This is a genomic window from Citrobacter sp. TBCS-15 (assembly GCF_005280815.1).
Classification (GTDB): domain Bacteria; phylum Pseudomonadota; class Gammaproteobacteria; order Enterobacterales; family Enterobacteriaceae; genus Citrobacter; species Citrobacter werkmanii.
The window spans coordinates 576,565-633,170 of record NZ_SZWK01000102.1 but is presented as its reverse complement, the minus strand read 5'-3'; the positions used below and the strand labels follow the sequence as shown (position 1 = coordinate 633,170).

Genomic DNA, 56,606 nt, shown 5'->3' with positions numbered 1-56,606 from the left:
ACTCCAGCAGTACGGCGATGGAATTATTAAAGTTGTTGAAGGAAAGAAACGATCTGACGTTGCTAACCAACTCGGCTGAAGCATTTCATGAACTGGCTCAGTCGGAAATTAACGTCGTTTCCACCGGCGGCGAGTTGAACAAGAATACGCTGTCATTACAGGGAAGGATTACCAAGGAGATCATCAGTCGCTATCACGTTGATATTATGGTGATGAGCTGTAAAGGTCTTGATATGCAAAGCGGGGCGCTTGATTCTAATGAAGCGGAGGCGGAAATCAAAAAAACCATGATCCGCCAGGCGACTGAGGTGGCTCTGTTGGTTGATCACTCAAAGTTTGATCGTAAAGCTTTCGTCCAACTCGTGGACTTTAGCCATATTAATTATCTTATAACCAATAAGGCACCGGGTGCTGAGTGGATTGCGTTTTGCAAAAAGAATAATATTCAACTCGTTTATTAATTTTAAGGTTGCTCGTGTCGATATTATTTTAGTTTGCACCTGGAAATGCCATGAAAATCTAATGATGATGGATGGCGCGGCAAAATTATCTCTGCCGCGATCGCCATACTTTCTATTTAGTTGAACTTGAGGCATCCAGATGGAACAATGTGACCCTATCGGTGCAAGATTAGATCGCTTACCCTTATCGCGATTTCATTTTCGTATTTTTGGTATCATTAGTTTTAGTTTATTAATCACCGGTTTTCTCAGTTATTCCGGGAATGTTGTATTGGCGAAATTAGTCAGTACCGGTTGGTCTAATAATTATCTCAATGCAGCATTTACCTCTGCGCTGATGTTTGGTTATTTTGTCGGTTCGCTAACTGGGGGTTTTATTGGTGATTATCTCGGTCGACGCAAGGCATTCCGCATCAATTTGCTGATTGTTGGGGTCTCTGCTTGTGCCGCAACCTTTGTGCCCAATATGTACTGGCTTATTTTTTTCCGTTGCCTGATGGGGATCGGAATGGGGGCGCTGATTATGGTGGGCTATGCTTCATTCACTGAATTTATTCCGCCTGCAGTACGTGGAAAGTGGTCTGCCCGCCTGTCATTTGTTGGTAACTGGTCGCCGATGCTGTCCGCGGCAGTTGGCGTCGTGGTTATTGCCTGGTTAAGCTGGCGGGTGATGTTTATGCTCGGTGGCGCGACAATGCTGTTGGCCTGGTATCTGTCCGGAAAGTACTTTATCGAATCTCCCCGTTGGCTGGCTGGTAAGGGACAGAGAAGTGAAGCTGAAAAACACCTGGTACAGGTGGAGTCGCAAATTGAGCTAGAGAAAAATATCACCTTACCCTCCTGTCAGAGCAATTGCCTGACGGCAAGATCTGGCGTGAAAAGTGGTTCATTTTGGCTACTGTTCAAGGGACCAATGTTGCGCTGTACGCTGGTGGCGATCACCGTGCTTATTGCGATGAATATTTCGCTCTATACCATCACAGTATGGATCCCAACGATTTTTGTTAACTCGGGAATCGATGTGACGAAGTCTATCTTTATGACTGCGATAATTATGATTGGCGCACCCGTTGGGATATTCATTGCCGCGATGATTATCGATCGTTTTCCACGGAGGCTGTTTGGTTCATTCTTACTCGTTATTATCGCGCTGCTCGGATATTTCTATTCGATTCAAACCGAAGAGTGGGCCATTTTGAGCTACGGGTTGGTGATGATCTTTTTTCTGTATATGTATGTTTGCTTTGCCTCCGCGGTATATGTCCCGGAGTTGTGGCCGACACATCTTAGATTACGTGGATCGGGTTTCGTGAATGCGGTGGGCAGGATTGTCGCGGTATTTACGCCTTATGGCGTCGCTATTCTGTTGACGCGCTACGGCTCGATCACTGTCTTTATCGTGCTGGGCGTTATGCTGGTGCTTTGCGCGCTGATTCTGTTGTGCTTTGGCATCGAAACGCGCAAAGTTTCGCTGGAAGATATTTCACCCCTGGCCTGAAATAACGCGCCGACAGGAGCGCTCCTGTCGGCGTCGCTTACGGTTGGGTTTCTTCCCAATCTGCCAGCGTATACAAAGTCGCACCCGCCGCCGACATTTCCATAAAAGCGTTTGTGCTGTCCTGAGGGTGAATATTGACGCCACGACAACCGTCGGTGATGACGCTGACGGCGTAGCCCAGATCGAGCGCATCCAGCACGGTAAATTTGACGCAATAATCGGTAGCCAGACCCATGATGATGAGCTCGGCAATGCGATGTTCCAGCAGCCATGCATTCAGTGCGGTTGCCTGACGACGACCATTATCAAAAAACGCACTATAACTGTCGACCAGCGGGTTTTCGCCCTTAGTGAACGTTTGCGCTATCGTGCGCTGGTTCAGCAGAGGATGCAGGGCAGCCCCTTCGCTGTTTTGCACACAATGATCGGGCCAGAACGTCTGCGCGAGACCATCCAGTTGCCCCTGACTGTAAGGCGCGACCTGGTGCTGGCTGGCAAAACTACCATGATTAGCCGGATGCCAGTCCAGACTGGCGACGACGGTGTCACCGCGTGAGGCGCACCAGTCGATCATGCGGTTGGCAATATCGATTGTGCTGTCACCTTGCGGGACGGCGAGGGCGCCGCCAGCACAAAAGTCATTTTGTAAATCGACCAACAGTAAGGCTCGGGCCATGGCCTAGACTCCTTTATTCGTCTGGGGTGAGCTCGCCACGCAGATTTTGCGACATTGCTTGACGAATGCTCTGCGTATCCAGCCCCTGACTCAGCAAATAGTGCAGTTTGGTGAGGGTTGCTTCGACAGTCATATCCGCGCCGCCGATAACGCCAGCATGCGCCAGCGCGTTCCCCGTCGCATAACCGCCCATGTTCACCTTGCCAGACATACACTGCGTAAGGTTAACCACCACGATGCCGCGTGAGCTGGCATCTTCTAGCTCTTGCAGAAACTCTTTATTTTGTGGCGCATTGCCCACGCCGTAAGAGCGCAAAATTAACGCTTTAACCGGCTGGCGCAAGAAGTTGCGTACCACATCGGCAGAGATCCCAGGATAAATAGTCACCACGCCAATCGGTTGTGGCGTGATAGGGTGAACAATCAGTTCGCCCGTACCATGGGGCGCTGGTGGTGTTCCCAGTCGACGGATATGGATCCCGGCTTCCAGTAATGGGGCAAGATTGGGTGAGGCAAAGGCGTCAAAACCATCAGCGTGCGCTTTGGTGGTACGGTTGCCGCGAAACAGTCGATTATTGAAGAACAGGGTCACTTCGTTGATCGGATAATTCGCTGCAACGTAGAGCGCATTCAGCAAATTAATTTGTCCATCGGAGCGTAATTCTGCCAGCGGAATTTGTGACCCTGTCACAATGACCGGTTTGCCGAGATTCTCCAGCATGAAAGAGAGCGCCGAAGCGGTAAACGCCATGGTGTCTGTACCGTGCAGAATGACAAAGCCATCGTAATCGTCATAGTGCGATTTAATGTCTTCCGCAATATGCTGCCAGTCTTCCGGCGTCATATCAGAAGAATCCATCAGCGGATCGTATTCATGGATGGTGAAGTCTGGCATCTCAGGGCGGTGGAATTCAGGCATCAATGCCAGCTGGCGCTGGAGATGACCAGAAACAGGGATATAACCCTGTTCTGAGCGCTGCATACCAATGGTACCGCCGGTATAGGCAACGTAAATCGATTTCTTTTGCATGGGCGTCACAGATTAAGTTGTGCATAAACAGGCGCAGTATAAAGTCCCTCCTGAAAAAAGACAGCGCAAATGACGCATACCGGTTGTCTGATCAATATGTCATTTACGTTCAGTGCGTTGTCCCGATTATACAGTGTGGTTCTCCCCCCTCAGTCCTACAGTATCGACCTTCTTTTACGCGTACTTTTACGGATCGAGAAATGATCAGAAAGAGAATTGATAATGCCGCTATTTTGCTGATGGTGGTGATTTGCGGTGTCTGGGGTAGTCAACAGGTTGCGATTAAATCCGCGGCTGATGATATGTCACCGTTTCTTCAGGTGGGGTTGCGTTCTGCAATCGCCGCGCTGCTGATTGGACTGCTTTTTCACCCCCGGGATAATATATTTGGCCGCCTGCGTGAGCGCAGTATTGCCAGAATGGGTACTATCGTTGGGCTGCTTTTTGCGCTTGAGTTCGTGTTGGTTTCTGTCGGAATAACGCTGACGACTGCCTCTCATATGGCGCTTTATCTGTACACCGCGCCGTTGTTTTCCGCTGTCGGGTTACATATTATTTTGCCTGAGGAACGCCTGAGCCGCCTGCAGTGGTGCGGGCTGGGCATCGCCTTTTTCGGGATTGCCGTTGCCGTGATGTGGGTTGCGCATGACGGGAATACGCAGTGGAGTCTGGCAGGCGATTTGTGCGGGCTGTTTGCGGGCATTGCCTGGGGAACGTCCAGCGTTGTGATTCGCTGCAGTCGTCTTGCTACCATTCCTTCATCGTGTACGTTGTTTTATCAACTCGCTATCACCGGTATTGTGTTATTGCTTATTGGTTTGATGCTGGGTGAAACGACGATACATATGACCTCGACATTGATTGCTAGTCTGACTTTCCAGACGCTGGTCGTCGCATTTTCAAGCTATCTAATCTGGTTTACTCTGCTGCGTAATTATCATGTTGCTTCGCTGGGAACGCTGGTTCTGATGACGCCTGCGATGGGGATTATCGCCGGCGTGATGTTTCTGGGAGAATCTCTGCAGCCTGCGTTTATCGTTGGGGCGCTGTTGATACTGACAGGATTGCTTTGTGTTTCATTACCGTCCCGGGCAATTTTGCGCCATCGCCCGGGTTTAAACCGGAGCCTGAAGTGAAGAAATACAACATTACGTTGCCCCCAAGTGGAAAAGCAGATCGCGATATTATCACCGCCATTGATGCGAACCAGACAGCGATGCCCCTCAGGCCGCAATTAAATGTCGGGATTGTACTGTGGCCTGAATTTCCTTTACTGGCACTGGCGGGGTTGACGGATGCGCTGCGTCACGCGGCGGATATGGGTGATGACAGCCAGAAGATCCGCTGTTCCTGGCGTCTGATGAGCGCTACGCCAGAACAGCCTGTTTTAAGCAGTTCGGGCATGGCGATGATGCCGGATAGCGCATTTGTTACCCCGGAGCAGTTCGATTATATCGTGGTGATCGGTGGGCTATTGCGCAGTATGGCAAAAGCGGACCCTGCCGCGCGGCGTTACCTGCATCTTGCCCGTCAGCGGAATATCCCGCTGGTCGGTGTTTGTACGGGCAGCTTTGTTCTGGCGCAGGAGGGTTTTCTACAGGGATTAACTGCGGCGGTCCATCCCTGGCATCTGAACGATTTTAAGGCGCAATTTTCTCTGTTGACCGCCCGAACCGGCGTCGATTTCCATGAAGAAAAGGGGATACTGACTTGCCCGGGCGGTATCTCAACGATCGGGCTGGCGACGGAGCTTATTCGTCGGCACTGTGGCCCCGATAGAGCCACAAAAGCCATTTTCCAGATGTCAGTGCCTAACCGAATAGACGGCACTTCCGTGGCGGTTTCCAGAGCGATAGGCTTTACGCATGTGAGCGATAGCCGCTTACGTAAGGCCGTATTTTTGATTGAGAAAGGGTTGGTTAAACCTATCTCAACCCAATGGCTTGCCTCAGAAGTCAATCTGAGTCCACGGCAGTTGACCCGGTTGTTTAATGCTGAGTTCTCTCAGTCACCGGGGGAGTTTATCCGTAGCGCCCGATTGCGCTATGCCCATTGGCTGTTGATAAATTCTGGAGAGAGCGTAACGGAGATTGCGCTGCGTCTGGGGTTTAGCGACTGCGCGCACTTTATTCGCATGTTTAGTCGGGAATTTGGCTGTACGCCTGGGGACTGTCGGAATACCCGAATCAATGCTGCCCCATCCGGGGCAGCATTTGACAGTTAACGAACGTTGGCGCAGGTCAGGCAAAACGCATAGCGGTTTTGCGGATCGTTAAACGCGGCCAGCTTATCGCTTTCAGCTTTTACCGTACTTGCCGCAGAAGCCAGCGGAGCCGGAAGCATTGCCTGAATGGCGGCGGGCAGCATGGCGCGAACCGAACCTGACATACTGTCCATGACCATATCCACGAATGTGGGTTCGTCCTGGTAATACTCAATGTGCCATTGTTTCAGTTTGGCCAGTTCAGCCGCTTTCGCGACGGCGTCGTCAAAATCACCCAGACTGTCGACCAGACCGTTGGCTTTCGCATCCTGGCCGGTCCAGACGTGGCCTTGAGCGATTTTGTCAATCTGCTCTGGCGTTGTCTTACGTGCATCCGCGACCAGTGTGATAAAGCGCTTATAGCCGTTCTCGATGCTCAGTTGCATCATTTGCTGCACTTCAGGCGGTAACGCTTTGGTGATGGAAATGTCCGCCAGCGGGGAAGTGGCTACGCCGTCGGTATGTACGCCAATGGAATCCAGACTGTTCTCCACGGTGTTAATCACACCAAAGATCCCGATTGAACCGGTCAGCGTGCTGGGGTTAGCCACAATGTAACTGGCTGGCGTGGAGATCCAGTACCCGCCTGATGCCGCCATGCCGCCCATCGATACGACGACCGGTTTGCCCGCCGCTTTAGCCGCAGCCAGTTCAGCGCGGATCACTTCAGAGGCGCTGACACTGCCGCCAGGACTGTTCACTCGCAAAACAATGGCTTTTACCTTCGGATCAAGACGCGCTTCGCGGATCTGTGCGGCAGTGGTGTCGCCGCCCACATTCCCTGGGGTTTCTTCACCGTCCATAATCGCGCCATTCGCGAAGATGACGCCAATGCTCTCACCGGTATCCGCCGGGGTTTTCAGTGAGTAATCGTAGTAGCTGACGGCGCGGAAGTTTTTATCCGCTTTGCTCCAGCCGAACTGTTTGGTCAGTATTTTTTCGACTTCGGCACTGGAGGCAAGGGCATCCACCAGTTTGTTGTCGAGCGCGTATTTTGCGGTATCACCCTCGACTTTTGTCAAACCGTCCAACATCGCCTGCGCGCCGGGGAACACCTGCTGGGCTGGGATCTGACGGTTGGCGGCGACCGTATCGAGATAGTTCTGCCACAGCTCGCCGATCCAGCGGCTATCGGCCTCGCGCGCGGCAGGGGACATATCATCGCGGATGAAGGGTTCTACCGCAGACTTATAGGTACCGACGCGGAACACGTGCGTTGAGACTTTCAGTTTATCCAGCAGGGACTTGTAGTACAGACCGTTAGTGGCAAAACCATGCAGATCAACGGACCCCTGTGGGGAAAGGTAAATTTTGTTGGCAAAACTGGCGAGGTAATATTGCCCTTGGCTGAAGTTATCGCCCACGGCAAAGACCGGTTTGCCGCTGTCGCGGAATTCCCGCAGCGCTTTACCGATGTACTGCATTGAAGGCTGGTCGGCCCCGGCAAAGTTTTTCAAATCCATCACGATGCCGGTGATGTTGCGGTCATCTTTCGCCTGGCGAATGGTATTCACGATATCAAACAGGGAGTTTTCCTGCAGTCGGTCAGAACTGGCGCCAAACAGTTGACGGCCAATGACGCTCAAGCGGCTGGTGCTCGAAGGTTTGTCGACAATCACGCCCGAGATATCCAGCAGCAGCGCGCCACGTTCAGCATGTTCACTGGTGTTGCTGCTACTGACCTGCATCCAGATCCCCACACCAACCAGCACCAAAAAGATAAAGAACAGGTTAAGCACTAATTCACGGACGAAATTGAGTAATCGCCATGTCCATTTAAAAAATCCGGCAATAAATCGCCACAGGGTTCGCATGTATTCTCCCTACCGATTAACAACACGCCACCCGGTTATCCCGAAAAAGGCGTTAAGATGTGGCTATCGTAATGACCCGACGGGCACTTGTCAGCAGGAATCACCGCCTGTGCTGTAACAAAATCCGCTCACGTGTTAATTTTGTGAATAAATCTCATTGTTGGAGTTAAACAAATGGATGCACTCGAATTACTCATCACCCGTCGTAGCGCTTCTCGTCTTGTCGAACCGGCACCGGCGGGAGAGCAACTGCAAAACATTCTGCGGGCGGGAATGCGCGCGCCAGACCACAAAACGCTGCAACCGTGGCAATTCTTTGTCATTGAGGGGGAAGGGCGCGAACGCTTTAGCGCCGTGCTTGAAAAAGGCGCTATTGCCGCAGGCAGCGACGAGAAAGCTCAGGAAAAAGCGCGGACCGCGCCGTTTCGCGCCCCGCTGATCATTACCGTCGTCGCGAAATGTGAAGAAAACGACAAGGTTCCGCTGTGGGAACAGGAAATGTCTGCCGGTTGCGCGGTAATGGCCATGCAGATGGCCGCTGTTGCCCAGGGCTTTGGCGGCATATGGCGTAGCGGCGCATTAACGGAAAGCGCGGAAGTGCGCGAAGCGTTTGACTGCCGCCCGCAGGATAAGATCGTCGGTTTTCTCTATTTGGGTACGCCGCAGCTAAAAGCGTCCACGACCATTAACCTGGCCGATCCGAGCGCTTTTGTTCGTTATTTCTGATATCAACGGCAAAACTGTCTGGATTATGAGCAAAGACACCTGAATTCAGACAGTCACTCTTACCACATCATGGAATGAGCGCTACCATATCCGAATTGCAATGACAGGAGATGTCCATGAGCGAGCAAGCTATTCGTTTAACGCAATACAGCCACGGAGCCGGTTGCGGTTGTAAAATTTCCCCTAAAGTGCTGGAAACCATCCTGCACAGCGAGCAGGCGAAGTTCGTTGATCCAAACTTACTCGTGGGTAATGAAACCCGCGATGACGCCGCTGTCTACGATTTGGGTAATGGCACCAGCGTTATCAGCACCACCGATTTCTTTATGCCGATTGTCGATAATCCGTTTGATTTTGGCCGCATCGCCGCCACCAACGCCATCAGCGATATTTTTGCTATGGGCGGCAAACCGATTATGGCAATTGCTATTCTGGGCTGGCCGCTTGATAAGCTGGCGCCGGAAATCGCCCGTGAAGTGACCGAAGGCGGACGCTTTGCCTGCCGTCAGGCGGGTATCGCGCTGGCGGGCGGTCACTCTATTGATGCCCCGGAGCCTATCTTCGGTCTTGCGGTTACCGGCGTTGTGCCGACTGAACGCGTGAAGAAAAACAGTACTGCCGAGGCGGGATGCAAGCTGTTCCTGACCAAACCTTTGGGCATTGGCGTCCTGACTACCGCAGAGAAAAAATCGCTGCTGAAGGACGAACATATTGGGCTGGCGACTGAAGTGATGTGTCGGATGAACATTGCCGGTGCGGCATTTGCCGATATCGAGGGCGTGAAAGCCATGACCGACGTTACCGGTTTTGGTCTGCTGGGACATCTGAGCGAGATGTGTCAGGGCGCAGGCGTTCAGGCGCAGATTGTCTACCAGGATATTCCTAAGCTTCCTGGCGTTGAAGAGTACATCGCGCAGGGCGCAGTGCCGGGCGGTACCCAGCGTAACTTTGCCAGCTACGGACACCTGATGGGTGAAATGCCGCAGTCGGTACGCGACCTGCTCTGCGATCCGCAAACTTCTGGTGGTTTGCTGCTGGCGGTAACGCCGGAAGCGGAAGCCGAAGTGAAAGCGGCAGCGGCGCAGTTTGGTATCGATCTCACTGCAATTGGTGAGTTAGTGGAAGCTCGTGGCGGTCGCGCCATGGTTGAGATCCGTTAACTCGATGCGGTTGTTTATTGCCGAAAAACCGAGTCTGGCGCGCGCTATCGCCGATGTGCTGCCAAAGCCGCATCGCAAAGGTGACGGTTTTATTGAATGCGGAAACGGACAAGTGGTGACCTGGTGCATTGGTCACCTGCTTGAGCAGGCGCAGCCAGACGCCTACGACAGCCGTTATGCGCGCTGGAGTCTGGTCGATCTGCCGATTGTCCCGGAAAAGTGGCAACTGCAGCCGCGTCCTTCGGTGACCAAACAGCTCAACGTTATCAAGCGCTTTTTGCATGAAGCCAGCGAAGTTATTCACGCAGGAGACCCCGATCGTGAAGGACAACTGCTGGTGGATGAAGTGCTGGATTACCTGCAACTGGCTCCCGAAAAGCGCCAGCAGGTGCAACGTTGTCTGATCAATGACCTCAACCCGCAGGCTGTCGAACGGGCTATTGAGCGTCTGCGCGCCAACAGTGAGTTCATCCCGCTGTGCGTGTCGGCCCTGGCGCGGGCGCGGGCCGACTGGCTGTACGGCATCAATATGACCCGCGCTTACACCATTCTTGGGCGTAACGCGGGCTATCAAGGGGTACTCTCGGTCGGGCGCGTACAGACGCCGGTACTCGGCCTGGTTGTGCGTCGCGATGAAGAGATTGAAAACTTTGTCGCCAAAGATTTCTTTGAAGTGAAAGCGCATATCGTGACGCCCGCCGACGAGCGGTTTACCGCTATCTGGCAGCCCAGCGAAGCATGTGAGCCGTATCAGGACGAAGAGGGGCGCTTGCTGAATCGTACGCTGGCCGAACACGTGGTGAACCGTATTAACGGCCAGCCGGCGCTCGTCACCAGCTATAACGATAAACGGGAATCAGAATCCGCGCCGCTGCCGTTTTCGCTGTCGGCGTTGCAGATTGAAGCGGCGAAACGCTTTGGCTTGAGTGCGCAGAACGTTCTGGATATCTGCCAGAAGCTGTATGAAACCCATAAACTGATCACCTATCCACGTTCGGATAGCCGTTATCTGCCGGAAGAACATTTTGCCGGACGTCATGCGGTAATGAACGCGATTAGCGTTCATGCGCCGGATCTGCTCCCGCAACCGGCGGTAAATCCCGATACGCGAAACCGCTGTTGGGACGATAAAAAAGTGGATGCCCACCATGCCATCATTCCTACCGCGCGCAGTTCGTCCATCAACCTGAATGACAACGAAGCGAAAATTTACAACCTGATTGCCCGTCAGTATCTGATGCAGTTTTGTGCGGATGCGGTCTTCCGTAAGTGCGTTATTGAGCTGGATATTGCCAAAGGCAAGTTTGTCGCCAAAGCGCGTTTTCTGGCGGAGGCTGGATGGCGCACGCTGCTTGGCAACAAAGAGCGCGATGAAGATAACGACGGAACGCCGCTGCCGGTGGTGGCTAAAGATGATGAATTGCTGTGCGAAAAAGGCGAAGTGGTTGAACGTCAGACTCAGCCGCCACGCCATTTTACCGACGCGACGCTGCTGTCAGCGATGACCGGGATTGCGCGCTTTGTGCAGGATAAAGATCTGAAAAAGATCCTACGCGCCACGGATGGATTAGGTACGGAAGCGACGCGCGCCGGGATTATCGAGCTGCTGTTCAAGCGCGGATTCCTGGTGAAAAAAGGGCGCTATATCCATTCCACCGATGCCGGAAAAGCGCTGTTTCACTCGCTGCCGGAAATGGCGACGCGTCCGGATATGACCGCGCACTGGGAATCTATTCTGACCCAAATCAGCGAAAAACAGTGTCGTTATCAGGATTTCATGCAGCCGCTGGTGGGAACGCTGTATCAGCTCATCGATCAGGCGCGCAGTACGCCGGTACGGCGCTTCCGGGGAATTGTCGCGCCGGGTGGCAGTGGTGGCGATAAGAAAAAGAGCGCGCCGCGTAAACGCCCGGCAAAAAAAAGCCCGCCATCCGAAGAGGCAGGCGTGTAGGTCTGTAGGCCTGATAAGCGTAGCACCATCAGGCTTTGCCGGATGCGGCCCCCGTGCCTTATCCGGCCTACGGTTCTACAGAGACAATATTAAATCACACCCTGGCCCAGCATCGCGTCGGCAACCTTCACGAAGCCCGCGATGTTGGCGCCACGTACGTAGTTGGTTTGTTTGCTTTCGCCGCCGTATTCAACGCAGGCATGGTGAATATCCAGCATGATGTGGTGCAGGCGTGCGTCCACTTTCTCCGCTTTCCAGCCCAGACGTGCGGCGTTTTGCGCCATTTCCAGCCCGGAGGTCGCTACGCCACCGGCGTTGGCGGCTTTACCCGGCGCGAACAGTACGCCCGCTTCGAGGAACAGGTCGGTGGCTTCGATGGTGGTCGGCATGTTTGCCCCTTCGGCGACAGCTTTCACGCCGTTGGCGATCAGTACGCGTGCCGCGTCGACATCAAGTTCGTTCTGGGTGGCGCACGGCAGGGCGATATCGACCGGAACCGACCACGGCTGTTTGCCTTCCAGATAGGTCAGACCAAACTCACGAGCGTAATCCGCCACGCGACCGTCACGGCTGTCTTTGATCGCGCACAGACGCGCCAGTTTTTCTTTAGTAAATCCACTTTCGTCGACCACGGTACCGCTGGAGTCGGAGGCGGTCACCACCCGGGCGCCAAATTCCATGGCTTTTTCAATGGCGAATTGTGCAACGTTGCCGGAGCCAGAGACCGCCACGCGCATGCCTTCAAAGCTGAGGCCATGACGTTTAAGCATCGCTTCGGTGAAGTACACCAGACCATAGCCGGTTGCTTCCGGGCGAATCAGGCTACCGCCGAAAGAGAGACCTTTACCGGTAAAGACGCAGGCGCTGTTGTTGGACAGTTTTTTCATCATCCCGGCCATAAAGCCGACTTCACGACCACCCACGCCGATATCGCCCGCCGGGACGTCGGTATCAGGACCTAAATGGCGGAAAAGCTCGGTCATCAGCGCCTGGCAGAAACGCATCACTTCACCTTCGCTTTTACCTTTCGGGTCGAAGTCACTCCCGCCTTTACCACCGCCCATCGGCAGCGTGGTGAGGGCATTTTTAAAGGTCTGCTCGAAGCCGAGGAATTTCAGGATCGACAGGTTTACGGAAGGGTGGAAACGCATACCGCCTTTGTATGGGCCAATGGCGGAGCTAAACTGCACGCGCCACGCACGGTTAACCTGTACCTGATTACGATCGTCGAGCCAGACTACGCGGAACTGGATCACGCGCTCCGGCTCAACCAGACGCTCCAGCAGCGACATTTGGCGATAACGTGGGTTTTGCTCAAGGAAGGGCCACAGTGTCGTCATTACCTCACGAACGGCTTGCGCGAACTCGGTTTGGTTTGGGTCGCGCTTTTGTACATGGTTAAGAAACGACTCCAGAGAACATGTCTGATCCATAGATATAAAAACCTCTTATGTATTGATATGGTTATATTTTTGATATTTGTGTTAAGTGTTTTGCAGTTTTTGACTATACCACCAGCAGCGTGACGGGACGCAAGAAAAAATTAACCCCGCTAAGTAAATTAATATCGTGGCGTGGGTCATAACCAAAAACGATGACGGGAGGGACTAAAGTTTCTGCCGATTTATACCGTTATACTGAGCATAACTGTCAGTCACAAAGGAAAGAATATGCGCCGTTTAATCATGGCAGGAGCGTTGGTATTGGTGTCCAGCGCGACGCTGGCAAATCAGCTTTATCGCCCGGATGTGCAGGTGAATGTGCCGCCGGAAGTGTTCAGTTCCAGCGGGCAGCGAGCGCAGCCCTGTAGTCAGTGCTGTATTTACCAGGATCAAAACTATTCCGAAGGGGCGGTGATTAAAGCGGATGGTGTACTGCTTCAGTGCCAGCGCGATGATAAAACGATCAGCACGAATCCGCTGGTCTGGCGGCGCGTAAAAGAATAAAGGCTTCTAACAGTGGGATATCGGCAGGCGCCAGCGGATAACGCCGCGCCTCTTCGGGTGAACACCAGACAATATCCTGATGTTCATACGCATTCAGTTCTCCCTGAAAAGACGGTACATGCCAGGCATGTAAATGGATCAGCCGGTCCGAAACCTCACGTTGGTGGCTGGCGATATAGCGCCCAACGACCGCGTCGATCCCTAACTCTTCACGCAGTTCACGGATCAGCGCCTCGGGCTGACTTTCGCCCGCCTCAACCTTACCGCCAGCAAACTCCCACATGCCTGGCTGATCCGCATCCGGCGAACGTTGAGCCAGTAAAATTTTGCCATCACGTTCAATGATAGCAGCGACCACGTCGAGGGTTTTCATCATATTCATCAAGATCTAACAGCAGAAAATGACATACTATATTTATCTTTGAGTTATCTAAAGTATTCAGGAGTCATCGTTGAACGATCCTCACTCGTGGGTAAGTCCGTTAACGCGTATTCCCTCCAGTTTGCAACTGCTCGTCGCGACGCAGAAAAAACATTATGGCGATGTGCTGCATCCCACGCGCTGGTGGGGGCGGATGCCGTTTCTGTTCTGGCTGGTGGCGCTGTTTGTCGGATTTCTGGAGCGTAAAGAGGCGCGCTTAACGCCGGTGATGCGCGCATTGTTAATGACCCGCGTTTCTCAGGTGTGCCACTGTGCTTTCTGCGTTGATGCCAACAGTTTGCGGTTGGCGGAACGCTGTGGCGCGCTGGATAAAGTCTTGCAGGTCGCCAACTGGCAAGAATCAACGCTGTTTAACGCAGAAGAGCGCATAGCGCTGGCCTATGCGGATGCGGTGACCGCCACGCCACCGCAGGTTGACGATGCGCTGAAAACGCAAATGAAGCAGCATTTTACCGATGACGTCATTACTGAAATGACCGCGCTGATTGCGTTTCAAAATCTCTCGGCGCGTTTTAATGCCGCCCTCGATATTCCTTCGCAAGGACTGTGCGACAGTTTTAAAGGACGCCCGCATGCTTGACCGTCATCTTCATCCACGGTTAAAACCGCTGTTGCATCGCGGTGTGGGCATTATTGATAAACCAGCGATTACCCCGGATGGCCTGACGCTGGTCGGTTTTGCTATTGGCGTGTTGGCCCTGCCATTTCTGGCGTTAGGCTGGTATCTGGCGGCGCTGGTGGTCATTGTGCTTAATCGCTTGTTTGACGGGCTGGACGGGGCGCTGGCACGGCGCAGAGGGCTAACCGACGCGGGAGGATTTCTCGATATCTCACTCGATTTTCTGTTTTACGCCCTGGTACCGTTTGGTTTTATTCTTGCCGCACCTGCGCAAAACGCACTGGCTGGGGGCTGGCTGTTGTTTGCGTTTATGGGTACTGGTAGCAGCTTCCTCGCCTTCGCTGCCCTGGCAGCGAAATACGATATTGATAACCCAGGCTACGCGCATAAATCGTTTTATTATCTGGGAGGGCTAACCGAAGGCACCGAGACTATTTTGCTGTTTGTTTTGGGCTGTTTGTTCCCGGGATATTTTGCCGTGCTGGCGTGGGTCTTTGGCGCGCTGTGCTGGATGACGACGTTTACCCGGATCTGGAGCGGATATCTGACGCTGAAATCGGTTCAGCGTCAGGCGTAATGTCTTGCGTTGCCGGATGCGCTTATCCGGCAATCGTGACCATTTTACTTGCTGCTGTCAGGACCACGTTCACCGCTGGCGACCGGGTTTTTCGGATTGCTGCTCCACTCATACCAGCCACCGTCGTAAACAGAGACGTTTTTCCAGCCCATCGCACGAGCATACATAAACGTTTCTGAAGCACGCCAGCCGGTGCCGCAGTAGAAAGAAACCTGCTGGTCTGGCGTGATATTCCACTGTTTCCACATGGCGGCGATATCATCCGCGCTGCGCATGGTGCCGTCCGGATTATGAAAATCTTCCATATGCGTGGAATCACTCCCCGCGTGGCCCCAGCGCGCGCCTGCGATCTCACCTTTTGGCTTGATGTAGCTATAACCGCTGGTGGTGCCAATAAACTCAGGCCACGAGCGGATGCTGACCAGCGATGCATCCTGGCGATGCAACAGGCCGCGAGCCTGTTCCATATCCAGCATCAGCTGTGGTTGGGCAGGGATAGCAACGCCAAAATCAGGCTCCGCTTTCACCGTCGGCGGGGTTCCGCGTTCCACCGGTAAACCGGAATCTGACCAGGTTTGCCACCCGCCATCGAGCAGACGCACATCTTTCACGCCGGCATACAGCATGATTTGTGCCACGCGCGCGGCGGCGTAGACGTCGCGACCATAGAGGATCACCGTGGTGTCGTGACGGATGCCGTGTTTCGCCAGCATCGCCTTGAGCTGCGCGTCGGAAACTTTGTTCCATAGCGGTTCGCTTTCGACTTCGTTGGTATCAATGTAGCCCGCACCGGGGATATGGCTGAGCAGATACAGCTTCGGCGCTCCCCAGGCGGCTTCAATCACTTTCCAGTCACCCGACGGCTTGGCGGTCACGTCTTTTCCCTGCTGCAGGTCGTGCAGCCACTGCGGGTAAACCAGTTGTTCGAAGTGCGGCAGACGTTGCAGGCGGACAGGATCCGCAAGGGCGTCGCTGAGGGTTGAAATATGGCTAAAACCGACTTTCTGCAGGCGGGATTTAACGGCCTGTATCTCGCTATCGCTGCCATATAACGCCACCGGCGCATCGGTTTTCAGCTGATGCGCCTTAACCCAGGCATTGAGTTGTTCATCATTCATTTTGTCGAGCCAGGCGGCAGACAGGTTCAGTGCGGAGGGTTCATGTCCGGAAGGACCATTGAGCGATTGCGGCCAGCCGTTGTAAAAAGCGCTCTGACGGGTATCGATCGCCGCGCCTTGCTTTTGCTGTAACTGGTTGAGGGTGAGGGTCTGTGCTGTTTCAGCAGCCCAGGAAGGAGCGCAAGCGAGCCCTAAAGCCAGTGCCAGCGCGGTCATTTGAGAAACACGTTTCATCGAATAGCCCGACGTTGAAAAAAGAAGACGACATTCTGTGCCGCCGGTTAAGTTAAAACCTTGCGTTAACGCAGCATATCGCCACATTCACGCCCAGTTTTCCATCTGTAATACACGGCCTGCTGGCGGGACATCCTGCGCATCATGCGTAACTTGTACCACCGGAATATTCAACTTGCGCACCTCGGTAAAGACCCACTGGCGAAAGGTATCGCGTAGCGACGCATCCAGTCTGCTAAAGGGTTCATCGAGCAGCAGCGCCTGAGGCTGAGCCAGCAGGGCGCGCAGCAGGGCGACACGCGATCGTTGGCCGCCGGAGAGTGAGGCCGGGTCGCGATGATAAAATCCTGCCAGATCCGCGCGCGTAAGGGCGTTTTCAACAGTATGGCGTCTGGCGGATCCTTGCAAACTGGCGGGTAAGGCCAGCAGTAAATTCTGCCCAACGCTGAAATGGTCAAACAGCAACGCATCCTGGAACAGGATGCCAATCTGGCGCTGCGCGGTGGGCAGCGTGTCTATGCGCCGTTCATTGAGCCACAGTTCGCCTGAAGCCTGAAACTGAGGGGATAATGCGCCGACCATCCACGAAAACAGCGAAGACTTACCACTACCGGAAGGCCCCATGATAGTGACAATGTCACTTTTGTTAACCTGGAAATTCACGTCTTTCAGTAGCGTTGTCGCGCCCCGGTACACTGAAAGGCTTTGAACGATGAGCATTAACGGAGTCCTTGTCGAAAGCGGCCGAGCCACGCGGCGAAAAACGCCGTCAGTACGAAAACGGATAGCGGTAACAGAAGTTGCCATAGCGCCTGTGTCGCTAAAATAGCCGTGCTGCCGCCGCTGCTTAATGCCACCGCCTCGGTGGTCAGGGTGGGATAGCGTCCGGCTCCTAACCACAGGGTTGGCATATATTGGGCAATACTGACCGAGAAGCCAACCGCGAAGGCAATCAGTGCCGGGCGTAACAGCAGCGGGCATTTTACCCGCCAAAATATGCGGCCTCGCGCCCAGCCCAGCGTTTGTGCAATCAGAATCAATCGTGGGTCAATGCGTTGCCACGCCGGTTTGAGCACAAACAGCATCCATGGCATCACCCACAGCAGGTGGCCCCAGATGATGGTCGTCATCAGCCCATCTTGTCCGGTATATAACGCCACCAGATACTGTCCGGTGACCAGCGGCAGCGCGGGCAGGATAATGGGCAGCCAGACCCAACGGTGTCCGGTTTGCGGTCCCCATTCCAGCCACGCAAAGAGTATCAGTAATCCCAGCACGCTGGAGATGAGTCCCAGTTGCAGACTATTGCTGAGCGCCTCGCTGTTGAGCGATGAATAGTTGGCGGAAAGCGCCAGTACCAGGGCGCATACCACTCCGCTGATGGGCAAAAGTTGTACCAGCGGGCGTGCGATTGTAGCGGACGAAAAACGCAGGCGTATTCCGTTTACTGCTGGAATCATGCTCCGCCAGCCACGCCAGAACAGATAGCCCACCAGCGCGAAGATAAATAGCAACAACACCAGCAGCAGGCTGGCGAGTGCGCCTTTGGCCTGCTGTTCGGCATCACCCTGGCTGAGCCATTGCCAGCTCAGCACGGCAAGTGTGGGCGGATTTCCGGGGCCAAGGACGATGGCCACATCCACAACGGAGAGTGACCAGGCCACGACTGCCAGCATGGCTTTGCCTAACGCAGGGGCGATGGAGGGCAGAACCAGCCAGTTCAGGCATTGCAAACGGCTGTAACCGAGCGAATCCAGGACGATAACCTGCTGTGAAAGTTGTTTTTCACTCAACAGGGCTGAGAGGATCCACAACAAAAAGGCGCTCTCTTTCACCGCCAGCGTGATGCCAAGTCCAATCCCATAGCGGTCCGGTTGCGAGTTGAGAAAAGGCAGCCACTGCCAGAGCATGCCGCCTTCGGCAAAAATCAACAGCATGCTGGTCGCGAATGCGACGTGCGGGATCGCCAGCAGCAACGGCAGGCGTGAGTACAGTCGCGCCCAGCCAGCGCCAGGCCACAAAAAGAGGATCGCCAACAGCGCAATGGTCAGTGCGCCGAACGCCGCCAGACTTACGGAAACCAGCGTTGCCAGCAACGCCTGCGGGAGTTGAGGATCGTCAAAGAGCGCCAGCCAGTGCGTGGTGCGAAGTGCTGGGGCTAGCAGAGAGAACGTTGCAGGCACCAGCGGCAGATAAACTGCCGTCATGATGCCCCACAGCAACAGAATTAATGCGTACCGTAGCGGCGTAGCCATTCTTGTTCCAGAGCGTTTACCCAGGCTGCATGTGGTTCTGGCAGTACGGCAGGGAGTCCTTGCGGGATATACGTCAGCAGGGCGTCACGCTGTTCGTCTGGCAGTTTTTGCGGATCAAGCACCGAAGGATCTCCCCAGATAGCAGGGTCAGCTTTACGCAGTTGCGCTTCGGGAGACAGCAGGAAGTTTGCCACGACTTTGGCTCCGGCGCTGGCGCGGGCATTCGCCGGAATAGTGACAAAATGCACGTTGCCGATCATGCCTTGTGAGAAACCAAAACTATAGCTGGTTTTGGGCAATTCGCCGCTGGCCACTTTTTGCTGCGCGTGGGCTGGGTTAAAGGTCAATGATAAACGCAGCGTACCGGTATTCAGTAACGCATCCATCCGCGCAGGCGTGGGCGGAAAATCTTTGCCTTCACGCCATAGTACAGGGTGTAGAGCGTCAAGATAATGCCATAACGGAGCGGTAACGTTGGCGAATGTGGCGGCATCCGGCGCAACTTTCAATGCTTGCGGTTCCGTGGTGAGCATAATCAACAACTGCTCGAGAAAAGCCGTTCCGGTAAAGTCTGGTGGGCGCGGGTAGGTTACTGTGCCAGGATGCGTCTGCGCAAATTCAAGTAACGCCTGCGGGGATTGCGGCGGCTGGGCAGTGAGATCGCGCCGGGTAATGAAGGTTAGCTGTGCGCCGCCCCATGGCGATTCTGCCCCTTCTGTGGGGATGGCAAAGTCTTCACTGACCGGTTTCCGGGTATCAACATAGCGCCAGTTAGGTAACGCCTGCGCCCACTGGGTTTGCAGCAGACCCGCTTCTTTTAATGTGCGGAAGTTTTCACCGTTTACCCACAATAAGTCGACAGATCCGCCGGTTGTTCGCCCGGATGCCGCCTCGGTCTGGATGCGTTTCACAGCGTCGGCGGCATCCGCCAGCCGCACAATTTTCAGGTTAATGGCATAGTGCGTTTTCATCTCGCCGCTAACCCAGTCGAGATACTGATTAACGGCGTTATCGCCACCCCAGGCGTTGAACCATACCGTCTGACCGCGGGCGTCATTTTTGATTTGCTGCCAGCTGGCGTCCTGGGAAAAAGCCGCCAGCGGGCAGAGCAGCAAACTCAGGCACAATAAGCAGTAACGCATAATATCTCCATTGCTAAAAATGGCGTATGTCTCAGGTTTTCTTCCGTTGACGCTCAAGGTAAAGGCTTCTTGCTCCTGCAATCACCACGCTCAGGGCAAACAGGATGAACAGGCCGGTAACAAACCAAAATGTACCGCCGGTTAACAGGCTACCGGCCCACGAATAGACAATCGTGGCGGGTAACTGACCGAAGCCGGTGGCGAGGAGAAAGTGGCGAAAACGAATCGAGGTCAGGCCTGCGGCATAGCTTACCGGGTCGAAGGGCACAAAAGGCAACAGGCGACAGATGAGAATAGTGTGCTTGCCATAACGTTCGAAAAAAGTGTCCATGTTGTTCAGCACTGTTTTCCCGGTCAGCTTTTCCACCGCACTGCGACCCAAAACGCGGGCAATAAAAAAGCACAGCGCTGCGCCGACCATCGCGCTGCTCCAGGACAGTACACCGCCCCAAAACGCGCCAAACAGCGAGGCATTGGCAAACGTAATCACAAAGGCGGGAAGCGGCGCGACGATGGCCTGTAAGATCATCAGAAAGAACGATACAACCGCCGCCTGGGTCCCATACGAACGAATGAAGTTCTCAAGAGCGTGTTGATCCAGCGTAGTAAACGCCGCCAGGCTGCCCCGGAGAAAATCACTGACGCCAGGTATCCACATCCATGCCATCAGCGCGAGCAGCAGCACAACTATTAATCCTGTCCGGTAATAGCGGGTTAATTGCGCTTTGTTCAGCTTTGTCATTTACCTGCACACTCGTGGCTGGACGACGGATCGATATGTTTATATCTGGCCCAGGCTTTTGCCGCCTGAATAAGAATGAATAACGCCAGGCCCGCAACGCTGAGTTTGCCGATAAATGCCAGAGTCATGCCTTCGCTGGCCAGTTCGTGCGACATCAGCGTATAGATAAAGATGCCGGGCAAGGTGGTTACCGCAGATATCACAGTAAATGACCAGAACGGAATCGCCGTCAGCCCATAGGCGTAATTTTGAATATTATAGGGGAACAGTGGGACGAGTCGGGTGAGGATCAGAAAGTCCAATCCGCTATGGGCAATGCCTTTCTCGATTGCCTGAAAAGTCGCCGTGTGCCCAACGTATTTCAGCAGTAGATCCCGACCAAGCCAGCGAGCCAGCAAAAACGACAGCGCCGAGGCGACGGTTGCCGCCACTAACGAGACAAGCGTCCCTGTGACAGGGCCAAACAGCACACCGCCGACGATCACCAGAATGCTGCCGGGGATCAGACACAGCGCCGCGATGATGAACAGCAATATATAAAGCGTATAGCCGAACATGCCGCTTTGGCGGATGACGTCTTGTAAATGCTGGAAATTGGTTATCAGGTCGGTCAGGCCGAAATAATGGAAAACTCCCGCCAGAATGCAGAACAGGACCGCGACGATCAGCAGCCGGTATTCTGCGTTATGCGAACTTCTTTTTCATGGGGGTTCTCCTGTAAAACCGAGTGTAACGCAGCGTTTTCGTCAGCGAAAAGTGCGCGCGAAGATATAATAAATTCCCGGACACAACAATGTATTACCGTCGATTTATTGATTTTACACAGAATAAACAGACTCTCCAGGCGAGGCCCGGAGAGTGAAAAATCGCAGGAGGTCAGACGCGGAATTTAGCCCATACCGGCGCATGATCGGACGGTTTTTCCATGCTGCGGATCTCATAGTCGATGCCGGTTTCTTCGCAGCGCTCCGCCAGTGGGTTGCTCGCTAACAGCAGATCGATACGCAGGCCACGGTTATCATCAAAGCCTTTTGAGCGGTAATCAAACCACGAGAACTGGTCATTTTTTTCAGGATAAGCATGACGATAGGTGTCCACCAGACCCCAGCCCAGCAGACGCTCCATCCACTCACGCTCTTCCGGCAGGAAGGAACATTTACCGGTACGCAGCCAGCGTTTACGGTTTTCCTCGCCAATGCCGATATCGAGATCGGTTGGGCTGATGTTCATATCGCCCATGATCAATACCGGATTGTCGCGTTTCAGTTCAGTCTCCAGATAGTTTTGTAGATTCTGGTAAAACGCGGCCTTGGCCGGAAATTTGGTTTCGTGGTCACGGCTTTCGCCCTGCGGGAAATAGCCGTTGATCACGGTAATGCTGCCCAGAGGGGATGGGATTTCCGCCATGATGATACGACGCTGCGCTTCTTCGCCATCGTCCGGGAAGCCACGACGCACTGCGATTGGCGTTTCTTTCGTTAGCAGCGCCACGCCGTAATGACCTTTCTGACCATGATAAAAGACGTTGTAACCCAGCTTTGCTACCTCTTCGAGAGGGAACATGTCGTCGTGGACTTTTGTCTCCTGTAAGCCAATCACATCCGGTTGGTGTTTTTCGACAATGGCTGCCAGTTGATGAGGACGGGCACGCAGGCCGTTGATATTAAAAGAGACAAATTTCATAGTCGCTGCCGTTTTGCAAGATGAATAGTGCAAGGATGGTAGCAGAATTTCCGCTGGCTGACTGCTTCTTGTCACCTGATTCCAACAATGATTGCCAATGGTGTTAACGATGGAGCAAAAACTGCACCGTTTTGGCGCGAGGCGCGTCAGAACAGAGCAATAATTTCCGATAAATTTCGTATACGATCACAATTCCAGAATTATATTTGGCAACTGAATAAAACTGCGGTTTTTCCTCTATTTAGTCGCCTGATGCGCGAACATATTCACTTTTTATGCGCATAAAGTGAATATCGCCACGTTGTAACCTGTTGATATTCCGTCACCGACCTTTGTTTATGCACTTTTTTTGCTGGCTGGCACGAACCCTGCAATCTACATTTACACCGCAAACACTATATTTATTAACATATAAATAACTTTTTATTTACCGTTGAGGTCGCTATGTCTCTGTCAATTACGCGTGAAAATTTTGATGAATGGATGATGCCCGTATACGCTCCGGCTCCTTTTATTCCGGTGCGTGGTGAAGGTTCACGTCTGTGGGATCAGCAGGGTAAAGAGTATATCGATTTCGCGGGAGGCATTGCGGTTAACGCGCTGGGGCACGCCCATCCGGCTTTGCGCGAGGCATTAAACGACCAGGCGAGCAAATTCTGGCACACAGGAAATGGCTACACCAACGAGCCGGTGCTGCGTCTGGCGAAAAAGCTGATTGACGCCACCTTCGCCGAGCGTGTTTTCTTCTGTAACTCCGGCGCGGAGGCAAACGAAGCGGCATTAAAGCTGGCGCGTAAATTTGCTCACGATCGTTTTGGCAGCCAGAAGAGCGGCATCGTGGCGTTTAAAAATGCTTTCCATGGCCGCACGCTGTTCACCGTCAGCGCCGGAGGACAGCCTGCTTATTCACAAGATTTCGCGCCGCTGCCGCCGGATATCCGCCATGCCGTCTACAACGATCTCGACTCAGCCTGCCAACTGATTGATGACACCACCTGTGCGGTCATCGTTGAACCGGTGCAGGGTGAAGGTGGCGTCGTGCCGGCAACAAATGAATTCTTACAGGGGCTGCGTGAATTATGCGATCGCCACAATGCGCTGCTGATTTTTGACGAAGTCCAGACCGGAGTAGGCCGTACCGGCGAACTGTATGCCTATATGCACTATGGCGTTACGCCAGATCTGCTGACGACAGCCAAAGCGTTGGGCGGCGGTTTCCCCATCGGCGCGTTATTGGCGACGGCAGACTGTGCCAGCGTGATGACGGTTGGTACGCACGGTACAACATACGGCGGAAACCCGCTGGCCACGGCGGTGGCGGGCAAACTGCTGGAGATTGTTAACACCCCGGATATGCTCAACGGTGTTAAGCAGCGCCACGACTGGTTTGTGGAGCGTATTAACGCCATTAACGAACGTTTTGGACTGTTTAGTGAAATTCGTGGGCTCGGCCTGCTGATCGGCTGCGTACTGAACGCGGAATTTGCCGGGAAAGCGAAACTCATCTCGCAAGAGGCGGCCAATGCCGGAGTGATGGTGCTGATCGCCGGCGCTAACGTGGTGCGCTTTGCGCCAGCGTTAAACGTCAGCGAAGAAGAGGTTGCTAGCGGACTGGATCGTTTTGCGCTGGCCTGCGAACGCATTAAAGCAGGAGGTTCATCATGATGGTGATTCGTCCTATTGAACGCGCTGATATCACCGCGCTGATGCAACTGGCCGGTAAGACCGGCGGTGGGCTGACCTCGTTACCGGCCAATGAAGCCACGCTGATGGCGCGTATCGAGCGCTCGCTACAAACCTGGCGCGGTGAGTTGCCGAAAAGTGAGCAAGGCTATGTTTTTGTACTTGAAGACAGCGCCAGTGGAACCGTGGCAGGGATTTGTGCCATCGAAGTGGCGGTGGGGCTTAACGATCCCTGGTACAACTATCGGGTTGGCACGCTGGTGCATGCCTCGAAAGAACTGAACGTATATAACGCGCTGCCGACGCTGTTTCTGAGCAACGATCACACGGGTAGCAGCGAGCTTTGCTCTCTGTTCCTCGATCCCGACTGGCGTAAAGAGGGCAACGGCTATTTGTTGTCTAAGTCGCGCTTTATGTTTATGGCGGCATTTCGTGACCGGTTTAATGAAAAGGTCGTGGCCGAGATGCGCGGCGTAATCGATGAGCACGGTTACTCCCCCTTCTGGGAAAGCCTCGGCAAACGCTTTTTCTCCATGGAATTCAGCCGGGCGGATTTTCTCTGCGGCACCGGACAAAAAGCCTTTATTGCTGAACTGATGCCCAAGCATCCTATTTATACCCATTTCTTGTCTGATGAAGCGCAAAGCGTAATTGGTCAGGTACATCCGCAAACCGCACCAGCGCGAGCGGTGCTGGAGAAAGAAGGATTTCGCTACCGCAATTATGTCGACATTTTCGACGGCGGGCCGACGCTGGAATGCGATATCGACCGGGTAAGGGCGATTCGTAAAAGCAGACTGGTGGAGGTGGCGGAAGGTCAGCCTGCAACCGGCGATTACCCGGCCTGTCTGGTCGCCAATGAAAACTATCAAAACTTCCGCGTCATGTTGGTTCGCGCTGACCCGGATACCCAACGTCTGGTACTGACGGCGGCGCAACTGGACGCCCTGAAATGTCATGCGGGCGACCATGTACGTTTTGTGCGTCTTTGTGCAGAGGAGAAAACAGCATGACATTATGGATAAACGGCGACTGGGTGACGGGGCTTGGCGAGCGTCGGGTGAAAACGAATCCGGTAAGCGGTGATGTGCTGTGGCAGGGCAGTGACGCCGATGCAACCCAGGTGGCGCAGGCGTGCCGGGCTGCGCGCGCAGCCTTTGCCGGTTGGGCTAAACACCCCTTTAGCGCACGTCAGGCTATTGTTGAAAAATTTGCCTCATTGCTGGAAAGCAATAAAGCCGAGTTAACGCAGATTATCGCCCGGGAAACCGGCAAACCGCGCTGGGAAGCTGCCACGGAACTGACGGCGATGATCAATAAAATTGCTATCTCTGTGCAAGCTTACCATGCGCGTACCGGGGAGCAGCACAGTGAACTACCGGATGGCGCGGCGACGTTGCGCCATCGACCGCACGGCGTGCTGGCGGTATTTGGCCCGTACAACTTCCCGGGCCATTTGCCCAATGGCCATATTGTTCCGGCTCTGCTGGCAGGCAACACGTTGATTTTCAAGCCCAGCGAGCTGACGCCGTGGACCGGTGAAGCCGTGGCAAAACTGTGGCAGCAGGCGGGCTTGCCGCCGGGCGTGCTGAACCTGGTGCAGGGCGGACGCGAAACGGGGCAGGCGCTGAGCGCGTTGGATGATCTGGATGGTCTGCTGTTTACCGGCAGTGCCAATACCGGTTATCAACTGCATCGACAGTTATCCGGCCAGCCGGAAAAAATCCTTGCGCTGGAGATGGGCGGTAACAACCCGCTGATCATTGAGAACCCGGAAGATATAGATGCGGCAGTTCATCTGACCATTCAATCCGCATTTGTCACCGCCGGGCAGCGTTGTACCTGCGCCCGTCGCCTGTTGGTTAAAAACGGCGCGCAGGGGGACGCGTTCCTCGCGCGTCTGGTGGAAGTCAGCCAACGACTAATGCCGGGTCACTGGGATGCAGAACCGCAGCCGTTTTTAGGTGGGCTGATTTCTGAACAGGCCGCACAGTACGTTTATGATGCCTGGCAACGTCTGGCGTCGTTGGGGGGGTACACGCTACTGGCGCCACGCATGGTGAAAGCCGGAACGTCGCTGCTGACCCCTGGTATTATTGAACTGACCGACGTGGCAAACGTACCCGATGAAGAGGTTTTTGGTCCTCTGCTCGGCGTCTGGCGCTACGACAGCTTTGATGACGCGATTCGTATGGCGAACAACACCCGCTTTGGGTTGTCTTGCGGGCTGGTTTCACCCGATCGCAGCCAGTTTGATCAGCTTCTGCTGGAGGCGCGGGCCGGGATTGTTAACTGGAATAAACCGTTAACCGGCGCGGCAAGCACCGCGCCGTTTGGTGGCGTGGGCGCTTCCGGCAACCATCGCGCCAGCGCGTGGTATGCCGCCGATTATTGCGCCTGGCCGATGGCGAGCCTGGAATCGCCGGCCTTAACTCTGCCGTCGGCGCTCAGCCCCGGTCTGGATTTCTCTCGCGAGGATAAACGATGAAAGCGCGTGAGGTAAATTTCGATGGTCTGGTGGGGCTGACCCATCACTATGCGGGACTGTCATTTGGTAATGAGGCTTCGACCAGCCATCGTTTTCAGGTGTCGAACCCTCGTCTGGCGGCGAAGCAGGGTTTGTTAAAAATGAAAGCACTGGCGGATGCGGGATTCCCTCAGGCGGTGATCCCGCCTCATGAACGTCCCTATATCCCGGCGCTGCGTCAGCTGGGCTTTTGCGGCAGTGATGAGCAGATTCTGGACAAAGTGGTGCGTCAGGCGCCGCACTGGCTCTCCAGCGCCAGCTCCGCATCACCTATGTGGGTGGCGAATGCGGCAACGGTCTGTCCTTCGGCAGATTCACTGGACGGAAAAGTGCATCTGACGGTGGCGAATCTGAATAATAAGTTCCACCGTTCGCTGGAAGCGCCGACGACCGAAGCGTTGTTACGCTCGATTTTCCGCGATGAAAGTACCTTTGCGATTCACGGCGCGTTGCCTCAGGTTGCTTTGTTCGGTGATGAAGGGGCGGCAAACCATAACCGACTCGGCGGGGACTATGGCGATCCCGGCGTACAACTGTTTATTTACGGTCGTGAAGAGGGGAACGCGTCACAGCCGAGGCGCTACCCGGCGAGGCAATCCCGTGAAGCCAGTGAAGCCGTAGCCCGACTCAATCAGGTCAATCCACATCAGCTTGTTTTTGCTCAGCAAAACCCGGACGTCATCGATCTTGGCGTGTTTCATAACGATGTGATTGCGGTGTCGAATCGTCAGGTGCTGTTTTGTCATCAGCAGGCGTTTGTCAGACAGCAAGCGTTGTTAGAGCAACTACGCCGTCAGGTGGCTGGTTTTACTGCGCTGGAAGTTCCGACAGCAGAGGTGTCGGTGCAGGATGCGGTAACGACCTATCTGTTTAACAGCCAATTACTGAGTCGTGACGACGGTTCGATGATGCTGGTTTTACCGCAGGAATGTCGGGAGCATGCTGGCGTGTGGCGATATCTGAGCCGCTTGCTTGCAGATGACAATCCGATCGATGACCTGCGGGTCTTTGATTTGCGCGAAAGCATGTCCAACGGCGGCGGCCCGGCTTGTTTACGCCTGCGAGTGGTGCTTACCCCACAGGAGCTGCAGGCCGTGAATCCGGCGGTTATCATGAACGACACGCTGTTCAATACGCTGAATAACTGGGTCGACCGCTACTATCGCGATCGCCTTGTCGCAACGGACCTCGCGGATCCGCAGTTGTTGCGCGAAGGGCGTGAAGCGTTGGATTCACTGACGCAATTGCTCAATCTCGGCTCTGTTTATCCCTTCCAGCAGGAGACAACGAGCCATGGATAATTTTCTGGCCCTGACACTCGCGGGTAGCATACCGGAGAAAACGCAGGGCACAATTCACGGTTTTGTCTGGCAATGGCTTGGTCACGGGGTGCTGGAACTGACACCAACTGCGCCGGTTGAACAGTCGCTGGTGCTTTCTGCGGGGATTCACGGCAATGAAACCGCGCCGGTAGAAATACTTGATTCATTGCTGACCAGACTGTTTAACGGTGAGCTGGCGCTAACATGGCGCCTGCTGGTGATTCTCGGTAATCCGCAGGCGCTGGCTGCGGGGAAACGTTATTGTCATAGCGACCTGAACCGTATGTTTGGTGGCCGGTGGCAGAGTTTTGCCGAGAGTGAAGAAACGCATAGAGCTCATGAGCTTGAGCTGTGTCTGGAAGATTTTTACTCGCGCGCGAAAGAGCCTGTGCGCTGGCATCTGGATCTCCACACCGCGATTCGCGGCTCTCAGCATCTGCGCTTTGGCGTGTTGCCACAACGCAACGTTGCCTGGGACGAAAATTTTCTGGGCTGGCTGGGGGATGCGGGGCTGGAGGCGTTGGTTTTCCATCAGTCCCCAGGCGGCACGTTCACCCATTTTAGCGTTGAACATTTTGGCGCGCTGGCCTGTACGCTGGAGCTGGGTAAAGCGCTGCCGTTCGGGCAAAACGATCTGACCCAGTTTGCGTGCACGGCAGATGCGATGGCGAAGCTGCTACGGGGCGAGCGAGTGTCTACCGGAGAAACATCCCCGCTGCGCTACCGCGTGGTCTCTCAGATTACGCGGCGGAGCGACGATTTTATTCTCCACATGGATAACCAGACGCTCAACTTTACCCCCTTTACCGAGGGAACGCTGCTGGCGCAGGACGGAGATGAACGTTTTATCGTCACCCATGACGTTGAATACGTTCTTTTTCCGAACCCAAACGTGGCCTGTGGTTTACGTGCCGGATTGATGCTCGAAAGGTTTTGATAAATATAACCGCCCTCAGGTTTATTTCTGAGGGCTTATTTTTACGTGCGCTTTAGCTTTATTACGGATTATTCCTGGTAAGTTGCTTTCTTAATAATCACAGTTCAGGTATAGTTCTTCATAATCCTTTCAAAATCATCTGGTTGTAATTTTTCATTTCAACTCTGCGCAATTTATTCTTTTTTTCTCCATAATTGATGAAAGTTTGTTTTTTACACTTTCATTGTTTTACCGTTGCTCTGATTAATTGACGCTTAAGCCGGTAAAGTTAATCTCGTCAACACGACATCACATTGCATAAGAGTCGCATGAATGTCGTAAAAATAACTGAAAGAAAGGATAGAAATTATGCGTAAACTGACTGCTTTGTTTGTTGCCTCTACCCTGGCGCTGGGCGCTGCAAACCTGGCCCATGCTGCTGACACCACAACAGCTGCGCCAGCGGATGCCAAACCAATGATGCATCACAACGGGAAGTTCGCCCCGCATCACGACATGATGTTCAAAGACCTGAACCTGACCGACGCGCAGAAACAGCAGATTCGCGAAATTATGAAAGGTCAGCGCGATCAGATGAAACGTCCGCCGCTGGAAGAACGCCGCGCAATGCACGACATCATCGCCAGCGATAGCTTCGATAAAGCGAAAGCCGAAGCGCAGATTGCGAAGATGGAAGAACAGCGCAAAGCCAACATGCTGGCGCACATGGAAACCCAGAACAAGATTTACAACATTCTGACGCCGGAACAGAAAAAGCAGTTTAATGCCAATTTTGAGAAGCGTCTGACAGAACGCGCAGCGCAGAAAGGTAAAATGCCGGAAGCTGCTGAGTAAACGCCAGGCGTCTACACTAAATTAGTCATGCTGTGTCGGCGTTCAGTGCCGCACAGTGTGCAACAAACTCAAGACCGCCGCTCTTGTCCACAACACGTTTAACGATGTGGGCAGGATCGGCGGTTTTTTCTTTCTCGCCAGGATGATGCGTTAATCTTTTTTGCAAAATACCGTATTCAGCGCTAAGGCTAACCAACCCTGTTGCCGATAACGATACTCTGCAGGGTAAATATCACAATGATGATTTATGGCTGGCTGTTCACGGCAGGTTGACGTGCTACGCCTTTCTGGAGGGGTGATGGAATATTTCGATATCCGCAAAATGCCGGTTAGTCTGTGGCGCAATGGGGCGGGAGAAACGCGAGAGATTTGCTGTTTTCCGCCAGCAACACGCGATTTTCACTGGCGGGCGAGTATCGCCTCCCTTGCAGCGAACGGAGAGTTTTCTCTTTTCCCGGGCGTAGAACGCGTTATTACCTTGCTGGAAGGAGGTGAAGTGACCCTGGAAGAGGCGAACATGTTCACTCACACCCTGAAACAGCATCAACCTTTTACTTTTGCTGGTGACAAGGTAGTAAAAGCAAAGCTGACGGAAGGACGGATGTCGATGGATTTTAATATCATGACCCGACGAGATGTTTGCCAGGCGAAAGTCAGAGTTGCCGATCGCACTTTTACGACCTTTGGTTCTCGTGGCGGCGTCGTGTTTGTTATCAGTGGCGCCTGGCAATTGGGTGAGAAACTGCTGACGGCCGATCAGGGCGCGAGCTGGCACGACGGTAAACACACCCTGCGCCTGTTGGAGCGTGAGGGGAAACTGCTGTTCAGCGAGATTAACTGGATGCCGGGACACTCTCCGGATTCAGTTCAATAATATCGTATTTGCCAGACAGAACAGGCCGACAGAGAATTTTGTAGCCATCATGGTCAAAGCCAGCCGGCATTCTCGCCAGGGTTGTCGCCTCATCCAGCGTTGCAACGGCACCCAGCCAAAACCAGTTATTGATGATATGGTACTGAGTCATTTCAGCGCGGGTTTCTTGCAGCGCAATGGCATTGTTCCACGGCCAGCAGATAACGCGCACTCTTTCCAGCGCCTCAAGCAGGCGCGAATGATGCGCCTGCGGGCTCTCTTTCCCACAGCACGCTCCGGCGCAGCGCTTTAGCGCTGAGCGAAAGCAGGCGCGCCCTCGACTCAGGGGCTCCAGCCCCAACAGGCCGTAGCACAGTTGCTGTTCATCGGCGATGCTTTGCAATGTTTGTAGCGCGGCACGACGATTGGCAAACAAACCAAACAGATTGGGGGAATGGGAGAAATCAATATCTCGTGCGTAAACAACCTGCACAGTCTGGTCGGTGAGCTGCAGGGCGCAAAGCTGACGATTGCGCCGCAGACGTTTGTTAAACAGAGGCTGTTGCTCTTTGATCAGCCGCGCCTCTAACAGTAGGGCGCCAATTTCTCCAGCCGTACAAATCCAGCTAATGCGTTTGGACTGGCGCAGCATTGCCGCTTCGTCCGTGGTACGCAGGTGCGACAACACGCGGCTGCGAATGTTGACGCTTTTGCCTATATAAAGCGGCATGGTGTCGCTTTCGCTATGAAACAGATAGACGCCGGGCACAGCGGGAAGCGCACTCAAAAATGGGCGCAGGTGCTCAGGATATTCATAAATTGCTGCTGCCTCTAATGTCAGGCGAGGGGCTGATTGACGGCGTACCACTTTTCACTCCGCTGCTGGTTATCCATCCAGTATAACAGCTGAGAGGCGATTAAAAAAGCGGCATGGCCATGCCCCTTAGGCCGGAGAGCAGCAAGAAGGGCGCTATCCGGCCTGAGGCAGAAAAAATTACGCTTTTTTCCAGAAATCATCAAACACCGTGATGGGTGGGCGACGTTTGTGCTCAGTCTTCACGTACCAACCTTCAATTATTTTCGCGACGTCGGCAGCCAGGATTTTTCCTTCCAGATAATCGTCTATGTTGTCATAGCTCACGCCCAATGCGGCTTCATCCGGCAGAGAAGGGCGATCGTCTTCAAGATCGGCGGTCGGTGCTTTCTTATATAAATGTTCCGGGCAACCCAGCGCGGCAAGCAGTTGTTTACCCTGGCGTTTGTTCAGGCGGAATATTGGGTTGATGTCAGTACCGCCATCGCCATATTTGGTGAAGAATCCGGTGATGGCTTCTGCTGCATGATCGGTACCCACGACAACGCCGCTGGTCATACCGGCGATGCTGTATTGCGCCTTCATACGTTCACGTGCTTTTTCATTGCCACGCACAAAATCACTCAGCTCAATACCCGCCTCGCGCAGCGCCTGCTCGCTGGCCAGCACCGCACCTTTAATATTGACGGTGAGTACGCGGTCCGGTTGTATAAAGGCAATGGCGTCCTGGCAATCCTGTTCGTCAGCCTGAACTCCATATGGTAAACGCACCGCAATAAACTGTAGCTCGTCATTCCCTGTTTCCTGGCGGAGCTCGGAAATGGCCATTTGGCAGAGCTTCCCGGCGAGTGTTGAGTCTTGTCCGCCGCTAATTCCTAACACCAGTGATTTCAGAAAGGGGTAAGTTTGCAGGTATGATTTGAGGAAATCTACGCTGCGACGAATTTCCTCTTCTGCATTAATGTGCGGTTTTGCGCCAAGCGCTTTGATTATCTCTTGCTGCAGAGTCATGCAACCCCCTGTGAAAAATAAAATGATAAAAAATGATATGTTAAAGCTAACGCGTTGAGGCCCAAACGACAAGGGATGCAAGCCTGATATAACATCATTTTGTTTTAATAGAATTTTCCGAAACGGCCTAAGTATCATCTGATTGCTTGAAAAATGTGTTGTTGTGCTCCAGGCTTACATAACACGCTGAAAAACAAGAGGACGAAAAAATGAACAAGAATCTAACAGGAATTCTGGGTGCAGCGGCTGTTTTGACTATGCTGGCGGGGTGTACGGCCTATGATCGTACCAAAGACCAATTTGTTCAGCCCGTAGTGAAGGATGTGAAGAAAGGGATGAGTCGGGCGCAAGTCGCGCAGATTGCCGGTAAGCCTTCTTCAGAAGTAAGCATGATCCATGCGCGCGGGACCTGTCAGACCTACATCCTGGGTCAACGAGATGGTAAAGCTGAAACCTATTTTGTTGCTTTAGACGATACCGGCCATGTGATCAACTCTGGCTACCAGACCTGCGCAGAGTACGACACAGACCCACAGGCAGCGAAGTAGTAACAACTGTTTATTGCCTGAGCACTCTGAACAACCGGCCATCGCGCCGGTTTTTTTGTGCCGCACGATCTTATTTATTGCCGCGAATTATTTGCCCGAAATGTGAGGGGGGTCATAACGACAGGTCAAGGAGAGACAATTTAGTTGGTCAAGGAAATACCATCCACCGGTACAATCCCGTATACTCGTTTCAGCCACCTAAAAAAGTAATTTAGCTGACGCAAGTTACCCAGAGCATGGATGCAGGTTATGGCTTGCGGAGTGTCTGGTTGACAGATAATCGCACATGAGGATCGTTTTAATGGAAAAGAAACACATTTATCTGTTTTGTTCTGCGGGCATGTCGACTTCATTGTTGGTTTCGAAGATGCGTGCTCAGGCCGAAAAATACGAAGTGCCGGTTATTATTGAAGCGTTTCCTGAAACGCTGGCTGGAGAAAAAGGCCCAGCGGCCGATGTTGTGTTATTAGGTCCACAAATTGCTTATATGTTGCCCGAAATTCAGCGTTTGTTACCCAACAAGCCTGTGGAAGTAATTGACTCGCTGCTGTATGGCAAAGTCGATGGTTTAGGCGTGCTTAAGGCTGCTGTTGCAGCAATTAAAAAAGCCGCAGCAAATTAATTATTTTATTTTAATTTTTCCCGTCAAAGAGTTATTTCATTAACATTCACCGCAATTACTGATTGCGGTATTTAAGGGTATTTTTCTATGAGTAACGCTATTGCTTCACTTGAAAAGGTACTCCTTCCTTTTGCTGTAAAAATTGGAAAGCAGCCACACGTTAATGCAATCAAAAACGGTTTTATTCGTTTGATGCCGTTAACCCTCGCAGGGGCAATGTTTGTATTAATTAATAACGTTTTCCTGAGCTTTGGGGAGGGGTCGTTTTTTTATTCGATGGGCATTCGACTTGATGCTTCAACTATTGAAACGCTGAATAGTTTGAAGGGCATCGGTGGAAACGTCTATAACGGTACGTTGGGTATCATGTCCTTGATGGCGCCGTTCTTTATCGGTATGGCGCTGGCGGAAGAACGCAAGGTCGACTCACTGGCTGCCGGGTTGTTATCTGTCGCCGCGTTTATGACCGTAACGCCATATAGCGTGGGTGAAGCCTATGCTGTTGGTGCTAACTGGTTGGGTGGTGCCAATATTATTTCCGGTATTATTATCGGCCTGGTGGTCGCGGAAATGTTCACTTTTGTGGTCCATCGTAATTGGGTGATTAAATTACCTGATAGCGTACCGACGTCCGTATCGCGTTCCTTCTCTGCGCTGATTCCTGGCTTCCTTATTCTCTCGATTATGGGGATCATCGCCTGGGCGCTGAACACCTGGGGTACCAACTTCCATCAGATCATTATGGATTCCATTTCAACGCCGCTGGCATCGCTGGGTAGCGTAGTGGGTTGGGCCTATGTGATTTTTGTTCCGCTGCTGTGGTTCTTTGGTATTCACGGTTCTTTGGCGCTGACTGCCCTGGACAGCGGAATCATGACGCCATGGGCGCTGGAAAACATCTCTATCTACCAGCAGTTTGGTTCCGTAGACGCCGCGCTGGAAGCCGGTAAGACGTTCCACGTCTGGGCGAAACCGATGCTCGATTCCTATATTTTCCTTGGGGGTAGCGGGGCAACGTTGGGTCTGATTATCGCTATCTTCCTGGCATCGCGTCGTCCAGACTATCGTCAGGTTGCTAAGCTGGCACTGCCGTCAGGTCTGTTCCAGATTAACGAACCAATCCTGTTCGGTCTGCCGATCATCATGAACCCGGTTATGTTTATTCCGTTCATTCTGGTGCAGCCGATTCTGGCGGCGATTACGCTGGCAGCTTACTACTCAGGCATTATTCCACCGATTACCAACATCGCACCGTGGACCATGCCAACCGGTTTGGGCGCGTTCTTTAACACCAACGGTAGCGTCGCCGCTCTGCTGGTCGCGCTGTTCAACCTCGGTATCGCAACGCTGGTTTACCTGCCGTTCGTGGTGGTAGCCAACAAAGCTCAGAACGTTATTGATCAAGAAGAAAGCGAAGAAGATATCGCTAACGCATTGAAATTCTAAATTTAATCCGGCATGGCTTCACCGTCATGCCGGACTGAACCAGAGGGAAAAAGTATGTTGGATATCGAGAATATCGTCGACACGCAGTCAGAAGCAGAAGAACTTGAAGAAGTGGTGATGGGGCTCATCATCAATTCGGGTCAGGCGCGTAGCCTGGCATACGGTGCGCTCAAAATGGCCAAGCAGGGTGATTTTGAAGCAGCGAAGACCATGATGGATCAGTCTCGCCTGGCGTTGAACGAAGCTCACCTCGTGCAAACGAAATTGATTGAAGGCGATCAGGGCGAAGGTAAAATGAAAGTCAGCCTGGTGCTGGTCCACGCACAGGATCACCTGATGACGTCGATGCTGGCGCGCGAGCTGGTCACTGAACTGATTGAACTTCACGAGAAGCTGAAATAGCGAGGAGTGCACAATGCAGCTACAGATTAACGCACCGGAAATCAAAACCGTCTATGAACAGCAACTGTTTAATGGCAAAAATTTCCATGTGTTCATCTATAACAAAACTGAGAGCATCAGTGGGCTGCATCAACATGACTACTATGAATTTACGCTGGTTTTAACCGGACGCTATTATCAGGAAATCAACGGTAAACGCGTATTGCTTGAGCGCGGGGATTTTGTTTTTATCCCGTTGGGATCGCATCACCAGAGTTTCTATGATTTCGGTGCGACAAGGATCCTCAACGTCGGTATCAGTAAACGTTTTTTTGAACAGCACTACCACCCGCTGCTGCCATTTTGTTTCGTTGCATCGCAGGTCTATCGGGCGAATAACTCGTTTCTTACCTACATTGAAACGGTTATTGCATCACTGAACTTTCGTGAGAGCGGACTCGATGAATTTGTAGAAGTGGTCACCTTCTATATTATTAATCGACTGCGCCATCATCGCGAAGAGCAGGTGCTGGATGATATTCCTCAGTGGCTCAAAACCACCGTCGAGACCATGCACGACAAACGGCAGTTTAGCGAGAATGCGCTGGAAAATATGGTACATCTGTCCGCGAAATCCCAGGAGTATCTGACCCGCGCAACCCAGCGTTATTACAGCAAAACGCCGATGCAGATCATTAATGAAATTCGCATTAATTTTGCTAAAAAACAGCTGGAAATGACTAACTATTCTGTAACGGATATTGCTTATGAGTCTGGTTACAGTAGTCCAAGTTTGTTTATTAAAACGTTTAAAAAACTGACGTCGTTTACGCCAAATAGCTATCGTAAGAAATTAACTGAATTTAATCAGTAGATATTATTTTCCAATAACTCATTTTTTATAGCTTGCCCTAAATAGCGTCGGGACAGCCACGCTATACCTGACATACGGGTTGAGCATAATACATGTCAGTGTTTTGACACTGAAGGGAGAACGTATGAGCCAGAAATTAAAAGTCGTCACTATCGGTGGCGGGAGCAGCTACACCCCTGAATTACTTGAAGGCTTTATTAAGCGCTATCACGAATTACCGGTTTCTGAATTGTGGCTGGTTGATGTAGAGGGTGGTAAAGAGAAGCTGGATATTATTTTTGACCTTTGCCAGCGGATGATCGACAAAGCGGGCGTCCCGTTGAAGTTGTATAAAACGCTGGATCGCCGCGAAGCGCTGAAAGATGCGGATTTCGTTACCACTCAGCTGCGAGTAGGGCAACTTAAAGCCCGTGAGAAGGATGAGCGTATCCCGCTGAGCCACGGTTATCTGGGACAGGAAACGAACGGTGCGGGCGGTCTGTTCAAAGGTTTGCGTACCATTCCGGTTATTTTTGACATTGTGAAAGATGTGGAAGAACTGTGCCCGAATGCGTGGGTGATTAACTTTACTAACCCGGCAGGGATGGTGACTGAAGCGGTCTATCGTCATACAAATTTCAAGAAATTCATCGGCGTGTGTAATATTCCCGTCGGCATGAAAATGTTCATTAGCGATGTGCTGGCGCTGAAAGAGAGCGATGATTTATCTATCGATCTGTTCGGTCTGAACCATATGGTCTTTATCAAAGACGTACTGGTGAACGGCGTGTCACGTTTTGATGAGCTGCTGGATGGCGTCGCATCGGGCGAATTGAAAGCGTCTACCGTGAAGAACATCTTTGACCTGCCGTTTAGTGAAGGACTGATTCGTTCGCTGAAACTGCTGCCGTGCTCTTATTTGCTCTACTACTTCAAGCCAAAAGAGATGCTGGCGATTGAAATGGGTGAATACTATAAAGGCGGGGCACGCGCTCAGGTGGTACAGAAAGTTGAGAAACAACTTTTTGATCTCTATAAAAATCCTGAGCTGAACGTTAAGCCGAAGGAGCTGGAGCAGCGCGGTGGCGCTTATTACTCTGACGCAGCCTGTGAAGTGATCAACGCTATCTACAACGATAAGCAGACCGAACACTATGTCAACATTCCGCACCATGGGCATGTCGATAACATTCCTGCGGACTGGGCGGTAGAAATGACCTGCACGTTGGGACGCAACGGCGCCACGCCACACCCACGTATTACTCATTTTGATGAGAAAGTCCTTGGTCTTATCTATACCATTAAAGGTTTTGAAGTGGCAGCGAGCAACGCGGCACTGAGCGGCGAGCTGAATGACGTGCTGCTGGCACTGAACCTGAGCCCGCTGGTGCATTCTGACCGCGATGCTGAAGTTCTGGCGCGTGAATTGATTCTGGCGCATGAACAATGGCTGCCAAATTTCGTCGGGTGCATTGAGAAACTGAAAAGCGAACAACACTAACTGAGGTCGGCTATGGAACGCGTACTGATTGTGAATGCGGATGATTTTGGCCTGAGTAAAGGACAAAACTACGGCATTGTTGAAGCCTGCCGCAATGGCGTGGTCACCTCGACGACGGCGTTGGTGAATGGCGCGGCGATTGACCATGCGGTACAGCTGAGTCGTGACATACCTGCACTTGCCGTCGGGATGCACTTTGTTCTGACGCTGGGCAGACCGTTGACGCCTATGCCGGGCCTTACACGTGACGGATTGCTGGGGAAATGGATCTGGCAGATGGCAGAGGAAGATGCTTTGCCGCTGGATGAAATTTCGCAAGAGCTGGCCGCGCAGTATCAGCGTTTTATAGACCTGTTTGGGCGGGAACCGACGCATCTGGATAGTCATCACCATGTGCATATGTTCCCGCAGATTTTCCCCATTGTTGCAAGCTTTGCAGCCGAACGAGGGATTGCGTTGCGTATCGATCGTCAGGCGGTGTTCCAGGCGTCTGATTTACCCGACCGGTTGCGTACTTCCCAGGGATTCAGCAGCGAGTTTTATGGCGAAGCGATTTCTGAGGCGCTGTTTTTACAAACGCTGGACGCCTCAGCAGACCGGGGAGAGTCCTCACTGGAAGTTATGTGTCATCCAGCCTTTATTGATGACACTATTCGTCAAAGTGCCTACTGTTACCCCCGCTTAACTGAGCTTGACGTACTGACGTCTTCGTCACTGAAATATGCTATTGCGGAGCGCGGTTATCGTCTTGGCAGTTTTCTGAACGTGTAATTCCTGAGTTTGCGGCGCAATTATGCGCCGCATTTTTTTAGGCAGGGATCGCGTCGATTTTTCCGGCTCGCGACCAGACACGATGCGCAGTCATCAGTGTCAGCAGGGTATCCATAAACTGTGCGTCTGCACTGTCCGCTTCTACCACGCCTTCCTCACTCTGATTTGTGATATTCAATGCAGCTTTAAGCTGGCGAGCATCTCCAGCCAGGGCGATAGGTTTCAGGTGTTTATACGCTTCGAGTAAGTAATATTTCGCATCGCCATTCATGGCGATATCCGCGATATTCCCACCCGGAACGATAACCGCATCAACCGTCAGCGACGGCGAGCCGGCAAAGGTGCCCGCGATCGTCAGGACGGAGCCATCGTCGGCAATCACATTACCCATTCTGGAATAGAGCAACCTGGCATGAACGCCTTTCGCCTGCAGGGCCTGCATAATGGTGAGCAGATCGTCCGCCTTTATCTGATCATTGAGCAGAATGGCGACCACACGGCCTTTGATATCACCTTTTGATCCCGCATATAGACTAAGCGAAGGCGCATTGGTTAATCCGTTGACATCCGGCGGAGGGGAGATCTGGGTTTGCTCTTCGGTTAGCTCAAAACCGAGGTTGCTGGCCACGGACTGCGCCAGCGTAGTATCAATATGCGCCAGATGATCGACTACTCTTTCGCGAATATAAGGCCGGGTCACCTTACTGAGTTCGAAACTGAATCCGCCAATAATATGCTGTTGCTCTATTGGCGTCTGGCTTAACCAGAACAGGCGAGGGTGGGCATAGTATTCGCCGAAAGAGGGGCTACGCTCACGAATTTTATTCCCGTCAATGCGCTCCTGATACGACTCAAATCCACCACGTTTTGGCCCCGGCGGCGTTTCTCGTGGCCAGTTGTCATTGATGGAGTTAGGTTCATAGTTGGCGGGATTGGTATCAATATCCATGCGATGCATACCGTCGCGCTGGAAGTTATGATACGGGCAGGTAGGACGATTGATTGGGATTTCATGGAAGTTGGGCCCACCCAGGCGACTGATCTGTGTGTCCGTATACGAGAACAGTCTGCCCTGTAACAGAGGATCATTGGTAAAATCGATGCCCGGAACGATGTGACCGGGATGAAATGCCGCCTGTTCGTTTTCTGCGAAGAAATTGTCCGGGTTGCGGTTTAGTACCATTTTACCGACGCGCTGAACCGGAACCAGCTCTTCCGGGATGAGCTTGGTCGGGTCGAGCAGGTCAAAATCGAATTTAAACTCATCTTCCTCCGGGATTAACTGCAGGCCAAGTTCGTATTCCGGGTAATCACCGGCTTCAATTGCCTCCCACAGATCGCGGCGATGGAAATCAGGATCGCGTCCCGTCAGTTTCTGTGCTTCATCCCATACCAGAGAAGCTTTGCCAGCCAGCGGTTTCCAGTGGAAGCGGACGAAAGTGGCTTTCCCCTGCGCATTAATCAGCCGAAAAGTATGGATACCGAAACCTTCCATCGTGCGATAACTGCGTGGGATCCCCCGGTCAGACATCGCCCACATCACGTTGTGCAGGGTTTCAGGTTGCAATGAGACATAATCCCAGAAGGTATCATGTGCGCTTTGGCCCTGCGGGATAGCCCAATGTGGCTCCGGTTTTACGGCATGGACGAAATCCGGGAATTTATGTGCATCCTGAATAAAAAAGATCGGCGTGTTATTTCCTACCAGATCAAAGATGCCCTCTTCGGTATAAAATTTTGTCGCAAATCCCCGAATATCTCTGACCGTATCCGCTGAGCCCGCGCCGCCCTGGACAGTTGAGAAACGGACAAAAACGGGTGTTATCTTGTTTTCTTCGGATAAGAAATCGGCTTTTGTCGTTGCGCTTAAATCGGCATAAGACTGAAAGTAACCGTGCGCGGCTGACCCTCGGGCGTGAACGATACGTTCTGGTATACGTTCGTGATCGAAATGGGTGATTTTTTCTCGCAGGATAAAATCTTCCAGTAATGTTGGCCCGCGATTTCCGGCGCGCAGCGAGTTTTGATCGTCCGCAATGCGTACGCCCTGATTGGTGGTCAGGGCAAAATCTTCGCTTCCTTTGCGAAAACTGTCCAGCGCGTTGAGTTTGTCACTTCTGATGTCAGGTGCTTTTAAGCTGCCGGACGTAGTAGGTTGCATGCCCGGAGGCGTCGGTTCAGGCGTTGGACGATGTGAACCGTCTGCTGGCGCCAGAGAATCAAGACCAGGTTTGGACTCGCTGGCGTCATGAACCGGCGCAGTGTGATGGAGCGGATGCTTATCTTTCTGTGACATTAAACTCGTCTCCTGTATTCATCGCTGAAAGGGTCGTTGTTGCTGTCAAAAGCTTTAACTATAGACCACTCATTCAGCCCTGCAGGAATATACGAGGAGGTAAAGCGCGATGAGGCAGACAAACCGCGCACGCAAGGCAGGACGCAGGAGGGGAAAATCGGCTAAGATAGCAGTTTTCTGATTTTTAGAATTTGTCTTTAGTGAAACAACTGATTATGAAACCTCTTCGCCAACAAAATCGTCCGGTTATTAGCTACGTGCCACGCGTGGAGCCTGCTCCGCCAGAGCATGCGGTTAAAATGGATGCGTTTCGTGACGTATGGATACTGCGCGGGAAATATGTCGCTTTTGTCTTAATGGGGGAGTCGTTTCAGCGTTCGCCTGCATTTACTGTTCCGGAATCAGCGCAACGCTGGGCTAATCAGATTCGTCAGGAAAATGAACTGAGCGATTGACTGGATATAAAAAACCGCCGGGGCATTACACGCCGGCGGTTTTTTGTTTTTCAGCAAACAGGCTTAGCGATGCGCCAGTTCCGCGTTATCGTCGCTGTCCAGAATCGTTTTATCGGTCTGCTTCAGCCATTGGCTGGTCAGCGTACCGGCAGTCATTGAGCCGCTGACGTTCAGCGCAGTACGACCCATATCAATCAGTGGTTCAACGGAGATCAGCAGAGCAACCAGCGTCACCGGCAGACCCATGGCAGGCAGAACGATCAGCGCAGCAAAGGTCGCGCCGCCACCCACACCCGCAACGCCTGCGGAACTCACTGTCACGATACCTACCAGCGTGGCAATCCACATTGGATCCAGCGGGTTAATACCGACGGTCGGGGCGACCATCACCGCCAGCATGGCCGGGTACAGGCCGGCACAACCGTTCTGACCAATCGTGGCGCCAAATGAGGCGGCAAAACTGGCAATGGATTCAGGTACGCCCAGACGACGGGTTTGTGCTTCCACGTTCAGCGGGATAGACGCGGCGCTGGAACGGCTGGTGAAGGCGAAAGTCAGCACCGGCCAGACTTTACGGAAGTATTTCAGCGGACTAACGCCGTTCACACCCAGCAGGATCCCGTGTACCACAAACATAATACCCAGACCGAGATACGAAGCGACGACGAAGCTACCCAGCTTGATGATGTCCTGCAGGTTGGAGCCTGCAACCACTTTAGTCATCAGCGCCAGAACACCGTACGGCGTTAACTGCATGACCAGACGAACCAACTTCATCACCCAGCTTTGCAGGGTATCGATAGCGACCAGAACGCGCTCGCCTTTTGGTGCGTCATCTTTCAGCAGTTTCAGTGCGGCTACACCGAGGAATGCAGCGAAGATAACTACGCTGATAATCGACGTCGGGTTCGCTCCGGTCAGATCGGCAAACGGGTTTTTCGGGATGAACGACAGCACCAGTTGCGGAACGCTGAGGTCGGCAACTTTACCAACATAATTGGTTTCGATGGCGTTCAGGCGAGCGGTTTCAGCCCCACCTTGTACCAGACCTTCGGCGGTCAGTCCGAACAGGTTGGTCACCAGAACACCTACCAGTGCGGCAATCAGCGTAGTAAACAGCAGCGTGCCGATGGTCAGGAAGCTAATTTTACCTAACTGAGAGGCGTTGTGCAGACGTGCAACGGCACTGAGTATAGAGGCAAAGACCAGCGGCATAACAATCATTTGCAGCAACTGGACATAACCGTTGCCGACAATGTTGAACCACTGTACGGAATCTTTAAGAACCTGGCTGTCGGAGCCATAAATGGTGTGCAGCGCGAGGCCGAACACCACACCCATGACCAGACCGACCAGTACTTTTTTTGCCAGACTCCACTGTTTGTGACGGGCTTGCGCCAGCACGAACAACAGCACTACGAACACGATAATGTTCGCGATTAATGGAAAGTTCATCCCCGTTCTCCTGATCTTATTATGCGGATCACCGTACGATGGTGATTCTGTTGGCGCAAGATTAGCAGAACTGTGACATGCCTCTTATATTCAAATGGAATTGTTTATGCCAAAAATGACATTTCGGCTGATTTATTAGTCAACCTGGTGCGTTATGAAACGATTAAACTGCATTTGTAGCGTATTTATCATTTGCGATGACCAGCGTACTGCACTGTTTTCTTGTACGGTCTGCGGCATCCAGATGGCCCAGGCAAACAGCGCCATACACAGGAATCGCTCCAGTTGATTCCCTTTTTGCGGCACAAGGATCGGCAGGCGAAAACGCCAGCGGCAGGGCCAAAGCAGGGGCACGCCCGCCGGGGTCAGCATATCGGCCAGAATATGGCTGAGATAACCGAGAACCATGCCTTGTAAGGCATCGGCCGGAATTATCCAGGTATCAGGAACTTTCAGGTAAAACGTGGTCAGCAGGGCAAAGACTGCCAGCAGGCTATGCGTAAACCCGCGATGGCCAAATGCGCGGGCAATGGGTTTTGATATCCACTTCAGACGCTGGCCGAGCAGGGATTTTGGATGATCGATATCCGGTAGCAGACATGTCAAAATGGCTGAAGGGACAATATGCCACCAGTCACCCTGCGCAAGAACGGGCGTTAGCTCGGCATTTTTGGCAAATACCGCACAGGCAATAGAAAAAAGAAGGTGGCCTTCCGCCGTCATGATAAAACCCAATAAACTGTCGATTCATACAGTATAGGGGTTTTATACAGTAGGCGGAAGAGGTGACGTTGTAACCCTTTGTCACAAGTGCGACATTACCGCGCCAGCCAACCACCGTCCACGGCCAGCGTATAACCATGAATATAGTCAGAGGCAGGACTGGCGAGGAAAACGACCGGGCCTTTCAGATCGTCTGGCTTTCCCCAGCGTCCGGCTGGAATACGATCGATAATCTCCTGATTACGCTCGCTGTCTTCACGTAATTGCTGCGTGTTATTGGTCGCCATATAGCCGGGCGCAATAGCGTTGACATTAATACCTTGCGCAGCCCATTCATTGGCCAGCAGGCGGGTGATACCCAGTACACCGCTTTTAGATGCGGTATAGGAAGGAACGCGGATCCCGCCCTGAAATGAGAGCATTGAGGCAATATTAATTATTTTCCCACCGTTACCCTGCGCCACAAACTGTCGCGCCACGGTCTGCGACAGAAAGAACACGGATTTGAGATTCAGGTTCATCACGTCATCCCAGTCTTTTTCGCTGAAGTCCAGCGCATCCTGGCGACGAATGGTGCCCGCATTATTGACCAGAATATCGACCCGACCAAATGCCGCCACCGTTTGTGTCACGATGCCGGAGAGTACGTCCTGTTGGCGGAGATCGGCCTGAATCGCCATAAAACGTCGACCGAGCGCGTTAATTTTCTCTGCGGTTTCATGCGGAGTTTTACGATTCACGCCGACCACATCACAGCCAGCTTCAGCCAGCGCTAGTGCCATACCTTGTCCAAGGCCGGTATCACATCCGGTGACGATGGCAACTTTACCTGCGAGACGAAAAGCATCATGAATCATATTCACCTCAATTATTCATTCCATTCACACTTCACCATGCGGAAAGAATAGGAGAGGATGAGCAGAAATACAATAAAAATGAAACACTGTTTTAAAAAAACAATCTCACGGGCAATGATTCGCATTGCCCGTGAGAGGATTAGCCGCGCAGATGAACGGCTGTAAGTTCGGTGAGCGAGGACAGTTTTACGTCGGCCAGTACAAAGCGAGGATCGTCCTGATTTTCATGTGCAGGCACCACGATAGAGCGCATGCGAGCCGCTTTCGAGGCGATCATGCCGTTGACTGAATCTTCCAGGGCAACGCAACTCAAAGGATCAATGCCTAGTTTCGCTGCGCAATCAAGATACACCTGTGGGTGCGGTTTACTGTAGGGCAGTTTCTCCGCGGAGGCCAGCGCATCGAAGCTGTCGCGCAGATCAAACATGGTCAGCACTTTTTCCAGCATATGCAACGGTGATGCGGATGCCAGCCCGACCAGAATTCCCTGCGATTTGCACAACGCCACGGCTTCACGTACGCCAGGCAACAGCGGTCTTGTCTCTTCAACTAACGCAATTGCCCGCGTGATGATACGTGCAGTCACTTCCTGACGTGTGGGACCATTCCACGGTTGCTGCGCAAACCACAAATCAACCACCATGTCGATGCGTAAGCCAAGGGTATCGGGAAGTTCATGGCGGCGAGTGATATCAACGCCTAAACTTGCCATCACATCCAGTTCGGCCTGATCCCAGAGCGGTTCTGAATCGACCAGTAATCCATCCATATCGAAAATTGCAGCAAGAATTTGACGCGGGGTTGACATCACAACCTCTCCTTTAGGGTGATAAAAGGGATTTCGAGCCAGTCATAACAGGCTCTGAGCGTACATTATGGCTAATTCTCTATTATACCGCCTTTAAAGATCAGGCGAAAACGGTTATCAACGGGTAAACTTAGGCCAAAATGACACGTCTTTATCAAGGGGAACTCATGACGTATCAACAAGCTGGACGCATTGCCGTCTTGAAAAGGCTGGTGGGATGGGTGATTTTCATTCCCGCGCTGATTTCAACACTGGTTTCTGTACTGAAGTTTATGTATGCGCACAGCGAAAAGCAGGAGGGGATTAATGCGGTAATGCTCGATTTTGCCCACGTAATGATCGACATGATGCGGGTGAACACCCCCTTTCTTAACGTATTTTGGTATAACTCGCCGACTCCCGATTTTCAAAGTGGACTCAATCTCGTTTTTTGGCTGATTTTCATCCTGATTTTTATCGGCTTAGCGTTGCAGGATTCAGGTGCAAGAATGAGCCGTCAGGCGCGTTTTTTACGCGAAGGCGTTGAGGACCAGCTGATTCTGGAACAGGCAAAAGGCAGTGAAGGGTTATCACGTGGACAAATCGAGTCACGTATCGTGGTGCCGCACCATACGATCTTTTTACAAATTTTCCCGCTGTATATATTGCCGGTGATTGTTATCGTCATCGGCTACTTCTTCTTCTCATTGCTGGGCTTTTTGTAAGCGTTGACATATCAGGCCTGACTCATGGTGTAACGCCAGGCCTGATAAGCGCGTTGCTAAGCCGCCAGTAACCTATCCATCGCTTTCTGCGCCACAACCAGATGCTGCCCTCCGAACAGAATAGCCCGGTTCAGCAGCGTATAGAGCTGGTAGACAGGCTGTCTGTCGAGAAAATCCAGGGGGAGCGGCGAGACGGACTGATAACCATCATAAATTTGTGGCGGCTGTTCGGTATGTAACGGCAGCATTGCCAGATCGCACTCCCTGTCTCCCCAGTAGCAGGCAGGGTCGAAGATGTAGGGACCGTTCGGGCCGAGCGCGCAGTTCCCCGACCACAAATCCCCATGCAGGAGCGACGGCTGCGGCTGATGGGAAGCGAGGCGTTGCTGAACATGCTCGACAATGGCGTCAATATTGCCAAACGCAATACCTTTCTCAGCGGCGAGTTCCAGTTGCCAGCCAATACGCTGCTCGGCAAAAAAAGTTGACCAGCGACGTTGCCAGGTATTGGGTTGCGGCGTGGTTGAGAGCGCATTGTCGAAGTCGAGTCCGAACTGCGGCTGATCGCTCCATTCATGCAAATGCGCAAGTTGTTGGCCGAGGATAAACGCGTTGTGCGCGTCAAGCGGACGGGGAGGGAGGAAGTCCATCACCAGGAAACTGTAATCTCTGTCTGCGCCTACCGCCCAAACTTTCGGTACTGATACGGTTTGGCTGCGGGAAAGTAGCTCCAGCTGATCGGCTTCCGCCGTAAAGCCGGTTAACAACTCTCTTTCATCGCATTTGACGAAAAAATCGCGCCCCGCATAGCGTAAATGCCATGCGGCGTGGATCTCTCCGCCGGGCAGTTCATTACGCAGTTCGATTTCGCCTTCACCTAATTGCTCGCTTAAAAGACGACTGATAGCCTGCCACATGATGTCTCTCCCCATGTTGTCTGCCAGATCATAAGGTTAGCGCAAGAATGCGGTTAAAAAACACGAACTGACGCACACCACGGACGCGTCATCGCTCGAAAGGCACTTAATGTTTGTCGTTCTTCTTCATCTCGCACCGTTATGGAGACGTCCGGTTGTACATGATTCACTTCTTTGTAATCACGTGATTTTTTAGCATAGACGTATAACACCCATGCCGACAGTTTTACCGGAACATCCCCCTTCTGTTAAAAGGGGGACGGTGCCATTACTGCGCAAGGTATGCATATATTTTTTGCGTATCGTCCAAAGCGCACAGACGCGTACCCTGATTCAGGGTTGCTGCGCTACCGGCGGCGACACCGAAACGAACAATATCGTCAAAAGGTGCGTTTTCAGCCAGTTTAAGCGTCATAGCGCCGACCATGCTGTCGCCTGCCCCTACGGTACTTTGGCTCTTCACCGGTGGTGGAACCACCTGGACGCAGGTGTCGCGATCAACGCCCAGCGCCCCTTGTGGCCCAAGAGACACCACGACGCGGTGTGCTTTACCCGATTGCACAATCTCCTGTGCGGCTTTACGCACGTCATCGGGCTGGGTGAGTTCGCGGTTCACCAGCGCGCTCAGTTCTTTGAGGTTGGGTTTGACCAGTTCGATATTGCCGATGGCTAACGCCGCCGTTAGCGCCTCGCCTGAGCTATCGACGATGCAGCGAATACCCTGTTTTTGTGCTGAGGTAACGAGTCGGGTTAGCTTCTCAAGCTGTACCCCAGGCGGCAAACTGCCGCTAATCACCAGCAGCGCGCCGGACTCAATTTCCAGCACCTGATCCTGAAGTTGATAGAACTCATCATCGGTCAGCGCAGCCCCGGGCATAACGAAGCGATACTGCTCCCCGCTGGACTCAACGTGGACGTGCAGATTTTGGCGGGTCCAGTCTTTGGCTTCGACCGTAGAGACGGGAACATTTTCGTCGGCGAGCAATGCAACAAGATGCTCTCCCGTGGCCCCGCCCGCGGGGAAGATAGCCGTCGCAGTACCGCCAAGATGAGCAATTGCACGAGCGACGTTGATGCCGCCGCCACCGGGTTCAAAAACCGGCGAAGTACAGCGAAGTTTACCTTCTGGGTAGATTTGCGGAGTAATTGTTGCGCTATCGAGAGAGGGCGCAAGTGTTAACGTATAGATACGTACCATCTTTACCTCCTGTTAGGCTGCCTTCAGTCTGGCACTTAACCCCCCGAAAGTGAAGTAATTAACAACATGATTTTTCATATCTTTATTTAAAATTATCTGGGTAAAGTTATATAAATAAAATAACGATTTAAGAACGCTCTTATTCAAAAAATGAAATAAGAATTTATTGCTATGTTATTCGAGTCTTTTTATAATTTGTTACCTTTCAAGGGTCTTTTGTCATTGATCCATATGAAAGTTTCCGAGACCGTTATGGTCTCTTTTTTTGTTGTACGGACTCTTAATAAATGAAGCTTTTGAAGACAGTGCCCGCAGCATTCATGCTGATGGGAGGCCTGCTTGCGTCAATGCATGCTGCCGCCGATGATTCCGTTTTTACTGTCATGGATGACCCTTCCAGCGCGAAAAAACCCTTTGAAGGTAACCTGAACGCGGGATATCTCGCCCAGTCAGGCAACACAAAAAGTTCTTCTTTAACTGCAGACACCAACATGACCTGGTATGGTCAAACCACGGCGTGGTCTCTGTGGGGAAATGCCAGCAATACCTCCTCAAATGATGAGCGTTCATCAGAGAAGTATGCCGTAGGGGGCCGTAGTCGTTACAACATGACCGACTATGACTATCTCTTTGGGCAGGCAAGCTGGTTGACCGACCGTTACAACGGTTATCGCGAGCGTGACGTACTGACCGCAGGTTACGGTCGTCAGTTCCTCAATGGACCGGTGCACAGCTTCCGTTTTGAATTCGGTCCTGGTGTTCGTTATGACGAGCACACTGATGGCACCACCGAAACGCAGCCGTTGGGCTATGCGTCCGGGGCCTATGCGTGGCAGATGACGGACAACACCAAGTTTACTCAGGGTGTATCGGTATTCGGTGCTGACGATACGACACTCAATTCTGAAACGGCTTTGAACGTTGCCATCAACGAACACTTCGGGTTAAAGGTGGCTTACAACGTGACCTGGAACTCTGAGCCGCCGGCAACTGCGCCGGAGCATACCGATCGTCGAACGACTGTTTCGCTCGGTTATCGTATGTAATGACAAGCCGGGTCAAATAATTGACCCGGTTTTCCCAATTAAAGATAAGTTTATTTAATATTTAATCTACGCTTTATTTTTAACACATATCAATAACGCACTATTTATCAGATGAATTCGATTTAATAGATAAATAAGCGGAACCGCACGGCAGTTGCCAATAATTTAACCCCAGATCATGGCGGCCCAGCGTAGGATCAGTATTGCCGCACAAATAACAAGCAGAATCACCACCATTTTCCAGTGTTTCTTCGCAAAGCGATTTGTTGGCATAGTTCCTTCCTGCTCATATGCGATGACTTTCGGCAAGTGTAACAAAGACGTCAGGGTGTCAGTGAATTGATTTACATCATACAGTGCGCGTTGATTGCTGCTTTGATCGGCTCGTAACACCGTGTACACTGTCAACGGTGTTATCAAAAAAAGGGCGTAGGTCCAGCGTTGCCACTAAGGCAACCAGTGACATATTTCGCAGAGTGAAGCGGGAATCAGCCCACACCTTTTTGATAATTTTAAATATTGAATCTTTGTATGTGCTCTTACGTGTGGGGCACCACTGCAAATAAGGATATAACATGCCTGTTATTACTCTTCCTGATGGCAGCCAACGCCATTACGACCACGCTGTAAGCCCCATGGATGTTGCGCTGGACATCGGTCCAGGTCTGGCGAAAGCCACTATTGCTGGCCGTGTTAACGGTGAGCTGGTAGATGCTTCCGATCTGATTGAACATGATGCGAAGCTCTCCATCATCACCGCGAAGGATGAAGAAGGTCTGGAGATCATTCGTCACTCCTGTGCGCACCTGTTAGGGCACGCGATCAAACAACTCTGGCCGCACACCAAAATGGCGATCGGACCGGTTGTTGACAACGGTTTTTACTACGATATCGATCTTGACCGTACGTTAACCCAGGAAGACGTCGACGCGCTCGAGAAGCGGATGCACGAGCTCGCTGAGAAAAACTACGATGTCATTAAGAAGAAAGTCAGCTGGTACGAAGCGCGTGAAACCTTCGTGAAGCGTGGTGAGACCTATAAAGTCTCTATTCTTGATGAAAACATTGCCCATGATGACAAGCCTGGCTTGTACCATCATGAAGAATATGTCGATATGTGCCGTGGCCCGCACGTGCCGAACATGCGTTTCTGCCATCACTTCAAACTGATGAAGACCGCAGGGGCATACTGGCGTGGCGACAGCAATAATAAGATGCTGCAGCGTATTTATGGTACTGCATGGGCAGATAAAAAAGCCCTCAACGCCTACCTGCAACGTCTGGAAGAAGCCGCCAAACGCGATCACCGTAAAATCGGTAAACAGCTTGACCTGTATCATATGCAGGAAGAAGCGCCGGGTATGGTGTTCTGGCACAATGATGGCTGGACTATCTTCCGTGAACTGGAAGTCTTCGTTCGTTCGAAACTGAAAGAATACCAGTATCAGGAAGTTAAAGGTCCGTTTATGATGGACCGCGTGCTGTGGGAAAAAACAGGTCACTGGGATAACTACAAAGATGCGATGTTCACGACGTCTTCAGAGAACCGTGAATACTGCATTAAGCCCATGAACTGCCCGGGTCACGTACAGATCTTTAATCAGGGTCTGAAATCTTATCGCGATCTGCCGCTGCGTATGGCTGAGTTTGGTAGCTGCCACCGTAACGAGCCGTCAGGCGCGCTGCACGGTCTGATGCGTGTTCGTGGCTTCACTCAGGATGATGCGCATATCTTCTGTACTGAAGAACAGATCCGTGATGAAGTTAACGCTTGTATTCGTATGGTCTACGATATGTACAGCACCTTTGGCTTCGAGAAGATCGTTGTCAAACTGTCCACTCGCCCCGAAAAACGTATCGGTAGCGATGAAATGTGGGACCGTGCTGAAGCTGACCTGGCCGTTGCGTTGGAAGAAAACAACATCCCGTTTGAGTTCCAACTGGGTGAGGGCGCATTCTACGGCCCGAAAATTGAATTTACCCTGTATGACTGCCTCGATCGTGCATGGCAGTGCGGTACTGTACAGCTGGACTTCTCTCTGCCGTCCCGTTTAAGCGCCTCTTATGTTGGCGAAAACAACGAGCGTCAGGTGCCGGTTATGATTCACCGTGCAATTCTTGGGTCGATGGAACGTTTCATCGGTATCCTGACCGAAGAGTTCGCTGGCTTCTTCCCGACCTGGCTTGCGCCGGTTCAGGTTGTGGTCATGAACATTACTGATTCTCAGTCTGAATACGTTAACGAATTAACGCAGAAACTACAAAATGCGGGCATTCGTGTAAAAGCAGACTTGAGAAATGAGAAGATTGGCTTTAAAATCCGCGAGCACACTTTACGTCGTGTCCCTTACATGTTGGTCTGTGGCGACAAAGAGGTTGAAGCAGGCAAAGTTGCCGTGCGCACCCGTCGTGGCAAAGACTTGGGCAGCCTGGACGTAAATGAAGTGATTGAGAAGCTGCAACAAGAGATTCGCAGCCGCAGTCTTCAACAACTGGAGGAATAAGGTATTAAAGGCGGAAAACGAGTTCAAACGGCACGTCCGAATCGTATCAATGGCGAGATTCGCGCCCTGGAAGTTCGCTTAACAGGTCTGGAAGGCGAAGCTTTGGGTATTGTGAGTCTGAGAGAAGCAATCGAAAAAGCTGAAGAAGCTGGAGTAGATTTAGTTGAAATCAGCCCTAACGCCGAACCGCCAGTTTGTCGTATTATGGACTACGGCAAGTTCCTTTATGAAAAGAGTAAGTCTTCTAAGGAACAGAAGAAAAAGCAAAAAGTTATCCAGGTTAAGGAAATTAAATTCCGTCCTGGCACCGACGATGGCGATTACCAGGTAAAACTCCGCAGCCTGGTACGCTTTCTGGAAGATGGCGATAAGGCTAAGATCACGCTGCGTTTTCGCGGCCGTGAGATGGCCCACCAACAGATCGGTATGGAAGTGCTCAACCGCGTCCGTGACGATCTGAGTGAACTGGCAGTAGTCGAATCCTTCCCTACGAAGATCGAAGGCCGTCAGATGATCATGGTGCTCGCTCCTAAGAAGAAACAGTAAGGCCTTCAAGTAGCAATGTCTGTGGAGCCTGCGGGTTCCACAGCCGTTGTTCGCCTACGTTTCGTTTATTAACAATGCGAAGTGGAAGTTATTAAAATGCCAAAAATTAAGACCGTACGCGGTGCTGCTAAGCGCTTCAAAAAAACCGGTGGTGGTGGATTTAAGCGTAAGCACGCAAACCTGCGTCATATTCTGACCAAAAAATCTACTAAGCGTAAACGTCACCTGCGTCCAAAAGGCCTGGTTTCTAAAGGCGATCTGGGTCTGGTTATCGCGTGCCTGCCGTACGCATAAGCCGTTAACGTTTAATTAATTTTTTAATAAGAATATAGATACAGGAGAGCACATATGGCTCGCGTAAAACGTGGTGTAGTTGCCCGTGCACGTCACAAGAAAATTTTGAAACAAGCTAAAGGCTACTACGGTGCGCGTTCTCGCGTATACCGCGTTGCCTTCCAGGCTGTTATCAAAGCTGGTCAGTACGCTTATCGTGACCGTCGTCAGAAAAAGCGTCAGTTCCGTCAACTGTGGATTGCGCGTATCAACGCAGCAGCACGTCAGAACGGTATTTCTTACAGCAAATTCATCAACGGCCTGAAAAAAGCCTCTGTTGAAATCGACCGTAAGATCCTGGCTGACATCGCAGTATTCGACAAAGTAGCGTTCACCGCTCTGGTCGAAAAAGCGAAAGCAGCTCTGGCATAAGCCGGTGAAAAGAGGGAGCCTGGCTCCCTCTCTTTTATTGTAGGGCAATCAATTGGTTGACAATTTACCCGTAAGCCTTTTCAATAAAGGTTGTCCGGTTTTTACCACACAAGGTAACGCAAGCATGAATGCTGCTATTTTCCGCTTCTTCTTTTACTTTAGCACCTGAACTCAGGAGGCTTGCGCATGAAAGAAGAAACGGAAAACAGCGCCTAAAAGCCTCCCTGGTGGAGGCTTTTTTTATACGCGTCATCCTTCAAGTTGTCTCTGTGTTGGCTGCATTCGCTCACCCTGGTCACGTACTGATGTACGTTCCTGAGGATTTGCTCTTTTGCCGCCTTGATACAACTTAAATGATTTTGCGTATATACGAGCGACTAGTGAATATCGCCACATAACGAGGAAAACCATGTCACATCTCGCAGAGCTGGTTGCCAGTGCAACGGCCGCCATTAACCAGGCTTCAGATGTTGCCGCGTTAGACAATGTCCGCGTCGAATATTTGGGCAAGAAAGGGCACTTGACCCTTCAGATGACAACCCTGCGCGAGCTGCCGCCAGAAGAGCGTCCGGCAGCAGGTGCGGTGATAAACGAAGCCAAAGAGCAGGTACAGCAAGCGCTGAATGCACGTAAAGCCGAATTAGAAAGTGCTGCGCTGAATGCCCGTCTGGCTGAAGAAACGATCGATATCTCACTGCCGGGACGTCGTATCGAAAACGGCGGTCTGCATCCGGTAACACGTACTATCGACCGTATTGAAAGCTTCTTTGGTGAGCTGGGCTTTACCGTGGCGACCGGTCCGGAAATCGAAGATGACTATCATAACTTCGACGCACTGAATATTCCTGGCCATCATCCGGCACGTGCTGACCACGACACCTTCTGGTTTGACGCGACCCGTCTGCTGCGTACGCAGACTTCCGGCGTGCAGATCCGCACCATGAAAGAAAAACAGCCGCCGATCCGTATCATCGCCCCTGGGCGCGTTTATCGTAACGACTACGATCAGACGCACACTCCAATGTTCCATCAGATGGAAGGGCTGATTGTTGATACCAACATCAACTTCACCAACCTGAAAGGTACGCTGCACGATTTCCTGCGCAACTTCTTTGAAGAAGACCTGCAGGTTCGCTTCCGTCCTTCTTACTTCCCGTTCACCGAACCTTCTGCGGAAGTTGATGTGATGGGCAAAAACGGCAAATGGCTGGAAGTGCTGGGCTGCGGGATGGTTCACCCGAACGTGCTGCGCAACGTGGGTATCGATCCGGAGATCTACTCTGGCTTTGCATTCGGTATGGGTATGGAGCGTCTGACCATGTTGCGTTATGGCGTGACCGACCTGCGTTCTTTCTTCGAAAACGATCTGCGTTTCCTCAAACAGTTTAAATAAAGGCAGGATAAAACAATGAAATTCAGTGAACTGTGGTTACGCGAATGGGTAAACCCGGCGATTGATAGCGATGCGCTGTCAAACCAAATCACGATGGCGGGTCTGGAAGTTGACGGTGTGGAACCTGTTTCGGGCGCGTTCAACGGCGTGGTGGTGGGTGAAGTGGTTGAGTGCGCTCAGCACCCGAACGCTGACAAACTGCGCGTCACCAAAGTGAATGTAGGCGGCGACCGCCTGTTGGATATCGTCTGTGGCGCGCCGAACTGCCGTCAGGGCCTGAAAGTGGCTGTGGCAACCGTGGGCGCCGTACTGCCGGGCGACTTTAAAATTAAAGCGGCGAAACTGCGTGGTGAACCGTCTGAAGGCATGCTGTGCTCGTTCTCCGAGCTGGGCATTTCCGACGATCATAGCGGCATTATCGAACTGCCCGCCGATGCGCCAATTGGCACCAATATCCGCGAATACCTGAAGCTTGACGATAACACCATCGAAATCAGCGTTACGCCGAACCGCGCCGACTGCCTGGGTATCATCGGTGTGGCACGTGATGTGGCTGTACTGAACCAGGCTCCATTGGTTGAGCCGCAAATCGCGCCTGTAGCCGCAACCATTAGCGACGTCCTGCCGATTCAGGTCGAAGCAGTGGAAGCCTGCCCGCGCTATCTGGGCCGCGTTGTGAAAGGCATCAACGTTAAAGCGCCAACTCCGTTGTGGATGAAAGAAAAACTGCGTCGCTGCGGCATCCGCTCCATTGATGCAGTCGTTGACGTCACCAACTATGTGCTGCTCGAACTGGGTCAGCCAATGCATGCGTTCGACAAAGATCGCATCGAAGGCGGGATTGTTGTTCGTATGGCAAAAGAGGGGGAAACCCTGGTTCTGCTGGACGGCAGCGAAGCGAAACTGAATGCGGATACGCTGGTGATTGCGGACCATAACAAAGCGCTGGCCATGGGCGGCATCTTTGGTGGCGAACATTCCGGCGTGAATGACGAAACGCAAAACGTCCTGCTGGAATGCGCGTTCTTCAGCCCGCTGTCTATTACCGGTCGCGCACGTCGTCATGGCCTGCACACCGATGCCTCTCATCGCTATGAGCGTGGTGTCGATCCGGCGCTGCAGTACAAAGCGATGGAGCGCGCTACCCGTTTGCTGATTGATATCTGCGGCGGTGAAGCCGGTCCAATTATTGATGTGACCAACGAAGCGACGCTGCCAAAACGCGCGACGATTACGCTTCGCCGCAGCAAACTGGATCGTCTGATCGGACACCATATTGCTGATGACCAGGTGAGTGATATTCTGCGTCGTCTGGGTTGTGACGTCACGGAAGGTCAGGATGAGTGGAAAGCGGTAGCGCCGAGCTGGCGTTTCGATATGGAAATCGAAGAAGACCTGGTCGAAGAAGTTGCCCGTGTATACGGGTATGACAATATCCCGAATACGCCAATTCAGGCAGGTCTGATCATGGGTGAGCATCGTGAAGCGGATTTATCGCTGAAACGTGTAAAAACCATGCTGAATGACAAAGGCTACCAGGAAGTGATCACCTATAGCTTTGTCGACCCGAAAATTCAGGCGTTGCTGCATCCGGGTGAAGAATCGCTGCTGCTGCCAAGCCCAATTTCTATTGATATGTCAGCAATGCGCTTGTCACTGTGGACCGGTTTGCTGTCAACGGTGGTGTATAACCAGAATCGTCAGCAGAACCGTGTGCGTATTTTTGAAACGGGTTTACGTTTCGTACCGGATACGCAGGCCAACCTTGGGATCCGTCAGGATCTGATGCTGGCAGGCGTGATCTGCGGTAACCGTCATGATGAACACTGGAATCTGGCAAAAGAGACCGTTGATTTCTATGATTTGAAAGGCGATCTGGAAGCGGTTCTCGACCTGACCGGCAAACTGGCGGACATTCAGTTCAAAGCTGAAGCGAATCCAGCACTGCATCCGGGTCAGTCTGCGGCGATTTATCTGAAAGGTGAACGTATTGGTTTCATTGGGGTTGTTCATCCTGAACTGGAACGTAAACTGGATCTGAACGGTCGCACTCTGGTATTTGAACTTGAGTGGAACAAGCTCGCAGACCGCGTGGTGCCTCAGGCGCGTGAAGTTTCTCGCTTCCCAGCGAACCGTCGCGACATCGCAGTCGTTGTGGCAGAAAACGTTCCCGCTGCGGATATTTTATCCGAGTGTAAGAAAGTTGGCGTAAATCAGGTAGTTGGCGTAAACTTATTTGACGTGTACCGCGGTAAGGGTGTTGCGGAGGGTTATAAGAGCCTCGCTATCAGCCTGATCCTTCAGGATACCAGCCGTACACTTGAAGAAGAGGAGATTGCCGCTACCGTCGCCAAATGTGTAGAGGCATTAAAAGAGCGATTCCAGGCATCATTGAGGGATTGAACCTATGGCGCTTACAAAAGCTGAAATGTCAGAATATCTGTTTGATAAGCTTGGGCTTAGCAAGCGGGATGCCAAAGAACTGGTCGAGCTGTTTTTCGAAGAGATCCGTCGTGCTCTGGAAAATGGTGAGCAGGTAAAACTCTCTGGTTTTGGTAA

The 56,606-nt window shown here is 52.4% G+C and carries 58 protein-coding genes and 1 other annotated feature (2 of these 59 only partly in view); of the genes, 35 read left to right on the top strand and 23 right to left on the bottom strand.

From position 1 onward, the window contains the following. Together FDW96_RS09835 and FDW96_RS09830 are read left to right on the top strand one after the other, a co-directional pair. Positions 1-461, top strand: the 3' portion of a protein-coding gene (locus tag FDW96_RS09835; protein WP_137365608.1) for a DeoR/GlpR family DNA-binding transcription regulator. Its footprint begins 298 nt before the window's first position; 461 of the gene's 759 nt are visible here — the last part of the coding sequence; the start codon falls outside the window, past its left edge; it ends in the stop codon at positions 459-461. 139 nt (positions 462-600) lie between these two features. Then, a complete protein-coding gene (locus FDW96_RS09830) occupies positions 601-1,959 on the top strand; it encodes an MFS transporter (RefSeq protein ID WP_137365607.1) in 1,359 nt (452 codons plus the stop codon). Between the two features lie 37 nt (positions 1,960-1,996). Here FDW96_RS09830 and pncA read toward each other — a convergent pair whose 3' ends face one another. Then, positions 1,997-2,635 (bottom strand): bifunctional nicotinamidase/pyrazinamidase, encoded by a 639-nt coding sequence (pncA, locus tag FDW96_RS09825; protein ID WP_137365606.1) that lies wholly within the window; start codon positions 2,633-2,635, stop codon positions 1,997-1,999. 13 nt (positions 2,636-2,648) lie between these two features. Then, entirely contained in the window at positions 2,649-3,665 is a 1,017-nt protein-coding gene (ansA, locus tag FDW96_RS09820; RefSeq protein WP_042308891.1) for an asparaginase, read from the bottom strand. Positions 3,666-3,865: 200 nt separating this feature from the next. Between ansA and FDW96_RS09815 the strand changes: the two genes are divergently transcribed. Both FDW96_RS09815 and FDW96_RS09810 read left to right on the top strand, forming a co-directional pair. Further along, positions 3,866-4,801 carry a DMT family transporter gene (locus tag FDW96_RS09815; RefSeq protein ID WP_252362859.1) on the top strand — a complete coding sequence of 312 codons (936 nt, stop codon included), beginning with the start codon at positions 3,866-3,868 and terminating at the stop codon, positions 4,799-4,801. Beyond that, the gene (locus FDW96_RS09810; RefSeq protein ID WP_137365605.1) at positions 4,798-5,889 is read left to right on the top strand and encodes a GlxA family transcriptional regulator; all 1,092 of its coding nucleotides are present in this window, start codon (positions 4,798-4,800) and stop codon (positions 5,887-5,889) included. The genes FDW96_RS09815 and FDW96_RS09810 overlap by 4 nt, the downstream gene beginning before the upstream one ends. Here FDW96_RS09810 and sppA read toward each other — a convergent pair. Continuing rightward, entirely contained in the window at positions 5,886-7,742 is a 1,857-nt protein-coding gene (sppA, locus tag FDW96_RS09805; protein ID WP_137365604.1) for a signal peptide peptidase SppA, read from the bottom strand. The genes FDW96_RS09810 and sppA overlap by 4 nt on opposite strands. A gap of 174 nt (positions 7,743-7,916) precedes the next feature. Between sppA and FDW96_RS09800 the strand changes: the two genes are divergently transcribed. The 3 genes from FDW96_RS09800 to topB all read left to right on the top strand — a co-directional run bounded on the left by FDW96_RS09800 (position 7,917) and on the right by topB (position 11,579). Further along, the gene (locus tag FDW96_RS09800) at positions 7,917-8,468 is read left to right on the top strand and encodes an NAD(P)H nitroreductase (protein ID WP_042308883.1); all 552 of its coding nucleotides are present in this window, start codon (positions 7,917-7,919) and stop codon (positions 8,466-8,468) included. 116 nt (positions 8,469-8,584) lie between these two features. Further along, on the top strand, positions 8,585-9,628 hold the full coding sequence (gene selD, locus FDW96_RS09795; RefSeq protein ID WP_137359987.1) for a selenide, water dikinase SelD: 1,044 nt from the start codon (positions 8,585-8,587) through the stop codon (positions 9,626-9,628). Positions 9,629-9,632: 4 nt separating this feature from the next. Continuing rightward, positions 9,633-11,579, top strand: coding sequence for a DNA topoisomerase III (gene topB / locus FDW96_RS09790; RefSeq protein ID WP_061381470.1), 1,947 nt, complete (start codon positions 9,633-9,635; stop codon positions 11,577-11,579). Positions 11,580-11,668: 89 nt separating this feature from the next. Here the strand turns inward: topB and gdhA are convergent, their stop codons facing one another. Next, complete coding sequence (gdhA, locus tag FDW96_RS09785; protein WP_038640089.1) at positions 11,669-13,012, bottom strand: NADP-specific glutamate dehydrogenase; 1,344 nt, start codon at positions 13,010-13,012, stop codon at positions 11,669-11,671. A 252-nt stretch (positions 13,013-13,264) separates the two neighbouring features. Here gdhA and FDW96_RS09780 point away from each other — a divergent pair, with 252 nt between their 5' ends. Then, on the top strand, positions 13,265-13,525 hold the full coding sequence (locus tag FDW96_RS09780) for a YnjH family protein (protein WP_170973239.1): 261 nt from the start codon (positions 13,265-13,267) through the stop codon (positions 13,523-13,525). Here FDW96_RS09780 and FDW96_RS09775 read toward each other — a convergent pair. Continuing rightward, on the bottom strand, positions 13,485-13,898 hold the full coding sequence (locus FDW96_RS09775) for a pyrimidine (deoxy)nucleoside triphosphate diphosphatase (RefSeq protein WP_165407492.1): 414 nt from the start codon (positions 13,896-13,898) through the stop codon (positions 13,485-13,487). The two genes, FDW96_RS09780 and FDW96_RS09775, sit on opposite strands and share 41 nt — an antisense overlap. A gap of 79 nt (positions 13,899-13,977) precedes the next feature. Between FDW96_RS09775 and FDW96_RS09770 the strand changes: the two genes are divergently transcribed. Together FDW96_RS09770 and FDW96_RS09765 are read left to right on the top strand one after the other, a co-directional pair. Beyond that, positions 13,978-14,547: a carboxymuconolactone decarboxylase family protein gene (locus FDW96_RS09770; RefSeq protein WP_137365603.1), complete on the top strand. Its 570-nt coding sequence runs from the start codon at positions 13,978-13,980 to the stop codon at positions 14,545-14,547. Then, positions 14,540-15,163 carry a CDP-alcohol phosphatidyltransferase family protein gene (locus FDW96_RS09765; RefSeq protein ID WP_079224499.1) on the top strand — a complete coding sequence of 208 codons (624 nt, stop codon included), beginning with the start codon at positions 14,540-14,542 and terminating at the stop codon, positions 15,161-15,163. The genes FDW96_RS09770 and FDW96_RS09765 overlap by 8 nt, the downstream gene beginning before the upstream one ends. 44 nt (positions 15,164-15,207) lie before the next feature. Here the strand turns inward: FDW96_RS09765 and FDW96_RS09760 are convergent, their stop codons facing one another. The 7 genes from FDW96_RS09760 to xthA form a co-directional block, all read right to left on the bottom strand. Beyond that, on the bottom strand, positions 15,208-16,515 hold the full coding sequence (locus FDW96_RS09760) for a sulfurtransferase (RefSeq protein ID WP_137365602.1): 1,308 nt from the start codon (positions 16,513-16,515) through the stop codon (positions 15,208-15,210). An 87-nt stretch (positions 16,516-16,602) separates the two neighbouring features. After that, positions 16,603-17,235 (bottom strand): ATP-binding cassette domain-containing protein, encoded by a 633-nt coding sequence (locus FDW96_RS09755; RefSeq protein ID WP_042308867.1) that lies wholly within the window; start codon positions 17,233-17,235, stop codon positions 16,603-16,605. Further along, entirely contained in the window at positions 17,235-18,770 is a 1,536-nt protein-coding gene (locus FDW96_RS09750; RefSeq protein ID WP_137365601.1) for a thiamine ABC transporter permease, read from the bottom strand. Before FDW96_RS09750 ends, FDW96_RS09755 begins: the two co-directional genes overlap by 1 nt. Next, positions 18,743-19,912, bottom strand: a complete 1,170-nt coding sequence (locus tag FDW96_RS09745) for an ABC transporter substrate-binding protein (protein WP_137365600.1) — start codon at positions 19,910-19,912, stop codon at positions 18,743-18,745. The genes FDW96_RS09750 and FDW96_RS09745 overlap by 28 nt, the downstream gene beginning before the upstream one ends. A 31-nt stretch (positions 19,913-19,943) precedes the next feature. Beyond that, entirely contained in the window at positions 19,944-20,654 is a 711-nt protein-coding gene (locus FDW96_RS09740) for a TVP38/TMEM64 family protein (protein WP_137365599.1), read from the bottom strand. After that, on the bottom strand, positions 20,651-21,307 hold the full coding sequence (locus tag FDW96_RS09735) for a TVP38/TMEM64 family protein (protein WP_167371266.1): 657 nt from the start codon (positions 21,305-21,307) through the stop codon (positions 20,651-20,653). Before FDW96_RS09735 ends, FDW96_RS09740 begins: the two co-directional genes overlap by 4 nt. A gap of 223 nt (positions 21,308-21,530) precedes the next feature. Beyond that, entirely contained in the window at positions 21,531-22,337 is an 807-nt protein-coding gene (gene xthA / locus FDW96_RS09730) for an exodeoxyribonuclease III (RefSeq protein WP_038640136.1), read from the bottom strand. A 444-nt stretch (positions 22,338-22,781) separates the two neighbouring features. Here xthA and FDW96_RS09715 point away from each other — a divergent pair, with 444 nt between their 5' ends. From FDW96_RS09715 to spy, 6 genes are all read left to right on the top strand, one after another. Then, positions 22,782-24,002 (top strand): aspartate aminotransferase family protein, encoded by a 1,221-nt coding sequence (locus FDW96_RS09715; RefSeq protein ID WP_137365598.1) that lies wholly within the window; start codon positions 22,782-22,784, stop codon positions 24,000-24,002. Next, positions 23,999-25,033 (top strand): arginine N-succinyltransferase, encoded by a 1,035-nt coding sequence (gene astA, locus FDW96_RS09710; RefSeq protein WP_079224490.1) that lies wholly within the window; start codon positions 23,999-24,001, stop codon positions 25,031-25,033. The genes FDW96_RS09715 and astA overlap by 4 nt, the downstream gene beginning before the upstream one ends. Then, positions 25,030-26,508: a succinylglutamate-semialdehyde dehydrogenase gene (astD, locus tag FDW96_RS09705; RefSeq protein WP_137365597.1), complete on the top strand. Its 1,479-nt coding sequence runs from the start codon at positions 25,030-25,032 to the stop codon at positions 26,506-26,508. Before astA ends, astD begins: the two co-directional genes overlap by 4 nt. Further along, a complete protein-coding gene (astB, locus tag FDW96_RS09700) occupies positions 26,505-27,848 on the top strand; it encodes an N-succinylarginine dihydrolase (RefSeq protein WP_137365596.1) in 1,344 nt (447 codons plus the stop codon). The genes astD and astB overlap by 4 nt, the downstream gene beginning before the upstream one ends. After that, entirely contained in the window at positions 27,841-28,806 is a 966-nt protein-coding gene (gene astE, locus FDW96_RS09695) for a succinylglutamate desuccinylase (RefSeq protein WP_137365595.1), read from the top strand. The genes astB and astE overlap by 8 nt, the downstream gene beginning before the upstream one ends. A 348-nt stretch (positions 28,807-29,154) precedes the next feature. Then, positions 29,155-29,640, top strand: coding sequence for an ATP-independent periplasmic protein-refolding chaperone Spy (gene spy / locus FDW96_RS09690; RefSeq protein ID WP_003832537.1), 486 nt, complete (start codon positions 29,155-29,157; stop codon positions 29,638-29,640). 25 nt (positions 29,641-29,665) lie between these two features. Here spy and FDW96_RS25040 read toward each other — a convergent pair whose 3' ends face one another. After that, positions 29,666-29,806, bottom strand: coding sequence for a hypothetical protein (locus FDW96_RS25040; RefSeq protein ID WP_154050572.1), 141 nt, complete (start codon positions 29,804-29,806; stop codon positions 29,666-29,668). 132 nt (positions 29,807-29,938) lie between these two features. Between FDW96_RS25040 and ves the strand changes: the two genes are divergently transcribed. After that, positions 29,939-30,514, top strand: a complete 576-nt coding sequence (gene ves / locus FDW96_RS09685) for an environmental stress-induced protein Ves (protein ID WP_061381460.1) — start codon at positions 29,939-29,941, stop codon at positions 30,512-30,514. Here ves and cho read toward each other — a convergent pair. Together cho and nadE are read right to left on the bottom strand one after the other, a co-directional pair. Further along, entirely contained in the window at positions 30,474-31,361 is an 888-nt protein-coding gene (gene cho / locus FDW96_RS09680; protein WP_137365594.1) for an excinuclease Cho, read from the bottom strand. The genes ves and cho overlap by 41 nt on opposite strands. Before the next feature lie 126 nt (positions 31,362-31,487). Further along, positions 31,488-32,318, bottom strand: coding sequence for an ammonia-dependent NAD(+) synthetase (gene nadE, locus FDW96_RS09675; protein WP_137365593.1), 831 nt, complete (start codon positions 32,316-32,318; stop codon positions 31,488-31,490). Between the two features lie 209 nt (positions 32,319-32,527). On the opposite strand from nadE, the gene osmE reads away from it, so the two are divergent. The 7 genes from osmE (at position 32,528) to chbG (ending at position 38,440) form a co-directional block, all read left to right on the top strand. Further along, the gene (osmE, locus tag FDW96_RS09670; RefSeq protein ID WP_006684842.1) at positions 32,528-32,866 is read left to right on the top strand and encodes an osmotically-inducible lipoprotein OsmE; all 339 of its coding nucleotides are present in this window, start codon (positions 32,528-32,530) and stop codon (positions 32,864-32,866) included. A 301-nt stretch (positions 32,867-33,167) separates the two neighbouring features. Continuing rightward, a complete protein-coding gene (gene chbB, locus FDW96_RS09660; RefSeq protein WP_003030620.1) occupies positions 33,168-33,488 on the top strand; it encodes a PTS N,N'-diacetylchitobiose transporter subunit IIB in 321 nt (106 codons plus the stop codon). 87 nt (positions 33,489-33,575) lie between these two features. After that, positions 33,576-34,934 carry a PTS N,N'-diacetylchitobiose transporter subunit IIC gene (chbC, locus tag FDW96_RS09655; protein ID WP_006684840.1) on the top strand — a complete coding sequence of 453 codons (1,359 nt, stop codon included), beginning with the start codon at positions 33,576-33,578 and terminating at the stop codon, positions 34,932-34,934. 54 nt (positions 34,935-34,988) lie between these two features. After that, a complete protein-coding gene (chbA, locus tag FDW96_RS09650; RefSeq protein ID WP_038640158.1) occupies positions 34,989-35,336 on the top strand; it encodes a PTS N,N'-diacetylchitobiose transporter subunit IIA in 348 nt (115 codons plus the stop codon). Between the two features lie 13 nt (positions 35,337-35,349). Continuing rightward, the gene (gene chbR / locus FDW96_RS09645; protein WP_003030617.1) at positions 35,350-36,189 is read left to right on the top strand and encodes a transcriptional regulator ChbR; all 840 of its coding nucleotides are present in this window, start codon (positions 35,350-35,352) and stop codon (positions 36,187-36,189) included. 124 nt (positions 36,190-36,313) lie between these two features. Continuing rightward, entirely contained in the window at positions 36,314-37,669 is a 1,356-nt protein-coding gene (locus tag FDW96_RS09640) for a 6-phospho-beta-glucosidase (RefSeq protein WP_137365592.1), read from the top strand. Between the two features lie 12 nt (positions 37,670-37,681). Continuing rightward, a complete protein-coding gene (gene chbG, locus FDW96_RS09635) occupies positions 37,682-38,440 on the top strand; it encodes a chitin disaccharide deacetylase (RefSeq protein ID WP_042308835.1) in 759 nt (252 codons plus the stop codon). Positions 38,441-38,477: 37 nt separating this feature from the next. Here the strand turns inward: chbG and katE are convergent, their stop codons facing one another. After that, positions 38,478-40,736 (bottom strand): catalase HPII, encoded by a 2,259-nt coding sequence (katE, locus tag FDW96_RS09630; protein ID WP_137365591.1) that lies wholly within the window; start codon positions 40,734-40,736, stop codon positions 38,478-38,480. 191 nt (positions 40,737-40,927) lie between these two features. On the opposite strand from katE, the gene cedA reads away from it, so the two are divergent. Then, entirely contained in the window at positions 40,928-41,191 is a 264-nt protein-coding gene (cedA, locus tag FDW96_RS09625; protein WP_071600734.1) for a cell division activator CedA, read from the top strand. Positions 41,192-41,254: 63 nt separating this feature from the next. Here cedA and tcyP read toward each other — a convergent pair whose 3' ends face one another. The 4 genes from tcyP to hxpB form a co-directional block, all read right to left on the bottom strand. Further along, positions 41,255-42,646, bottom strand: a complete 1,392-nt coding sequence (tcyP, locus tag FDW96_RS09620; protein WP_006684833.1) for a cystine/sulfocysteine:cation symporter — start codon at positions 42,644-42,646, stop codon at positions 41,255-41,257. A 135-nt stretch (positions 42,647-42,781) separates the two neighbouring features. Then, on the bottom strand, positions 42,782-43,381 hold the full coding sequence (locus FDW96_RS09615; protein WP_104652153.1) for a metal-dependent hydrolase: 600 nt from the start codon (positions 43,379-43,381) through the stop codon (positions 42,782-42,784). An 83-nt stretch (positions 43,382-43,464) separates the two neighbouring features. Next, positions 43,465-44,226, bottom strand: coding sequence for a 2-dehydro-3-deoxy-D-gluconate 5-dehydrogenase KduD (gene kduD, locus FDW96_RS09610; RefSeq protein WP_137365590.1), 762 nt, complete (start codon positions 44,224-44,226; stop codon positions 43,465-43,467). 139 nt (positions 44,227-44,365) lie between these two features. Further along, positions 44,366-45,034 carry a hexitol phosphatase HxpB gene (hxpB, locus tag FDW96_RS09605; protein WP_061381455.1) on the bottom strand — a complete coding sequence of 223 codons (669 nt, stop codon included), beginning with the start codon at positions 45,032-45,034 and terminating at the stop codon, positions 44,366-44,368. Between the two features lie 167 nt (positions 45,035-45,201). Here hxpB and FDW96_RS09600 point away from each other — a divergent pair, with 167 nt between their 5' ends. Further along, positions 45,202-45,738: a YniB family protein gene (locus FDW96_RS09600; protein WP_042308823.1), complete on the top strand. Its 537-nt coding sequence runs from the start codon at positions 45,202-45,204 to the stop codon at positions 45,736-45,738. 56 nt (positions 45,739-45,794) lie between these two features. On the opposite strand, the gene FDW96_RS09595 is transcribed toward FDW96_RS09600, so the two are convergent. Both FDW96_RS09595 and pfkB read right to left on the bottom strand, forming a co-directional pair. Then, on the bottom strand, positions 45,795-46,655 hold the full coding sequence (locus FDW96_RS09595) for a fructosamine kinase family protein (protein WP_042308821.1): 861 nt from the start codon (positions 46,653-46,655) through the stop codon (positions 45,795-45,797). A 268-nt stretch (positions 46,656-46,923) separates the two neighbouring features. Next, entirely contained in the window at positions 46,924-47,853 is a 930-nt protein-coding gene (pfkB, locus tag FDW96_RS09590) for a 6-phosphofructokinase II (RefSeq protein ID WP_061381454.1), read from the bottom strand. Positions 47,854-48,140: 287 nt separating this feature from the next. Here pfkB and FDW96_RS09585 point away from each other — a divergent pair, with 287 nt between their 5' ends. Continuing rightward, entirely contained in the window at positions 48,141-48,899 is a 759-nt protein-coding gene (locus FDW96_RS09585; protein ID WP_042308816.1) for a YdiY family protein, read from the top strand. 165 nt (positions 48,900-49,064) lie between these two features. Here the strand turns inward: FDW96_RS09585 and yniD are convergent, their stop codons facing one another. Next, positions 49,065-49,172 carry a small membrane protein YniD gene (yniD, locus tag FDW96_RS09580; protein ID WP_094301007.1) on the bottom strand — a complete coding sequence of 36 codons (108 nt, stop codon included), beginning with the start codon at positions 49,170-49,172 and terminating at the stop codon, positions 49,065-49,067. 302 nt (positions 49,173-49,474) lie between these two features. On the opposite strand from yniD, the gene thrS reads away from it, so the two are divergent. The 8 genes from thrS to ihfA form a co-directional block, all read left to right on the top strand. Beyond that, complete coding sequence (gene thrS, locus FDW96_RS09575) at positions 49,475-51,403, top strand: threonine--tRNA ligase (RefSeq protein ID WP_032939806.1); 1,929 nt, start codon at positions 49,475-49,477, stop codon at positions 51,401-51,403. A gap of 3 nt (positions 51,404-51,406) precedes the next feature. Further along, positions 51,407-51,949, top strand: coding sequence for a translation initiation factor IF-3 (gene infC, locus FDW96_RS09570; RefSeq protein ID WP_048997935.1), 543 nt, complete (start codon positions 51,407-51,409; stop codon positions 51,947-51,949). A 96-nt stretch (positions 51,950-52,045) separates the two neighbouring features. Further along, positions 52,046-52,243, top strand: coding sequence for a 50S ribosomal protein L35 (gene rpmI, locus FDW96_RS09565; protein WP_003030583.1), 198 nt, complete (start codon positions 52,046-52,048; stop codon positions 52,241-52,243). 54 nt (positions 52,244-52,297) lie between these two features. Then, a complete protein-coding gene (gene rplT / locus FDW96_RS09560; RefSeq protein WP_003030578.1) occupies positions 52,298-52,654 on the top strand; it encodes a 50S ribosomal protein L20 in 357 nt (118 codons plus the stop codon). 119 nt (positions 52,655-52,773) lie between these two features. Further along, positions 52,774-52,898 (top strand) — a sequence feature (Phe leader region). Beyond that, positions 52,779-52,823, top strand: a complete 45-nt coding sequence (pheM, locus tag FDW96_RS25210) for a pheST operon leader peptide PheM (RefSeq protein WP_001386830.1) — start codon at positions 52,779-52,781, stop codon at positions 52,821-52,823. It overlaps the preceding feature by 45 nt. A 165-nt stretch (positions 52,899-53,063) precedes the next feature. Then, positions 53,064-54,047, top strand: coding sequence for a phenylalanine--tRNA ligase subunit alpha (pheS, locus tag FDW96_RS09550; protein WP_003832580.1), 984 nt, complete (start codon positions 53,064-53,066; stop codon positions 54,045-54,047). Between the two features lie 15 nt (positions 54,048-54,062). Next, the gene (gene pheT / locus FDW96_RS09545; protein WP_042308814.1) at positions 54,063-56,450 is read left to right on the top strand and encodes a phenylalanine--tRNA ligase subunit beta; all 2,388 of its coding nucleotides are present in this window, start codon (positions 54,063-54,065) and stop codon (positions 56,448-56,450) included. Between the two features lie 4 nt (positions 56,451-56,454). After that, positions 56,455-56,606: the 5' portion of an integration host factor subunit alpha gene (gene ihfA / locus FDW96_RS09540; protein ID WP_003030571.1), read on the top strand. 148 nt of this gene lie beyond the right edge of the window; 152 of the gene's 300 nt are visible here — the first part of the coding sequence; the start codon lies at positions 56,455-56,457; its stop codon lies beyond the right edge, outside the window.

What these genes read in the sequence shown, in the direction of transcription:
- FDW96_RS09830 (WP_137365607.1), top strand. Translation starts at nt 601, where the DNA reads ATGGAACAATGTGACCCTATCGGTGCAAGATTAGATCGCTTACCCTTA.
- pncA (WP_137365606.1), bottom strand. Translation starts at nt 2,635, where the DNA reads ATGGCCCGAGCCTTACTGTTGGTCGATTTACAAAATGACTTTTGTGCT.
- ansA (WP_042308891.1), bottom strand. Translation starts at nt 3,665, where the DNA reads ATGCAAAAGAAATCGATTTACGTTGCCTATACCGGCGGTACCATTGGT.
- FDW96_RS09815 (WP_252362859.1), top strand. Translation starts at nt 3,866, where the DNA reads ATGATCAGAAAGAGAATTGATAATGCCGCTATTTTGCTGATGGTGGTG.
- sppA (WP_137365604.1), bottom strand. Translation starts at nt 7,742, where the DNA reads ATGCGAACCCTGTGGCGATTTATTGCCGGATTTTTTAAATGGACATGG.
- FDW96_RS09800 (WP_042308883.1), top strand. Translation starts at nt 7,917, where the DNA reads ATGGATGCACTCGAATTACTCATCACCCGTCGTAGCGCTTCTCGTCTT.
- selD (WP_137359987.1), top strand. Translation starts at nt 8,585, where the DNA reads ATGAGCGAGCAAGCTATTCGTTTAACGCAATACAGCCACGGAGCCGGT.
- topB (WP_061381470.1), top strand. Translation starts at nt 9,633, where the DNA reads ATGCGGTTGTTTATTGCCGAAAAACCGAGTCTGGCGCGCGCTATCGCC.
- gdhA (WP_038640089.1), bottom strand. Translation starts at nt 13,012, where the DNA reads ATGGATCAGACATGTTCTCTGGAGTCGTTTCTTAACCATGTACAAAAG.
- FDW96_RS09780 (WP_170973239.1), top strand. Translation starts at nt 13,265, where the DNA reads ATGGCAGGAGCGTTGGTATTGGTGTCCAGCGCGACGCTGGCAAATCAG.
- FDW96_RS09775 (WP_165407492.1), bottom strand. Translation starts at nt 13,898, where the DNA reads ATGAAAACCCTCGACGTGGTCGCTGCTATCATTGAACGTGATGGCAAA.
- FDW96_RS09765 (WP_079224499.1), top strand. Translation starts at nt 14,540, where the DNA reads ATGCTTGACCGTCATCTTCATCCACGGTTAAAACCGCTGTTGCATCGC.
- FDW96_RS09760 (WP_137365602.1), bottom strand. Translation starts at nt 16,515, where the DNA reads ATGAAACGTGTTTCTCAAATGACCGCGCTGGCACTGGCTTTAGGGCTC.
- FDW96_RS09755 (WP_042308867.1), bottom strand. Translation starts at nt 17,235, where the DNA reads ATGCTCATCGTTCAAAGCCTTTCAGTGTACCGGGGCGCGACAACGCTA.
- FDW96_RS09750 (WP_137365601.1), bottom strand. Translation starts at nt 18,770, where the DNA reads ATGGCTACGCCGCTACGGTACGCATTAATTCTGTTGCTGTGGGGCATC.
- FDW96_RS09745 (WP_137365600.1), bottom strand. Translation starts at nt 19,912, where the DNA reads ATGCGTTACTGCTTATTGTGCCTGAGTTTGCTGCTCTGCCCGCTGGCG.
- FDW96_RS09740 (WP_137365599.1), bottom strand. Translation starts at nt 20,654, where the DNA reads ATGACAAAGCTGAACAAAGCGCAATTAACCCGCTATTACCGGACAGGA.
- xthA (WP_038640136.1), bottom strand. Translation starts at nt 22,337, where the DNA reads ATGAAATTTGTCTCTTTTAATATCAACGGCCTGCGTGCCCGTCCTCAT.
- FDW96_RS09715 (WP_137365598.1), top strand. Translation starts at nt 22,782, where the DNA reads ATGTCTCTGTCAATTACGCGTGAAAATTTTGATGAATGGATGATGCCC.
- astA (WP_079224490.1), top strand. Translation starts at nt 23,999, where the DNA reads ATGATGGTGATTCGTCCTATTGAACGCGCTGATATCACCGCGCTGATG.
- astD (WP_137365597.1), top strand. Translation starts at nt 25,030, where the DNA reads ATGACATTATGGATAAACGGCGACTGGGTGACGGGGCTTGGCGAGCGT.
- astB (WP_137365596.1), top strand. Translation starts at nt 26,505, where the DNA reads ATGAAAGCGCGTGAGGTAAATTTCGATGGTCTGGTGGGGCTGACCCAT.
- astE (WP_137365595.1), top strand. Translation starts at nt 27,841, where the DNA reads ATGGATAATTTTCTGGCCCTGACACTCGCGGGTAGCATACCGGAGAAA.
- spy (WP_003832537.1), top strand. Translation starts at nt 29,155, where the DNA reads ATGCGTAAACTGACTGCTTTGTTTGTTGCCTCTACCCTGGCGCTGGGC.
- ves (WP_061381460.1), top strand. Translation starts at nt 29,939, where the DNA reads ATGGAATATTTCGATATCCGCAAAATGCCGGTTAGTCTGTGGCGCAAT.
- nadE (WP_137365593.1), bottom strand. Translation starts at nt 32,318, where the DNA reads ATGACTCTGCAGCAAGAGATAATCAAAGCGCTTGGCGCAAAACCGCAC.
- osmE (WP_006684842.1), top strand. Translation starts at nt 32,528, where the DNA reads ATGAACAAGAATCTAACAGGAATTCTGGGTGCAGCGGCTGTTTTGACT.
- chbB (WP_003030620.1), top strand. Translation starts at nt 33,168, where the DNA reads ATGGAAAAGAAACACATTTATCTGTTTTGTTCTGCGGGCATGTCGACT.
- chbC (WP_006684840.1), top strand. Translation starts at nt 33,576, where the DNA reads ATGAGTAACGCTATTGCTTCACTTGAAAAGGTACTCCTTCCTTTTGCT.
- chbA (WP_038640158.1), top strand. Translation starts at nt 34,989, where the DNA reads ATGTTGGATATCGAGAATATCGTCGACACGCAGTCAGAAGCAGAAGAA.
- chbR (WP_003030617.1), top strand. Translation starts at nt 35,350, where the DNA reads ATGCAGCTACAGATTAACGCACCGGAAATCAAAACCGTCTATGAACAG.
- FDW96_RS09640 (WP_137365592.1), top strand. Translation starts at nt 36,314, where the DNA reads ATGAGCCAGAAATTAAAAGTCGTCACTATCGGTGGCGGGAGCAGCTAC.
- chbG (WP_042308835.1), top strand. Translation starts at nt 37,682, where the DNA reads ATGGAACGCGTACTGATTGTGAATGCGGATGATTTTGGCCTGAGTAAA.
- katE (WP_137365591.1), bottom strand. Translation starts at nt 40,736, where the DNA reads ATGTCACAGAAAGATAAGCATCCGCTCCATCACACTGCGCCGGTTCAT.
- tcyP (WP_006684833.1), bottom strand. Translation starts at nt 42,646, where the DNA reads ATGAACTTTCCATTAATCGCGAACATTATCGTGTTCGTAGTGCTGTTG.
- kduD (WP_137365590.1), bottom strand. Translation starts at nt 44,226, where the DNA reads ATGATTCATGATGCTTTTCGTCTCGCAGGTAAAGTTGCCATCGTCACC.
- hxpB (WP_061381455.1), bottom strand. Translation starts at nt 45,034, where the DNA reads ATGTCAACCCCGCGTCAAATTCTTGCTGCAATTTTCGATATGGATGGA.
- FDW96_RS09600 (WP_042308823.1), top strand. Translation starts at nt 45,202, where the DNA reads ATGACGTATCAACAAGCTGGACGCATTGCCGTCTTGAAAAGGCTGGTG.
- FDW96_RS09595 (WP_042308821.1), bottom strand. Translation starts at nt 46,655, where the DNA reads ATGTGGCAGGCTATCAGTCGTCTTTTAAGCGAGCAATTAGGTGAAGGC.
- pfkB (WP_061381454.1), bottom strand. Translation starts at nt 47,853, where the DNA reads ATGGTACGTATCTATACGTTAACACTTGCGCCCTCTCTCGATAGCGCA.
- FDW96_RS09585 (WP_042308816.1), top strand. Translation starts at nt 48,141, where the DNA reads ATGAAGCTTTTGAAGACAGTGCCCGCAGCATTCATGCTGATGGGAGGC.
- yniD (WP_094301007.1), bottom strand. Translation starts at nt 49,172, where the DNA reads ATGCCAACAAATCGCTTTGCGAAGAAACACTGGAAAATGGTGGTGATT.
- thrS (WP_032939806.1), top strand. Translation starts at nt 49,475, where the DNA reads ATGCCTGTTATTACTCTTCCTGATGGCAGCCAACGCCATTACGACCAC.
- rpmI (WP_003030583.1), top strand. Translation starts at nt 52,046, where the DNA reads ATGCCAAAAATTAAGACCGTACGCGGTGCTGCTAAGCGCTTCAAAAAA.
- rplT (WP_003030578.1), top strand. Translation starts at nt 52,298, where the DNA reads ATGGCTCGCGTAAAACGTGGTGTAGTTGCCCGTGCACGTCACAAGAAA.
- pheS (WP_003832580.1), top strand. Translation starts at nt 53,064, where the DNA reads ATGTCACATCTCGCAGAGCTGGTTGCCAGTGCAACGGCCGCCATTAAC.
- pheT (WP_042308814.1), top strand. Translation starts at nt 54,063, where the DNA reads ATGAAATTCAGTGAACTGTGGTTACGCGAATGGGTAAACCCGGCGATT.